Genomic DNA, 55,107 nt, shown 5'->3' with positions numbered 1-55,107 from the left:
CCATGTGCATGGTCTTGCCGACCAGGCCGAACTCGACCACCGGGCAATAGTCCTTGATGAAACGCGCATCCGAGGTTCCGCCCGAGGTGGACAGCGCCGGCTCCTTGCCGACCGTCGCCTTGATCGAGCCGCGCAGCGTCTCGATCAGCTTGTCGTCGCGCGTCAGGAAGACATGGCTCGGCCGGTCGCGCCAGATCAGCTCGTAGTCGACCGGCGTCTTGCCGGTCCGGTATTTCTTGCGCTTCGCCGCCTGGTCGAGGCGGTTATGGATCTCGGCCTGCACCGTCTCGGCAGTCCATGTGTCGTTGAAGCGGATGTTGAAGGTGGCTGTCGCCTTGGCCGGAATAACATTGGTCGCCGGGTTGCCGACATCGATCGAGGTCACTTCCAGATTGGTCGGCTGAAAATCCTTCGTGCCCTTGTCGAAGACGGGCGACAGCAAGGCGTCGACCAGGCTGATCAGGCCGCGCACCGGATTGTCGGCGAGCAATGGATAGGCGACATGGCCCTGGCGGCCGTTGACCGTGACACTGCCCGACATCGAGCCACGCCGGCCGATCTTGATCATGTCGCCGAGCGTGTCCGGATTGGTCGGCTCGCCAACGATCGCGGCGTCCCATCTCTCGCCCTTGGCCGCCGCCCAGTCGAGCAGTTTTGTCGTCCCGTTGATCGCCGGCCCCTCCTCGTCGCCGGTAATCAGCAGCGAGACCGAGCCTTTCGGACCACCCTTTTTCTCGACATGGCGCGCCACGGCGGCGATGAAACAGGCGATGCCGCCCTTCATGTCGACGGCGCCGCGGCCATACATCTCGCCCCTGGCGATCTCGGCGGCGAAGGGCGGATGCGTCCACGACGCCTCGTCGCCCGCCGGCACCACGTCGGTATGGCCGGCAAACATCAGATGCGGCCCGTTGCCGGAGCGACGCGCGTAGAGGTTCTCGATGTCGGGGGTGCCGTGTTCGGAAAACACAGGGCGTTCGACGGAAAAGCCGAGCGGCTTCAGCATGCCTTCCAGGGCAGCCAGCGCGCCGCCCTCGGCGGGCGTTACAGAGGCGCAGCGTATGAGGGTCGCGAGGTTGGCGGCGGGATCGGTCGGCAGTTTCATGGGCAAAGCGATAGTCGAAAGCGAAAGGCCTGTCACGGCCAGAGATGATGACCGATCCTGCCGCCGACATTATGGTTTTCCTGTCGTATAGTGCAGGCCAACACGAGATAATCGCATGGCCAACGCCGAAAAGACCATCGTCATTGCCGGCGCCGGCAGCATCGGCTGCTATGTCGGCGGTTGCCTGGCGCTGGCCGGACGCAAGGTGGTGTTTTTGGCGCGGCCAGGCATCGCGACAGCCTTGCTGGACGGTGGCCTGCGCATCACCGATCTCGATGGTCGCGACCGATCCATCCGGCCGGGGTCCGTCACCACCGATCCCGCCGCTGCCCTCGCCAGTGCCGACGTGGTGCTGGTGACGGTCAAGAACGGCGCTACCGAGGAGATGGCGTCGCTTGTTGCCGGACATGCGCGCGGCGATGTCGTGGTGGTCAGCCTGCAGAACGGCGTCGGCAATGCCGACCGGTTACGCGCCGGGCTCGGTGGACGGACTGTGCTCGCCGGCATGGTGCCGTTCAATGTCGTCCAGTCGGCCATAGGCAATTTGCCGCTTCACGTGCATCGCGCCAGCGACGGCAAGGTCATGATCGAAGATGGCGTGACCGGCCTTGCCGGCCTTCTCGATGTCGAAGGGCTTGGCGTGGAAACCCATCCCGACATGAAAGCCGTTCAGTGGGGCAAGCTGCTGATCAACCTCAACAACGCGCTTGTCGCCTTGTCCGGCCTGCCGCTGGCGAGCGAACTTGCCGACCGCCGCTGGCGGCGAATCCTGGCCGGTCAGATCGACGAGGCCCTGACGGCGATGAAGGCGTTACATATCGCGCCGGCACGAATCGGCGGCTTGCATCCCGTCCTGCTGCCGAAACTGCTCCGGCTGCCGGACTGGCTGTTCCGGCTGGTCGCCCGCCGCATGCTCGCCATCGACCCGCAGGCGCGCTCGTCGATGTGGGACGACCTCCAGCGTGGTCGGCCGACCGAGATCGGTGACCTGCAGGGGGCCGTCCTGAACCTCGCCGAAAAGGCCGGCACGCCGGCGCCTCTGCTGAAGCGGGTCACCGTGCTGGTGCGGCAGGCCGAGCGGGAAAAGCGCGGCTCACCCGGGCTGACGCCGGAAGCCGTCACTGGATAGTCTACTTGCCGCGAGCCTCGGGCCTTGGCCCGCATAGCCCGAAAACAGGCGCGTGGGCCCGCCGCGTCACAGCTTTGGTGCGCGCCTCGGAGCCGGCGCTTTGCTCGCCGGGCCTGGCGCCGGCAGGGGCTGCGCAGCCGGGTGGTTCTCGATCAGCGTGATCTTCTGCCAGATCTTGCGCGACAGGTTGGACGCCAGGTTCTCGACGTCGTTGACGCCGTCGATGACCACATCGTCATTGACCGACTGCGCAAACAGCGCCGCGATCTTGCCGGTGATCGACAGCATTTCCGAGCAATAGTCGAGGTAGCGCGCCAGGTCGGCGGCATTGGTGATGCGCGTCGGCGAATGCGCGGTCGGCCTGAAATTGGCGGACAATGCTGCCGGATCCTTGGTCAGCTGGTGCATGTCGATGACATGGATCAGCGATCTCAACCCATGCAACTGGCGAAACACCCGCTTGCGCTTGATGCGCTCCTCGGTGCGGATCAGCGCCAGCAGGCCGAGCACGGCAAGGATCATCATGTTGATCGTGGCTTCGATGCCTTGCACCGACTGCACCGCATCGTCGGCCTGCGAGATATGGATGAGCGGCAGGATGGTGCCGACGAACAGGAAGATCAGCGCGCCGGCGGCAACAGCGGCGACGATGGCGCCGCGGAGCCACCAGATCGGCGCTTCGAGCGCCTGCGCCGCCTTGGCCAGGTCGCGCGACAGCGACACCAGTTCGGCGGCGACGCCGCGCAGGCCGGCATCGGGAAAACGCTCGGCGACGCGCTCTTCCAGCCGCTCGGCGGTGTCGATGATCAGTTTCGGATCAAGCGTGCGGTAGCGCATGGCGAGATATCCGGTCGGCGCTCATGGTTCAGCCGGCGCGTTGCTGCGTTTGCCGTAGCGGTTCGGACCGGGGTCACCGCGGAAACACGCTAGAACGATGAGAAGAATGGGGCCGATGATAAGAGAGATCAACGCGTAATAAGTCGGCTTGCCGAAATCATGAAACCGCTTTGCGGTTACCGCAAAGCTCGACCATGTCGAGATCAGCAAAACGACCCAGAACACAAGTGCCCAGTTCTGGCTGGTTGCGGTGCCGGGTTCCAGTCTCGACAACTGGTAGAGCGGGAAAAACTGTGCAAGCACCAGCAGCAGCCCGGCGAGCACGTAGGCACTTGGGCTGACGCGCCCTGAGAGGCTGAAGAAAAGCCAGGGAAGTGGTGGTGTGTTGGGCAATCTGGAGCGCTCTGGTTGCTCGGACAGGATCAATCACGCAGCAGTTCGTTGATCGAGGTTTTCGACCGGGTCTTGGCATCGACGCGCTTGACGATGACGGCGCAGTAGAGGCCAGGGCCCGGCTCGTTGTTCGGAAAGGCCTTGCCCGGCATCGAGCCGGCGACGACGACCGAATTCGGCGGCACCTCGCCATAAAACACTTCGCCGGTGGCGCGGTCGACGATCTTGGTCGACTGGCCGATGAACACACCCATTCCGAGCACCGAGCCTTCGCGCACGATGCAGCCCTCGACCACTTCGGAGCGCGCGCCGATGAAGCAATTGTCCTCGATGATGGTCGGGCCGGCCTGCATCGGCTCCAGCACCCCGCCGATGCCGACGCCGCCCGAGAGGTGCACATTCTTGCCGATCTGGGCGCAGGAGCCGACCGAGGCCCAGGTGTCGACCATGGTGCCGCTGTCAACATAGGCGCCGACATTGACGAAGGACGGCATCAGCACCGCGCCCGGCGCGACATAGGCAGAACGGCGCACGATCGAAGACGGCACGGCGCGGAAGCCTGCCTTCTCGAAGTCGACCGCGCTCCAGCCGTCGAACTTCGACGCCACCTTGTCCCACCAGACCGCCTGGCCGGGGCCGCCCTTGATGATCTCCATCGGATAGAGCCGGAAGGAGAGCAGCACCGCCTTCTTCAGCCACTGGTTGACATGCCATTTGCCATCCGGCTGGCGCTCGGCGACCCGCACGGTGCCACGGTCGAGCAGGTCGAGTGAGGACTGGATGGCGTCGCGCGTTTCGCCACGGGTCGCGGTCGAAATCGTGTCGCGCTCCTCGAAGGCCTTCTCGATGGTCTTTTCGAGGCTGGCCAGATCAGGCTTCGACATGAATTCGCTCCGTTACCACGCTGTTAAGGCCGTCGGCCTTAACCTTGTTTTGAAAGTCGCGCGGACCCTATGTTAAGGCGTATTGGGGGTCAATCGCGGGTGCGCCATGGGACGGCGCAAGTGAACTGTTGGGACGGGTAGAAAGCATATGACTCCTATGGAAAAGGCGGGATGGACGCCGCTGCCGCATTCGGACGAGGATCTGGAGCGCTCGAAAAGCGTGCCCGACACGCCGCAGACTCGCGCCGAAACCTACCGGCTGGCCTGGAACGATCCCGACTTCATGACGCGCCGGGAATTGCGCGCTGTGCGCTTGCAGCTTGAGCTCTTGAAGCCCGAAATGATCCTGGCCGAGCGCGGCATCCGCTCGACGGTCATCCTGTTCGGCGGCGCGCGTATTCCCGAGCCCGGCGGCGAGGCCTGGGCCGCCAAGAACGAGACGCAGAAGAAAAACCTCGAGGAAAACAGCAAATACTACGAGGAGGCGCGCAAATTCGCCCGCCTCTGCTCACAGCAATCGGCCACGTCCTACTACCGCGAATTCGTCGTCGTCACCGGTGGCGGCCCAGGCGTGATGGAGGCGGGAAATCGCGGCGCCGACGATGTCGGCGCGCCGTCGATCGGCCTCAACATCGTCCTGCCACACGAGCAGGCGCCGAACGCCTATGTGACCCCGGAGCTGTGCTTCAACTTCCACTATTTCGCCATCCGCAAGATGCATTTCGTCATGCGCGCCAAGGCCGTCGCGGTGTTTCCGGGCGGCTTCGGCACCATGGACGAATTCTTCGAGACGCTGACGCTGATCCAGACCGGCCGCATGGAGCGCGTGCCGGTGATCCTGTTCGGCAAGGCGTTCTGGCAGCGCGCGATCGACCTCGATTTCCTGGCCGAACAAGGCACCATCACGCCCGGCGACCAGGATATCATCGACTTTGTCGACACCGCCGACGAGGCCTGGGGGATCATCAGCCGCTTCTACAAGTTGGGGGAGTAGGGGAACCGGGAATTGAAGAACTGAAGAATTGAGGAAAAGGAGGTCCGGATCGGTCTCCCTTTCACCAGTTCTTCAATTCTTCAGCTCCTCAATTCCTCTACCCCCTCCACTATCCCCGTCAGAAACGTCGCGAGATCGTCGGTGACGAAATCGACGTCGTCCTCATTGGCCGGATCGCGTTCCCAGATTTCGGCAAAGGTCGGCTCGAAATTGCGCGGCACCACCAGCACCGTGGTCATGCCCAGTGATTTCGGCACCTCGAGGTTGCGGGCGAGATCCTCGAACATCACCGCATTGTGTCCGGTGACGGCGTGCAGTTCGGCAAACTTCTCATAGGTCTGCCGCGACGGCTTCGGCGTCAGTCCGGCGGCGACGATATCGAAAATGTCGTCGAAATGGTCGAGTATGCCGAGCTGGCGCGCGGTGCGCTCGGCGTGCCTGCGGTCGCCATTGGTGAAGATGAACTTGCGGCCGGGCAGCTGGCGGATAGCGGTGCCCAGCACCGGATCCGGCACCAGCCACGAATAGTCGATATCATGCACCTTTTCGAGAAAATCGTCGGGGTCGATGCCGTGACGCGTCATCAGCCCGTTCAGCGTCGTGCCATATTCGAGATAGAGTTCCTTCTGCAGCTTGCGCGCTTCCTCGCGCGGCAGCGTGAGCAGTTCTCCGACATAGGCCGTCATCTTGACGTCGATCTGCGAAAACAGATTCGAATGGTGCGGATAAAGCGTGTTGTCGAGGTCGAACACCCAGTCGGTGACATGGGCGAAGCGGGCGGGATCGGGCAGCGTGGTCATGGCGTCCTTATGGCATGAAATATCTGCCGTTCGAACCCCTTTCTGATGTAGAGCTTATCCACAACCTATGTGCATCTAGAGTTGTAAAAATGGGCTCACCATTCAAATTTTAGCCATCACGGAAAGGTGGCCTTCAGGGCTTGCTGGCACAGAGACGGTTCAGTGGGAGCCAGCGATGAGTCGCATAGTCTTAAAGTCCGCCGCGGTCGCATTCGGCTCGGTAGCCATCTCGCTTTTGCTGACGCTGATCATCGTTCCCGCCATGGGTTTTCCGGTCGACCGCACTGTCTGGCTGACATCGACGGTGTGCCCGCTGGCGCTCGCCTGGATCGCCTGCGCCAGCACCTTCTGGCAGAGCGACCGACTGAAAAACGCGCATCGCGATCTCGCCCGCGCGCATGCCCAGCTCGCCGCCGCGCATCGGCGCCTGTCGGCGAAGGCGAGCCGCGACGACATGACCGGCATGCTCAACCGCGAGAGCTTCTTTGCCGCGTTGGACGGCTCGCGGCGCAAATCCGATCGCGGCGCGCTGCTGATCATCGACGCCGACCATTTCAAGGCGATCAACGACAGTTTCGGCCATCTGACCGGCGATGACGCACTGGTGTTGATCGCCAGCGCCATCGAGCGCGGCGTCCGCAGCGGCGACGTGCTCGGCCGCATTGGCGGTGAGGAGTTCGGCGCCTTCCTGGTCGGCGCTACGGAAGCCGAAGCCCGGCGCGTGGCCGAGCGCATCCGCCGTGAAGTCGAGCTGGTCCGCTTTCGTCCGGTCGACGAGCGCACGGTGCCGCTGACCGTCTCGATCGGCGGCATCACCTGTGCGCAAGATGCCGATGTCTCGGACCTGATGCGCGCCGCCGACCGCCGGCTCTACGAGGCCAAGCACCGCGGCCGCAATTTGTCGATCCTCGACCGGGACATTTCCGAAGCTGCGTGAGGTGTTGGTGGTGGGGCTGTTAACGGTTCGCCAACATTGTTTCCACGCAACTGCGCCGTTTACCGGGTTGTAACTCGTTTACAGGCAAGGCTTGGCACGGGAATGGCATGTCTGGCCGGTACGTGTGCCGTTCAGGGAACGCCATGCGTGGATCGAAGCCCCCATCCAGAGACGTGTCATGAGTTTGTTCATCAGGAAAATGTCGCGCCGCACCATCGTGCAGGCGCTGATTGCGATGCCGGCGCTACAGCTTTTTCGCAAGCTGCCTGACAGCGACCGCCCCCCGGCCGATCCCGACGAGATCGTCGTGGTCAATGGCTGGATCCTGAAGCGGAGCGACCTGGCATGATCTTCGACTGCTATGAGGCGTTTCGAGCCTCGGATTTCAAGCCCAAGGTCTGCATTCTCGGCTCCGGGCCGGCCGGCACCACCATTGCCAGAAAGCTCGGCGCCGCCGGCATTCCGGTCGTGGTGCTGGAGGCCGGCGCACGCGAATTCAGCGACGAGTCGCAGGATTTCTACCGCGGCTTCACGGTCGGCGATCAATATTTCGATCTCGACATCACCCGGCTGCGCTTCATGGGCGGGTCGTCGAACCACTGGGCCGGCTGGTGCCGCGTGCTCGACAAGCAGGACTTTGAGCCCAAGGCATGGGCGCCGGACACCGGCTGGCCAATCGCCCGGACCGACATCGAGCCCTATCTGTCCGAGGTGCACGACATACTCGAGCTTCCCGACTTCAAGCCCGATGTGCCGATTTCAGACGACATACGCTGGGTGCAGCTGATCAAGAGCCCGGCCGTGCGCTTTGGCGAGAAATTCTCCGACGAGCTCGACAAGAGCAAGAACATAGCGCTCGTGCTCAACACCTATGCCACCGAACTTGCCGGGGACGGCAAGCGAGTGACCGGCGCCAGGCTGTGGTCGAACGGCAAGGATGCCGGCGCCTTCAGCGCCGATTGTTTCATCGTCTGCGCCGGCGGGCTGGAGAATTCGCGGCTGCTTCTATGGTCGAACCAGCGCTCGAATGGCGGCGTGGTGCCGAACGCCACGGCACTTGGCCGCTACTGGATGGAGCACCCGACCTTCGAGGGCGGCAATGCCATCCTGGCCGATTACAGGGAGTTCGAGGTTGATGTCGTCAACGAGGCGTTCTTCTCGCCGACGCTCGCCGCCATGGAGCGGCTGCAGATCATGAATTTCGGCATACGCCTGATCGAGACGCCCTATGCCGGCGTCAAGAGCCTGATTGCCGACCTCGCCTGCACCGCGCCCGAGGCCGCCGAATGGGTCGCCTACCAGCTCAGCCAGAACCTGCGCTGCGCCGCCCAGCTCTACGTCGCCTGGGAACAGGCGCCGCTGGCCTCGAACCATATCGAATTGTCGAAGACCGATGTCGACCGTGCCGGCGTGCCGCGCATCGAGCTGCACTGGAAGAAGTCGCCGTTGGAGCGCCGCACCATCCTCGAGGGGCTCAAGCTGTTCGGAACGACGCTGATCGAGAAGGACCTCGGCCGCGTCCGCATCATGGACTGGCTGACCAATGGCGAGGACTACCCGACGGATGAGGAACTGGCCGGCCACCACCACATGGGCGGCACGCGCATGGGCACCGATATCACCAAGAGCGTGGTCGACGCCAACTGCAAGGTGCACGGCATGGACAATCTCTATGTCGGCGGCTCGTCGGTGTTCTGCACGTCGGGCGAATGCAACCCGACGACGACAATCACCGCACTTGCCTGCCGGCTAGGCGACCATCTGACCAAAGTAATCACGGTGTGACGAAGTCATCCACGGTGTGACGAAGTCATTACCGTCTGATGTCAAAAAAGCGAACGGCGCGACAGGATTGCTGCCGGCGCTACCCATGCCTTGGTGTCGAAACCCTCGGAAATCAGCGCCAACGAGATCTCCCTCCCCCTTGTGGGGAGGATTAAGGGTGGGGATAGGTGCCGCGCAAACCCTTCAGGATTTGCTAAACCGTCGCTGGATCCAGGGTCGGCTGCCCCTTGCGGCGGGCAACGATCGCCTTGAAATCGGCGGTCCGGAACGCATCGCGCAGCACGTCGAAGGACGGCAGCACGAAATAAGCGCGCTGGAACTTGTCGATCTCGTAACCGGTGCGCATTACCGTTTCGAGGTCGAAGGGCACGTGGTGCGCGTCCGGGCTCGCGACGGCGAACTGCAATTCGGTGAACGACGACATCAGCCCGGCGCCGAAAGCTTTCAGCTTCTGGCCCTCCTCCTGTATCAGCCCGTATTCGGCGGTGTACCAGTAGAGCCGGGTGATCATCTCGTCACCGCCCAGCGCAATCACGCTCTCGGCCTTTTCGCCATACATCTGCATGAAGTCGGCAAACACCGGCTGTGTCAGGATGGGCACATGGCCGAAGAAGTCGTGGAACATGTCGGGTTCGACGATGTAGTCGAGCTCGTCCTTGGTGCGCAGCCAGTTGGTCACCGGAAAGCGCCGGTTGGCGAGATGGTCGAAGAAGGGCGCGGCCGGGATGAGGCCAGGCACGGCGACGATTTCCCAGCCGGTCAGCTTGCGCAGCCTGTCTGAGACCGCGCCGAAATCCGGGATCTTGTCGAGCAGGCCGAGTGCGGCGACGCCATCGAGATAGGAATGGTGCGCCAGCTTCTGCGTCAGCTTGGTCTGCCGGTCGCACAGCGTGCGCCACACCGCCTGTTCGTCGGCGCTGTAATCATAGCCCTGCGCCACGGTGAAATCGGAACGGCACACTGAATAGTCGCCACGCAGGCCTTGCGCCGCGCAATCACGGGCATATTCGCTCATCGTCGTCATGGTTCTTCTCCCTGATCGTGACACTTGAATCTGTCCGCAGAGTCTAGCGGCGGCCGGCGAGGCAATTCAGCTTTGATGATGGCTTGGGTCCATGATTTGAGGTAAAAATCACCAAGCAGAAGCTGAAAGAGAGTGAAAATGCCTCAGTTCGACGATTTCGAGATCAAGATGCTGGATGTGCTTCAGCGCGATGGACGCAAGCCCGTGTCCGAACTGGCGCAGGAGATCGGCCTGTCGACGACGCCTTGCGCCCGCCGCTTCGAGGCGCTGCAGGAGGCCGGCATCATCAAGGGCTTTGCCGCCGTGCTCAACCGCCGCGCCGTCGGCCTGATGGTCGAGGTGTTCATCCAGGTGCGGCTCACCAGCCACAGCGACGGTTCGCCCGAAACCTTCATCGCCGCCGTGCAACGCATGGACGAAGTGTCGTCATGCTGGACGATGACCGGCGACCACGATTTCCTGCTGCACGTCATGGTGCCGTCGGTCGACGAACTCAACGCCTTCGTCATGCACCGCCTGATGCGCCTTGCCGGCGTGCGCGACGTTCACACCCAGCTGGTGCTGCAGAACATCAAGGGCCCGGGCCACGTGCCGCTCGCCCACCTCAGGCGGTAGGACACGCACCGCCATTTCTGCGGAAAAGCTGCACGCAAACTGCTGAACGGAGCCCAAATGCGAAACTGAAACGCCGGCTACGCCATGCGGACCGTCGCTCAAAGGTCCGTCATGAACATCGTGCTGATCAATCCGCCGCACACCGCCATCGGCAGCCGCGTGCCCGATGACCATCTGCCACCGCTCGGCCTGCTGGCACTGGGCGGCCCGCTTATCGACGCCGGCCATAAAGTCCGGCTGGTCGATGCCGAATTCGGGCCGATGCCGTTGGAAACTCTGGTGCGCGATGCGCTCAGCGGCCAGCCCGATTGCATCCTGATCGGCCACTCCGGCTCGACCTCGGCGCATCCCACCGCGCTCGCGATCGCCCGCATGGTCAAGGCGCTCGAGCCGGCGACGCTGGTGATCTATGGCGGCGTGTTCCCGACCTATCACTGGCGCGACATATTGGCGGCGAGCGATGTCTTCGACTTCATCGTGCGCGGCGAGGGCGAGGCAACCATCCTTGCCCTGGTCGTGGCACTGGACAATCGCCGGCCGCTGGGCGATGTCGCGGGTATCGCCTATCGCGACGATCTCGGCCGCCCCTTCGCGACGCGGCCGGCCGGGACCACTGCCAATCTGGACGAGTACCGCGTCGGCTGGGAGCTGATCGATCACCGCCGCTACAGCTATTGGGGCGGCAAGCGCGCCGTGGTCATGCAGTTTTCGCGGGGCTGTCCGCATCTGTGCAACTATTGCGGCCAGCGCGGTTTCTGGACCCGCTGGCGGCACCGCGACCCCAAAAAATTTGCGCAGGAGATTGCCTGGCTGCACCGCCAGCACGGCGTCGAACTGATCAACCTCGCCGACGAAAACCCGACCGTATCGAAGAAGGTTTGGCGCGCCTTTCTCGATGCGCTGATCGCCGAGAACGTGCCGGTGCTGATCGTCGGCTCGACCCGGGCCGACGACATCGTGCGCGATGCCGACATCCTGCACCTCTATCGCAAGGCCGGCGTCATCCGCTGGCTGCTCGGCATGGAAAACACCGACCAGCAGACGCTTCAACTGATCCGCAAGGGCGGCAGCACCTCATCCGACCGCGAGGCGATCCGGCTGCTCCGCCAGCATGGCATACTGTCCATGGCGACCTGGGTGGCGGGGTTCGAGGATGAGACCTTTCGCGATCTGTGGCGCGGCTTTCGCCAGCTGCTTGCCTACGACCCCGACCAGATCCAGGCGCTCTATGTCACGCCGCACCGCTGGACGCCGTTCTTCCGCATCGCCAAGGACCGCAAGGTGATCCAGACGGATGCCCGGCTGTGGGACTACAAGCACCAGGTGCTGCAGATGACCCGGCTGAAACCGTGGATGCTGTTCTTCTCGGTCAAGCTGATCGAGGTCGCGGTGCAGTCGCGGCCGAAGGCGCTGGCGCGCATTCTCTTCCACCCCGATCCCGAACAGCGCCATTCGATGCGCTGGTACACCCAAATGGGCCGCCGCGTGTGGTTCCGCGAGGTCTGGGGTTTCCTGGCCCGCGACCGCCGCCTCAAGGATGGTCCGACGCTGGCTGAGTTCTGGGGCGCGCCGCAGGATGCCGATGAGGAATCCATGGTCGTCATGCGCCCGCCGCTCAAGCCGGCCGAAGCGGCTGTCGCGATCTCGGCCGGCACCTGACCGGCTCGCTGCCATTCATAGATACGTACCGTATGCGTATTGACATACGCGGCGTATGTACCCACCTCATGCATACGGGACGTATGTGAGTGCCCCGGACAATGGAGTGAAAATGACCAAACGTGACGCGATCTTTCCTGCCGGCAGGCAGGCTCTCTACGAGATCAATCGCTATTCTGCTGCAATCCGATCGGGCGATCTTTTGTTTGTCTCGGGCCAGGTCGGCAGCCGCGAGGACGGGTCGCCCGAACCTGTCTTCGAAAAGCAGGTCCAGCTTGCCTTCGACAATCTCGCGGCAGTGCTGAAAGCAGCGGGCGCCACGTTCGACGATATAGTCGACGTGACCACCTTCCACACCGATCCGGCAACGCAATGGCCCGTGATCGATGCCGTTCGGCTGAAGGTGTTCGGTGAACCGCCCTACACCAATTGGACGGCGGTCGGCGTCAACTGGTTAGCCGGCTTCGACTTCGAGATAAAGGTCATCGCGCGCCTGCCCCAGCCTGCCTAAGGGCTGGCCAGCCGACCAACTGGCCGCCAAGCCAGTTGCCGATCAGGGCACGATTAGCGTGCCGGCGCCGTGTTCGGTGAACAGTTCCAGAAGCACCGCATGCGGCGTCTTGCCGTTGAGGATGACGACGCCTTCGACGCCGCGCTCGATCGCCTCGATGCAGGTCTCGACTTTGGGGATCATGCCGCCCGACACCGTGCCGTCCTTGATCAGCGCCTTGGCTTCGGCCACCGTCAGCTCGTCGATCAGCTTCTTGTTCTTGTCGAGCACGCCGGGCACGTCGGTCAGGAACAAAAGGCGCGTCGCCTGGCAGGCGCCGGCGATGGCGCCGGCGAAGGTGTCGGCATTGATGTTGTAGGTATGGCCATCGCGGCCGGGCGCCACCGGCGCCAGCACCGGGATCATTTCGGAGCGCGCCAGCAGGTCGAGCAGGGTGCGGTCGACTTCGACCGGTTCGCCGACGAAACCGAGATCGAGCACACGCTCGATGTTGGAATCCGGGTCGATCATGGTCTTGCGCGCCTTTTCGGCGAACACCATGTTGCCGTCCTTGCCGCACAGGCCGATCGCCCATTCGCCCTCGGCGTTGATCAGCGCGACGATCTCCTTGTTGATCGAACCGGCCAGCACCATCTCGACGATTTCGACCGTCTTCTGATCCGTGACGCGCAGTCCGCCTTCGAACTTGGATTCGATGCCCATCTTGGCCAGCATGGCGCCGATCTGCGGCCCGCCGCCATGGACGACGATCGGGTTGACGCCGGACTGCTTCAGCAGCGCGATGTCACGGGCGAAAGCCTTGCCGAGCTCGATATCGCCCATGGCATGACCGCCATATTTCACCACCACCGTCTTGTGCTCGTAGCGCTGCATATAGGGCAGGGCCCGCGAGAGCAGGGCGGCCTGCATTTCGGCGGTGGCGGTGATCTCCGTCATCGGCATGGTTCCCTGGATGCGGGTAAGGACGGCGGCGTCTTAGCGGGAATTGGCCCAGGCCGCAAACAGCTTTGCTGTCCCGATGATGAAATCTGCCGGATCAGGCCGGCACCTTGAGCGGCGCCCGCCGCGCCAGCCAGCCGGAAATCTTCTCCATCTGCGCAGCGAGCGACAAAAGCGTCTGCTCGTCGCCGGGGCGGCCGACGGCCTGGATGCCGAGCGGCAGGCCGGCATCGGTGACATGGACCGGCAGCGCGATCGACGGCTGGCCGCTGACATTCTGGATCGCCGGCCAGTGGGTGAACCACAGGCTCTGTCCATCAATTGCCGAAACAGGGATCTGATCTCCAAGAGACGGGTCAGATGCAATTTGTCGAGCAGGTTTCGATTAGCTCGTCGGCCCCCTTCGGGTCCATGGCGCGCAGGCAAGCGGCGGATGCGCAATGATCGGGTTGCCTCGGCGCGCGCGATCGCAGCATCGACAAGGTCCGGCGGCGAGATCTCGCCTCTGTGCAACAGCTCTGCCAAGCCGGTCGCATCGTTCTCCCACAGCATCCGTTCGGCCGACATTTCTGTTCCCCTATCTGCGGGAGGCTGACGACAGCCGATTTCCTTGGCAACCGACCGGCGATTACTGGCGATTGGGCGCGGACATCGATTGCGTGGACAACAAGATTTCTGCCTTTGCAAACAAATTGTGATCGCTTAGCTTGTCCGTATGACGCCGCAGGATATCTCCACCCTGATTGTCCGGACCTCGATGAAGGATCGGACTGCGTTCGATCTGCTTTACCGGCAAACCAGTGCGAAACTTTTCGGCGTGTGCCTTCGTGTATTGAAGGATCGCGGAGATGCGGAAGAAGCGCTGCAAGAGGTCTTCGTCAAAGTGTGGACGAAGGCGGATCGTTTCGCTGTTTCCGATCTAAGCCCAATCTCCTGGCTGGTGGCCATAGCACGCAATCATGCGATTGATCGCATCCGGTCGCGACGCAAGCCTGCTGCCGATATCGATGCCGCGCTCGACGTGGCTGACCCCGGTCCCGGGCCAGAGGCTATGGTTGTTGCGGGCGGTGAATCCGAGCGCATCTATCAGTGCCTTGAAGAGTTGGAACAAGACCGGGCGCAAGCCGTTCGGGGTGCGTATTTGAACGGCGAAAGTTACGCCGAGCTCGCGGAACGTCACAAGGTTCCGCTCAACACGATGCGGACATGGCTGCGCCGCAGCCTGTTGAAACTTAGAGAATGTCTGGAAAGATGACCCTGGCAGAAGAAAATGGACCGGAACGTGGAGGCGACGACCTGCTCGCAGCCGAATACGTTCTCGGCGTGCTGCCGGCGGATGAGCGCCAGATAGCCTCCGGACGCATCGACGCGGAGACCGGCTTTGCCCGTCTCGTCGATTCCTGGGAAGTGAACCTCTCGCCGATGGCTGCCGCTTATGCTGAGGTAGAGCCGCCGGCCACCATCAAGCCGGCTATCGATCGCCGGCTGTTCTCCTCCACCGCGGCGTCGACGACGGCCCCGAGCGGCAGCCTGTGGTCCAGCCTTAGCTTCTGGCGCGGCCTCACCGCAGCGGCTCTCGCGGCCTTGGTGCTCTATGTCGCCGTGCCCTACATCAGGTCGCCGGTCGTCGTGCCACAGGAGCGCCTCGTCGCCTCGCTGGCCGCCGAAGGCAGCGACGTCAAATACCTCGTCGTCTACGACGCTTCCCGCCGCGATGTCGGCCTGTCGCTGGTTTCGGGCGAACGCGCCGCCGGCAAGGACTTCGAACTGTGGATGATCGAAGGCAAGAATGCTCCGGTCTCGATGGGCGTCATCCCCGCCGGCCAGATCGCCCATATCCCGGTTACCCGGGCCGTGCAGCAGAAGCTGGCGCAAGGCGCCGTGCTTGCCGTCAGCGTCGAGCCGACGGGCGGTTCGACGACCGGACAGCCGACCGGACCGGTCGTTGCCGCGGGCGACCTGAAGGGCATCTGATAGATCGTAAAACCATGACCTGATAATGAAGGCAGCGGAAGTAGATCTTCCGCTGTTTTCGTTTTGGATACGCTGCTGGAGATTAGAGATTCGATCTCCGGAGATAATCCGCCGACAAGATAAAGGATAAATTTTTCCCGGCGCGCGGAAACTCAGGCAGTTCTATTCCGTATCTCCTCATGTTCCCGAAAGAGGAAACAATAACCCCGAGGAGTTCGAACACTATGCGTAGAATCGCCACCCTTTTGCTCGCCGGTACCATTGCCGTCTCCGCCCTCGCCACAATCGCCTATGCCGAGAATCCGATGGTTGGCGGCGCCGCCATGTACGCCAACAAGAACATCGTTGAGAACGCCGTCAATTCGAAGGATCACACGACACTGGTCGCCGCCGTCAAGGCTGCCGCCCTGGTCGAGACGCTGCAGGGCGCTGGCCCCTTCACCGTCTTCGCACCGACCAATGAGGCCTTCGCCGCGCTTCCGGCTGGCACGGTCGAGTCGCTGCTCAAGCCCGAGAACAAGGACAAGCTCACCAAGATCCTGACCTGCCATGTCATCGGCGCCAAGGCGATGGGCGCCGATGTCGCCTCGATGGCCAAGGCCGATGGCGGCACCCATAAGGTCAAGACGGTTGGCGGCTGCGAGCTGTCGCTCAAGGCTGACGGCGGCAAGGTCACCGTAACCGACGAGAACGGCAATGTCGCCAATGTGACGATCGCCGATGTCGAGCAGTCGAACGGCGTCATCCACGTCATTGACAAGGTCCTGCTGCCGAAGATGTAACAAAGCCCCTGCCGCCGACGAACAGGCGGTAAGCTCTCTGATTGCGCGGCTCCCCCTCGCGGGCCGCGCAAACGACCGAGCGCTCCATCCCGTCCGCAACAAGCGCGGAGCCGGTGTGGAGCGTTCGTTTGCAGGGCAACCGTCACCGGCTTTTGATTTTCCAGTGGCGGCCAAATCTGGCAAAATGATCCGCAGGAGGATTTCCGTCATGAACCGTCGCGACTTGCTTTTGAGTGGCGTCGCCTTTGCGGCCGTCGCCGGCGCCTTGGCAACGCTACGCTTGGGCGGAACCCAGTCCGCCAGAGCTGCCGAAACCTTCGAGGTCACCAAGACCGACGCCGAGTGGCACGCCATCCTGTCGGATGAAGCCTTCAATGTGCTGCGCAAGGAAGGCACCGAATATCCCGGCACCAGCCCGCTGCTCAACGAGCACCGCAAAGGCATTTTCGCCTGCGCCGGCTGCGACCTGCCGGTCTATTCCTGGGAGACCAAGTTCGATTCCGGTACCGGATGGCCGAGCTTCTGGCAGGAGATCGCCAACAGCGTCGGCAAGACCACGGATCGTTCTCTGGGCATGACCCGCACCGAGGTTCATTGCCGCCGCTGCGGCGGTCATCTCGGCCATGTCTTCGATGACGGTCCCGCACCCACCGGCCTGCGCCACTGCATCAACGGCGTTGCGCTCAGCTTCAAGCCGGCCACTGCCTGACCGTTCGGCGTCTTTTAGCGGGGTGGGGATTTGGCGCCGGTGTGACGACCGCCCCCTATCTCTTGAAATGGGGCGAAAACAGTCAACTTCAAGAATTGGCAGACGGCTTTTTATGCGTAGATTCCGCAGCCCTTAACGAGAGGGCCAGAACCTATGCAACGAACTGAAGCACGGGCTCGCGACGGCGAGCCCAAATCGACCTCCAAATCGACCGGCGGTGTTGATGCGGACCGGCCGCGTATCTCCCATCAAGTGGTGATCGCCGGCGGCGGCCCGACCGGGTTGATGCTGGCCGGCGAACTGTCCCTGGCCGGCATCGATGTCGCCATCGTCGAGCGGCGCGAGAACCAGGATCTCGCGGGCGCGCGCTCGGGCGGCCTGCATTCGCGCACCATCGAGATCTTCGACCAGCGCGGCATTGCCGATCGGTTCCTGTCGCAAGGCCAGACCGCACAGGTCGCAGGCTTCGCCGGCGTTTCGCTTGACATCAGCGACTTCCCCACCCGCCACAATTACGGGCTGGCGCTGTGGCAAAAGCACATAGAGCGGATCCTTGCCTGCTGGGTCGATGAACTTGGCGTCACGGTCTACCGTGGCCGCGAGGTGACAGGCTTCGTGCAGGATGCAGGCGGCGTCGATGTCGCGCTGACAGATGGCGGGTCGCTTCGTGCCGATTATCTCGTCGGTTGCGACGGCGGCAGAAGTCTCGTGCGCAAGGCGGCTGGCATAGAGTTCCCCGGTTCCGAGCCGACAATCAGCAATTTGATTGCCGAGGTCGAGGTAACAGAAGAGCCGCAATGGGGTATCCACCGCGACGCCATCGGAATTCACGGCCTCAGCAGACTGGAAGACGGTACGGTACGGGTGCTGGTGACCGAACGCGAGGTCGGGGCCGGCGGCGTGCCCACATTGCATGAGCTCAGCGAGGCGCTCATTGCCGTCTACGGCACCGATTACGGCGTCCACAATCCAACATCGCTGGCCCGCTTCACCGACATGACCCGGCAGGCAGCCTCATACCGCAAGGGGCGGGTGCTGCTGGCCGGCGACGCCGCGCACGTGCATCCGCCGGACGGTGGACAGGGGCTGCAGACCGGCGTGCAGGACGCGGTCAATCTGGGCTGGAAACTTGCCCAGGTGGTCAGGAAAACTGCGCCCGAAAGCCTGCTCGACAGCTACCAGGCAGAGCGCCACCCGATTGCCGCGCGTGTGATGAAAAACACCATGGCGTCGGTCGTGCTCCGTCGCGAAGACGAGCGCACCAAGGCGCTGCGCGATACAGTGTCGGAACTTCTCGGCATGGAAGAACCGCGCAAGCGTTTTGCCGGCATGTTGTCCGGCCTGGACATCCACTACGATCTTGGCGAGGGGCATCCGCTGCTGGGGCGTCGCATGCCGGATCTCGACCTCGTCACCGCTGCCGGTCCGCTGCCGGTTTTCGCCCTGCTGCATGACGCCCGGCCGCTGCTGCTTAATCTTGGTGAGCCCGGCGCTTTTGGTATCGGCCAGTGGGTGGAGCGGATTCAGCTGGTCGACGCCAGCTACGATGGCGCATGGGAGCTTCCGGTGCTGGGGGCAGTCGAAGCCCCACGCGCAGTGCTGGTCCGGCCTGACGGTTATGTGGCCTGGGTCGGCGGCCCTGAAGCAGCCGGGCTAACCGACTCGCTGACCAAATGGTTTGGGCCGCCTGCCGCAGCATAGCGCGCCGGGTGTTCGACCAAGGAGCTTGATAACGATCGATGCTTAAGCGTGACCCCGGAAATCGGGGGTGATTTCCGGGGTCACACATGAGGGCGCCAGGCGGGGGGGTCCGGCGCGCTCAATGGCCTCCGCCACCGCTGCCCGCGGGCGCCGGCTTGGCGATGACCAGGGTAAAGACCGCCATGGTCGCGAACAGCACGGTCAGCATGGTGAACACATCCATGAACGACAGCAGCGACGCCTGCTGCTGGACCATGCCCGACAGTTTGGAGATCGCGGCCTTGGTGGCGTCGAGACCAGGCGTCTGCTGGAAGTCGAGCGTCATGTTCTGCAGCTTGGTCTGCGCCGCCGCACTGCCCCATTCCACATGCTCGGCCAGCCTGGCGTAGTGGAAGGCGCTGCGATCGATCAGCACGGTGTTGATGACGGCAAGGCCGACCGCACCGCCGAGGTTGCGGGTCAGGTTGAACAGGCCCGACGCGTTCTTCAGCCGGTCCGGCGGCAAGGTGCCGAGCGCAATGTTGTTGATCGGCACCATGCACAGCATCATCGAGCTGCCGCGCAGGATCTGCGGGATCAGCAATTCCCAGAAATCCCAGTCGGCGGTCAGATGCGTCATCCACCATGTGCCGGCAGCGAAGCCGAACAGCCCGATCATCATCATGATGCGCAAATCCATCTTGCTCGACAGGATGCCGGAAATCGGCGCAGTGACGAACATCGCCAGGCCGCTGACGAACAGGGCTTCGCCGATCATCATGGAATCGTAGCCGCGGATGCGCCCGAGGAACACCGGGTAGAGATAGGTCAGACCGTACAGGCCGATGCCGATGACGAAGGAGAACAGCGAACCGAAGGCGAAATTGACGTTGGTGAAGGCCCTGAGATCGACGATCGGCTCCTCGGCGGTGAAGGCACGCCAGAAGAACAGCGCCGCACCGACAACCATGATGATGGCGCAGATGAACACGGCCTGTTCCTGCAGCCAGTCATGGTTCGGACCTTCCTCGAGCACATATTCCATGCAGCCGAGAAACGCCGCCATGCCGGCAAGGCCCCACCAGTCGAACTTGCTGAACAGGCCGAGATTGGGCTTGTCGAAATCGATCAGGGTCCAGGTCGTGACCGTCACCAGAATGCCTGGAATGACATTGATGAGGAACAGCCAGTGCCACGACATGGCATGGCTGATATAGCCGCCGACGGTCGGGCCGATGGTCGGCGCCAGCGTCGCCACCAGGCCGATCATCGGCGACACCATGGCGCGGCGCGACGGCGGGAAGATGGTGAAGGCGGCGGCGAAAACGCTCGGGATCATGCCGCCGCCGATAAAGCCCTGGATGGCGCGGTAGACGATCATCTGGTCGATGTTGGTGGCGGTCGCGGCCAGCGCGCTGGCCGCCGTGAAGCCGGCCGCGGCGCCTGCAAACAGCACGCGCGTCGACAGCATCCGGCTGAGGAAGCCCGACAGCGGGATCATCACCACTTCGGCGATCAGATAGGCGGTCTGCACCCATGGGATTTCATCGGAACTGGCGCTGAGGCCGGCCTGGATCTCGGCCAGCGAGGCTGAGACTATCTGGATGTCGAGGATCGCCATGAACATGCCGAACACCATCGCCAGGAAGGCGATGAGGCGGCGCGTCGAGATGGTCGTCGGTACCGCCGGCATGGCAGGCACCGGCGCCGCTCCTGCTGTTATGGTTGCGGTTGCCATGGCATTGCTCCCGGCGTTCGCTCAGTTCGCCGCGGCCGGAGCCGTGCGGCTGTCGACGGCGACAACGACGCTCAGGCCGGCGCGCAGCCTGCCTGCCTTCAGCACATCGGCCGGCACGTCGATGCGAACCGGGATGCGCTGCACCACCTTGGTGAAGTTGCCGGTGGCATTTTCCGGCGGCAGCAGCGAGAACACCGCACCCGAAGCCGGCGCCAGCGACGACACCGTGCCTTCGAAATCATGGCCGTCCGTGGCGTCGACCGAGACCCGCACCTTCTCGCCGGGCACCAGCTTGGCCAGCTGCGTCTCCTTGAAGTTGGCAACGATGTAGAGCTTGTCCAGCGGCACCACGACGGCGAGCTTCTGGCCGGGGCTGACGAGGTCGCCCTGCTCGACCGAGCGGTTGCCGACGACGCCGTCATAAGGCGCCTTGAGCACGGTGAAGGACAGATCGCGCGCGGCCTTGTCGCGGTTCAGCCGCAGCGAAGCCAGCGTGCTGGCCGATTCGGCGCGTTGCGCTTCGAACACGCCGATATTGGCCTGTGCGGCTGCAATCTGCGCGTCGGCGCCGACAAGGGCTGCATTGGCCTGGTCGAGAGCGGTCTGGGCGTCGTCCAATTGCGCCTGCGTGCCGACATGCGTCTTGACCAGTTGCGCGGCGCGCTGCTGGGCACGAGCGGCATTGTCGGCTGCCGCCTGGTCGGCGACCTTCTGCGCCTGCGCCTGTTGCAGCGAAGCGTGCGCCGCCTTGGTCTGCGCGTCGATACGGTCGAGCGTCTTGGCCAGCGTGGCGATCTGCGCCTCCGCCTGGGCAACGGCTATTCTGTAGTCGCCGTCGTCGATCGTCAGCAGCGGATCGCCGGCCTTGACCTGCTGGTTCTCCGAGACCTTGACTTGATCGACATAGCCGGAAATCTTCGGCGAGACGAACGACATGTCGGCCTGGACATAGGCATCGTCGGTCGAGATCAGGAACCGGCCGTCGGTCCAGTAATTATAGCCATACCAGGCGCCGGCGCTGAGCAGAGCGAGGCCGACGATCGGCAGCATGAACGAGCGAGCCGACCGCTTTTTCTTGGCCGGCACCTCGGCCAAAACTTCGGCGGCAGGCTTGATGGGCGCTTCCGGCGCTTCGATAACCGGCGAGACCTTGGCGTTGGGAAAGGGGCGGACTTCGGCGGTGGTTGGCGTGTTCGAGGACATGATATCTCGCTACCGTAGCTACATAAGGAAAATGTGTTATACTGAACCGTTCGGTTCGATGCGAACGTTGACATAGCGCTAAAGCAGGCCCATATCAAGAGCAATCGAACCGCTCGGTTCGAATTATTTCGCGAGGTGTGACTTTAATGGCCGACACGTTACCCGACGTCGAAAATGATCCGTGCGATGTGCTGGATAGTGCGCGTCGCGGCCGCCCGGCGGCGGGCCAGGATCCGGTCAAGCGCAGCCAGATTATCGAGGGCGCGCGGCGCGTGTTCATCGACAAGGGCTTCGAAGCGGCGTCGATGAACGACATTACCCGCGAGGCCGGCGTCTCCAAGGGCACGATCTATGTCTACTTCGCCAACAAGGAAGAGCTGTTCGAGGCGCTGATCGAGGAAGAGCGCGGCACCATCTTCAAGAACATGTACGACATGCTCGACCGCGCCGACGATCTGCGCCAGGCGCTGGTGAAATTCGGCAAGGTGCTGTCGATGAAGATCACCTCGGCCAAGGTCATCCAGGCGCAACGCACCGTGATCGGCGCCTCCGACAGGATACCGGACATGGGCGCGCGGTTTTACGAACGCGGCCCCAAACGCGGCCACGACAAGGTGGTCAAGTTCCTCAACGCAGCCATAGAACGCGGCCTGCTCAAGATCGATGATGTCGATCTTGCCGCCTATCAATTCACCGAACTGTGCCTCGCCGGCCTGTTTCGCCAGTGCATCTTCGCCTACCGCACCAAGGCGCCGAGCCAGGATGAAATCGACCACATCGTACGGTCGGGCGTCAGCCTGTTCCTGAAGTCCTACGGCACCGAAAAGCTTGCCGAGGAAGAAGGCCACCAGATGATCGCCGGGGAGGCGAAGCCAAAGGCAAAGGCCTAGTTAGCCAAAGGTCTTTTTTCGCAACTTCGGACGGAAAACCGCTTCACACTTTTCCTGGAGTTGCTTTTAACCGCCATTGGCCGCCAGCACGATCGCCGCGCGCAGTTCGTCCAGACCCTCGCCCTTTTCCGACGACGTGGCGAGCACGAACGGAAACGCCGCCGGCCGCTTCTTGATCTTCAGTAATGTCTCTTCGATCAGCCGCGGCACGCCGGCGGCCTTGATCTTGTCGGTCTTGGTCAGCACGATCTGGTAGGACACCGCCGCCTTGTCGAGCAGTGACAGCACCTCGTCGTCCTTGGCTTTGATGCCATGCCGGGAATCGATCAGCACATAGACCCGCTTCAGCGTCACGCGGCCCTTGAGATAGTCGAAGACCAGCTTGGTCCAATCGTCGACCTTTTCCTTCGGCGCGCTGGCATAGCCGTAGCCCGGCATGTCGACCAGCGCCATTGGCGGCAGGTCGGTGCCTTCGCCGGAAAACCCGCCCGGCACGAAATAGTTGAGCTCCTGTGTGCGCCCCGGCGTGTTGGAGGTGCGCGCCAGCCCGTTATGGCCGACCAGCGCATTGATCAGCGACGACTTGCCGACATTGGAGCGGCCGGCAAAGGCGATCTCCGGCGGCCCCTCCGGCGGCAGGAACTTCATCGCCGGTACGCCGCGGATGAAGATCCACCCCTTGGTGAACAGGTCGGTGCCGATGACAGCGTTGCCCAGCGCGTTCAAATCGCTGCCTCCAGCCTGGAAATATCGGCGCCTCGGATGGCGTTGAGGTTGCGGCCGATCTTGTCCACCGGCCAATTCCACCACGCCACAGCCAGCAACCGCCGCACCGTCCTGTCGTCGAAACGCATCTTCACCACCTTTGCCGCATTGCCGGCGACGATCGCATAGGCCGGCACGTCATGCGTCACCACCGATTTCGCCGCCACGATGGCGCCATTGCCGACCGACACGCCGGGCATGATCACCGCATCCATGCCGATCCATACATCATTGCCGACCACCGTGTCGCCGCGCACTTCCTGTGACCACGTCTTCGGGTCGAAGCCTTGCTCCCAGCCATGACCGAAAATGTTGAACGGATAGGTGGAAAAGCCGGACATGGCATGGTTGGCGCCGTTCATGATGAAGCGCGCGCCCTCCGCGATGGCGCAGAACTTGCCGATGATCAGCTTGTCGCCGATGAAGGGATAATGATGCAGCACGCATCGCTCGGCGAATTTGTCCGGTCCGTCAGGATCGTCATAGTAGGTGAACTCGCCGATCTCGATATTCGGCGCGGTGACCAGGGGCTTGAGGAAGCCGACGCGGGTGTGCATCGGGATGGGGTGTTTGATGTCTGGGTTGGGTCCGTCCATGGCGAGATCCGTCGAGAGTGGCGCAAATTAAAGCCGCCATTCTAGATGGCGTGATCCGCCCTATAGCACCAATCGCCCGATGAGCGAGCCCTGCTGGGCTTCGATGTTCAGTTCGTGCCGCGGCAGATCACGATCAGGTCGACCGCCGCCGTCGGCTAAGGCGCCCTGAAACCCAAAAAAACGGGGCCCTGCGAAGGACAAGCAGGACCCCGGTGGTGTCGAAGACGGCTTCAAAAGAATGGCACCTCCTCGTGAGGTGGGGAAGGCAGACCGAGAAAGCCCGTCGCAGCCCGCCGTCATTCCCCGTAGCGTAAAGCCGTTACTTCGGCAACAGCACCTTGTTGACGACGTGGATGACGCCGTTCGACTGGTTGACGTCGGCGACCGTCACCTTGGCGGCGCCGCCGGACTCGTCGACGATGTAGAGCGAGCCGCCCTTGACCTCGGCGATCAGCGTGTCGCCGCTAACGGTCTTCATCTCATACTTGCCGCCCATCGCCTTGGCCTTGGTCATCATCTCCTTGGCCGAGATCTTGCCGGCCACGACATGGGCGGTCAGGATCTTGGTCAGCTTGTCCTTGTTTTCGGGCTTCACCAGCGTGGCGACGGTGCCGGCCGGCAGTTTCTTGAAGGCGGAATCGGTCGGCGCAAACACCGTGAAGGGTCCCGCGCTTTCCAGCGTGTCGACCAGGCCGGCGGCCTTGACGGCGGCAACCAGCGTCTTGTGGATCGGCGAGTTGAGGGCGTTCTCGACGATGTTCTTGGAGGTCAGCATCGCAGCGCCGCCAACGGCGGGATTGGCGAGCGTATAGGCCGTCGTAGCTGCGAGGCCCGATAGAGCCAGGCCGGCGGAAAAGCAGAATGCCTTGAGGATGGACTTTGCCATTGGAGAACCCTTCTGGTGCGACAATTGTTGATTCGATTGTCGGGAAGAGTTACGCGGCGATTGCGGGAAAGTTTCGGTGCAGAGTAAAAAAGGATAATGATAACAAACACTTAAAGGCGTATGCCCATTCCACGCGCCGCATCCCCGCGATGGACATGACGGGGTCACGGATCAAAAACAGCGGTCTTCGGATTAGAGCTGATCGGTGTTGATCGGCCTTGGCGGTACAAGCAGCAGCCACGCCGGTTGCACGCCGCAAGTTTCGCGCCTCACGGGAACGTGATGCGCGCCTCGTCCACAAAAACCCCGGACGAGCCGGGGCTTTGATTGCCGGAATAGCGCCTTCTATTCAGCCGGCGAGGGTTTCTTTCGGAACAATGCCGTCAGATTGTCCCACAATTCGATCTTGGCGCCCTGGCGCTTCATGATCACGCCCTGCTGCAGGATCGACAGCGTGTTGTTCCAGGCCCAGTAGATGACGAGGCCGGCCGGGAAGCTGCCCATCATGAAGGTGAAGATCACCGGCATCCAGGTGAAGATCTGCGCCTGCGTCGGATCCGGCGGCGTCGGGTTCATGCGCATCTGCAGGAACATGGTGATGCCCATGACCACCGCCCAGGCGCCCATATGCGGCAGGAATGCCGGTGGCGCGAAGGGCAGCAGGCCGAACAGGTTGAAGACCGAGGTCGGATCGGGCGCGGCCAAATCCTGGATCCAGCCGAAGAACGGCGCGTGCCGCATCTCGATGGTGATGTAGAGCACCTTGTAGAGCGAGAAGAACACCGGGATCTGCAGTGCCACCGGCCAGCAGCCGGCGAGCGGATTGATCTTCTCGGTCTTGTACAGCTCCATCATCGCCTGTTGCTGCTTCATCTTGTCGTCCGCGTATTTCTCGCGGATCTCGAGCATCTTGGGCTGCACCTTCTTCATGTTCGCCATCGACGCATAGGATTTGTTGGCGAGCGGGAAGAAGAGGGTTTTGACGACGACGGTGGTGGCAAGGATGGCCAGACCGAAATTGCCGAAGAATTTGTACAGCGTGTCGATCAGGTAGAACATCGGCTTGGTGATCCAGATGAACCACCCCCAATCGATCAGCCGGTCGAACAGCCTGATCTGGCGGTCCTGGGCGTAGGCGTTGATCTTGTTGACTTCCTTGGCGCCGGCGAAGATCTCGGTCTCCACCGTCGCCGACTGGCCGGCGGCAATGGTGATCGGGTCGGTGAGGAAGTCCGACTGGTAGCGCGGGCGGCCATTGTCGTAATAGGCATAGTGCGGCTGGAAGGGCTGCTTCTCGGTCGGCACCAGGGTGACCGCCCAATATTTGTCGGTGATGCCAAGCCAGCCATCGGTCGATTTGCTCGGCGTATAGAGCTTGTTCTTCTCGATGTCGGCGTATTTGTGCTCCTGCAGGCCTTCGGTTCCCGTGACGCCGATCAGGCCTTCATGCAGCACATAGGAGCTGGCAATGGCTGGCTTGTCGAAACGGATGACGCGGCCGTAATTGGACAGCGTGACCGGGGCCGAGCCTGAATTCTGCACCGCATCGGAAACGGTAAACATGTAGTCGCCGTCGACGGAGATCGTGCGCTTGAAGGTCAGGCCCTTGTCGTTGGTGAAGGTCAGCGTCACTGGCGTCGCCGGCGTCAGAGTCGCATTGCCGTCGACGCTCCAGACCGTTTCCGGGCCCGGCACCGTGCCGGTCGTGTCGCTGCCGACAAAGCCGATCTCGGCATAATAGCCGGTGGGCAGCGCCTGCGGATTGAGCAGCTGGATCTGCGGCGATGTCTTGTCGACCGTCTCGGTATAGTGCTTGAGCTTTAGGTCGTCGAGACGCGCGCCGGCCAGGTTGATCGAGCCCGACAGGCTCGGCGTGTCGATGTTGACGCGGGCCGTCTTGGCCACTTCCTGCGCGCGGCCTTCCGGCGTCGTGACATAGGTGCCGGGCGCGTTTGGAATGGCGCCGGGCGCTGCGGGCGCCGGCGTGCCGCCGGGGTTGGCGGCCTCGGCCGCCTTCTTCTGCTCCGCCGCCCGCTGCTCTTCGATGCGGGCCGCCTCGCGCTGCTGTTCGCTGCGCGGCAGCACATAGAAATATTGCCACAGCCCGAGGATCAGCACCGACAAGACGATGGTGATGTAGAAGTTCCGGTTGTTTTCCATCGAAAGCCCTTGGCCTATCGTGTTCCGCTGAGACGGCGGGAGAGTTCGGCCTTCAACTGGCCGAACGGAATGGTGAGCACGTCTTCACGCCCGACGATGACATAGTCATTGCCGGGCGCCATGTCACTTGCGGCATGGGTGCGCACGGCTTCTTTCAGCCGCCGCCTGACGCGGTTGCGGACAACCGCATTGCCGACCTTCTTGGTGACGGTGAAGCCGACGCGCGGCGGCAGGCCGTCATTGCGGTCGAGAACTTCGACGAGAAAAAGCCGCCCGCGCCGCTTTTCACCGCGGCGGACGGCCAGGAATTCCGCACGTTTCAGAAGCCGCTTGGGGTTTGGTCCCACTGGCTTGCCGGTTGCGGGCAACGATCTCGTCTTCCGTTCAGGCGCTGAGCCGCTTGCGGCCGCGGTTGCGGCGAGCTGCGACGACGCCGCGACCACCCTTGGTGGCCATGCGAGCACGGAAACCGTGCCGGCGTTTGCGGACGAGTTTGGACGGTTGGTAGGTACGCTTCATTTGTTTTAATACCGCGGGGTGCGGCCCTTCTTGATTCTGTCACTGTGTAACAGGAGCTTTGCCGGGCCGGCATTGGCGCGATCGAAACCGCGCCGGGACGAATGGCCCGAGCGTGAGCGGCTTATAGAAAGAAGGGTTTTGGGAGTCAATCCAGCGCGAACTATGAGTTCGTCGCAGCGCGAACTATGAGTTCGTCGCAGCGCGAACACCCAGTTCGAGGCGGTCTTTTATTGCTGGCACCATCGTCCAACGAAGGATGAAATTGGCAAAAAAGCCGCAATCGCCTAATCTCAACCGATCAAGCGTTTGTGAAGACAGGCCTTAATGAGCGAAGTTGCATCAGCGGATGAAGGGAGCGGCCCGGCGACAGCCGATGCCAGCCCGGCGACCGTTCGCCCGGTTGCGAGCCGTTCGGTGCCCAATCGTTCAGTGCCCTTGGCGCGCGGCCTGTCGACCAAGCTGCTCTTGCTCACCATTGTCTTCGTGCTCCTGGCCGAAGTCCTCATTTTCCTGCCCTGGATCGCCAGCTACCGCCTGGCCTGGCTGAAGGAGCGGCTAAGCACCGCTGCCGCGGTGTCGATCGTGCTGGTGCAGGGCGAGCCCAATTCGCTCTCCCGCGCCGCCCAGAACGACGTGCTGATGGCAATCGGCGCCAAGGCGATCGCGGTGCGCGACGGCGGCGTGTCGCGCCTGCTGGTGGTGGCCGAGATGCCGCCGCAGGTCGACGAGCATATCGATATCGCCAATGTCGGCATGATCAAGGGCATGACCGGGGCGCTGGATACGCTGTTCTTCGGCGGCAAGCGCATGCTCAGGGTGTTCGGCCCGGTCGGCGACAGCGACAAGGAATTCGAGCTGATCATGCCCGACTATTCCCTGCGCAACGCCATGCTGCGCTATTCGCGCAACGTCGCCTTCGTCTCGCTGCTGATCTCGCTGTTCACCGCAATGCTGGTCTATGCCGCGATCGACCTGATCATGATCGGCCCGATCCGCACCATGACGCGCTCGATGCTGTCCTTTTCCGAGGCGCCCGACGATCCAGGGCGCATCATCCACCCGGCCGCCCGTGCCGACGAGATCGGCGTTGCCGAGCGCGAACTGTCGCAGATGCAGGAACGGCTGCAAAAGATGCTGTCGGAGCAGAAGCACCTTGCCGACCTTGGCCTCGCCGTCTCCAAGATCAACCACGACATGCGCAACATCCTGGCCTCGGCGCAGCTGATGTCGGACCGCTTGCGCCTGGTCAAGGACCCGACGGTGCAGGCCTTCGCGCCAAAGCTGTTGCGCGCGCTCGACCGAGCCGTTTCCTATTCCGAAGGCGTGCTCCACTATGGTCGCACGCAGGAGCCGGCGCCCTCACGCCGCCGCTTGCGGCTGCGCCAGCTGGTCGACGACGTCCACGGCCTGCTCGACATCGAGGACGGCATCGAGTTCGTCAATGCCGTCGAGCTCGCTTTCGAGGTCGATGCCGATTCCGACCAGCTGTTTCGCGTGCTCACCAATCTGTGCCGCAATGCGGTGCAGGCGATGGCGGCCGACGCCGAGAGCGCGCTGGTGCGCCGGCTCGCCGTATCGGCCGAGCGCATAGGCAGCGTAAGCCGCATCATTGTCACCGACACCGGTCCCGGCCTGCCGGCGAAGGCGCGAGAAAACCTGTTCGCGGCGTTTCGCGGCTCGGCCCGCAGCGGCGGCACCGGCCTTGGCCTGGCCATCGCGCACGAACTGATCCGCGCCCATGGCGGCACGGTGGAGCTGGTCGAATCGATCGGCGGCCGCACCACCTTCGCCGTCACCATCCCCGACCAGCCGGTCCGCCTCGACCAGGCCCGCAACGGCCTGCGCCGCCCTGCCTGAGCTGTATTTAATATTCAGCCGAAGCCGGACTGAGCTGAATCTCAGCACCCCTTGATCGGCACCGTCGAAAGCAGCTGCGACAAAACTTTTGCCGGATTGGCTTGCTTTTCGGAAATTCAGTCGCTAGGGAACACGTCTTGTCGCGGCCGGTCGTCAGGATCGGTTAGCGGGGCTATGTAAAGCATGGCCTGTTGCGCGCCCGTAGCTCAGCTGGATAGAGCACCAGACTACGAATCTGGGGGTCAGGAGTTCGAATCTCTTCGGGCGCGCCATTCCCGCCGAAACTGTGATTTCCTGCGATCCGCTAGCCGGTCTTGGGCTCGCATATGAAGAGCATGTTGCTGAGCACCGCCTCATTCGAGTACTGGAGAACTGGACGCCGCCTATTCCGGGCTTCTTCATTTATTACCCCAGTCGTCAGCCTGACTGCGCTATAAACGCGCTGCGATGTTCTTGAAATGGTCCGGTACGCGGCGACTGTTATCTGGGCGCGGCGACGCGGAACGCTCGCTCGCGCCGCCGCGCAGCAGGCTCACTTTTCTTCCGCTTTCCCGGATCAGGGCCCAATCGGCCTCGCCCCAGCCAGATACCGCTCATTGTCGAACGGCTCGGCGTGGGTGCTGTCCGGGCTCCACATGTGGCGGTGGGTCTCCGTCAGATTGCCGAGATAGACATGCAGTGCGCCCGAGCGGGCGCTGCCGGTGTTGGCGACCGCATGCACCGTATCCGGGTTAATATGCACCACCGCGGGCGCCGCGATGTCGTGGCGTTCCGGCGCATCGATCTCGCTGCCGTCGACGGGATAGATGAAGTTGGTCTCGCTGCCCTTGTAGATGCCGATCAGCGCATCCATCAGATGGTTGTGCGGCGGGTACTGCAGGCCGGGCGACAGCGTGATGTGGTAGATGGTCAAGTCAGGGCTGGCATGCAGCAGCACCTCATCGTCGTCTTCCTCATGCGCGAGCACGCCTGATGCATGGAAGCGATCGGTGTGTTCGCGCAGCACCGCCTTGACCCGTTCGAAGGCATGAGCACCTTTGGCTGCGTTGACGATATCGGCGGTTACGGCGTAGAGAGGCGAGTTGGCGGCAAGAGACATTTGTCGTCATCTCCATTGGGAAGCTCAACCAATACAACTGAGATGCTCAGGCTAGCGAATGCCGGCAGACCCGTCAACCGGATGGTCGAAACGGGCAAGCAGACTACGCGGGCAGACCACACGGGCAGACCAAACGGGCAGGCAGATATGGCTCTTCCGAAATCAGTGTCACCGTCCGCCGTCAAGGCGCCGTCGACCGCCGACATATTGCGCAGCGAGGAAGCTTATGAGCAGCTGAAGAGCGACATCGTCGCCTGCGTCCTGCAACCCGGCGAAAGCCTGACCGAAAAGCAGATCGGCGACCGCTACCAGATCAGAAAGGCGACGATCCGCTCGGCTTTGGCCCGCCTGACGCAGGAAGGGCTGATCAAGAGCGAGCCGCGCCGCGGCTATGTCATCGCACCGCTTAGCCTGCGCGACGTCAACGAGATCTTCGACGTCCGCAGCCTGATCGAACCGGAAGTGTTCCGGGTGGCCGCGGCAAACCTCACCGAACGCGGGCTCGACGACATCAGGCTGGCGGCGCAGAAGGTGCTGAAGCCGGAGACGCTGCGCAGCCATGTCGCCTTTCTGGCGGCCGACCGCGCCTTTCGCCTGGCCCTGGCCGAACTCTCCGGCAATCTGCGGCTGGTTCGCCTGCTCGACCAAACGCTCGACCAGTCGGAGCGTGTCCTCCATCTCGGCTTCAAATCGCGCGACTTCACGCAAGCGATCATCGGCCAGCAGAAGGAGTTGGTGCTTGCCTGCGAGCTGGCCGAAGTCTCGGCCATCGCAAAGCTTGCCCGCTCGCAGTGCCTGTCGCTCAAGAAGCAGGTGCTCGAGGCCTTGCTCGCCGGCTCCAAGCTGCAGGACGCCAATTTGCAAAGCTTCGCCTGAGGCGCGAAGCCCGCGCTCTCTGGCCGATGCTTACTCGTCGATGAAGCGGATGTCCGCATCGGCAAGGCAATAGGGCGCGTAGCGGAAATCGCGGATATGGCTGACCTTTCCATCCTGCCAGTCGACCAGCATGAAGCCGCGCACGGCGTCATCTCCCGCTTGCGGGCTGCGGATCAGGATGGCCGGCCTGCCGTCGACGAAGCCGAGCGACAGCGCCCAGTCCTGGACACGGTCGTAATTGCCGAAATAGTTGGAAACTTGCGCCTTACCGCGCATGCGGGTGCGGTTGACGACTTCAAGCTGGATGTCCTCGGCGATCAACGCGCGCACGGCGTCGAAGTCGCGCGCGTTGAACAGGTCGACATAGCGGCGCAGGCGCCGCTCGTCACCGGCGTCGAGTTTTGGGGCAGGCGCCTGCTCGTCCTGTGACGCCAGCAGGCGCAGCTGCGACCGCCCGCGATGGAGCGCTGCCTTGGTCGCGGCCAGCGTCGCGCCGGACACTTCGCAGGTTTCGTGCAGGCTGAGGCCAAGCACGTCGACAAGGATCACGGCGCTGCGCTGCACTGTTGCCAGCTGCATGAAGCTTCGCAGGCTGGCGGCGGTGGCGAGCCTCGCATCGGCGCTTGCGGAGGGGTCTTCGATCGTCGTCATGTCGGTCTCGCTCATGCGCGCCTGCTCCCGCTGGCGCCGGCGCAGATGATCCTGCGCGGCATTGTGGGCTATGCGGAACAGCCATTGCTCCGGACGCTCGACCGCGGCGTCGCCGTCGATGGCCTGCAGTGCCTTGATCAGTGTCTCCTGGACGATGTCCTCGCCATCGATCACCGGGCCGGCCATGCGGGCGCAGTAGCGGTGCAGCTTCGGTCGCAAGGAGCCGAGCATCGCCTCCAGGGCAACGCGGTCGAGTTTTGCTGTGTTCATCCTGTCCGTTCCCAAAATGCCGGTCTTTGCATTCAAGCCGGCACGACCTCGCCGGCCAGCATACGATAATTGCCGACGATCTTTGCCGGCGATCTGGCAAGCGGCGTCGAGCGGCGTCCGGCATGATCGGCGCTGAAGGCCTTGAAGGCTGCGAGCCCCGTCAGGCCGCCGCCATCCTGGCTGACAAGATGGATGAACTCGCCATTCTCCAGTTCCAGGACGAGGTAGCGCACAGATTGCGGCTTCGTGTCGTCGAGTGCCTCGAACACCTGTGCAACCAGCATACGGTTCTCGGCGATGCTTTCGTCCTTCACGCCGTAGCGGATGAGATTGTAGCCCATTGTCGTCTCCTGTTTTTCAACTCTGCACGGAGAAGACGTTTCGCGGCCTCGAAAAGATTCGTCGCCCGGCGAATCTTTTCGATCGTCCGGATCGTCTTTCCCGTGGACGGCTGCGCGGCAGCCATCGAGGAGCAGGAGAGACCCATCATGCACATCCAGTTTGCCGAATTGCCGGTGTTCGACCAGGACCGCGCCAAGGCCTTCTACACCGGCCATCTTGCTTGCCAGGTGGCGGAGGACCAGCTGATGGGCGACAGCGGCTGGCGCTGGATCGAGCTGACATTTCCCGGCGCCGTCACCAATTTGCATTTCGTCAAACGCCCCGATGACACGCCGGGCACTGAGCCCGTGCTGGTGCTCGTTGATGGCGATGTCGAGGCAACGGTCGCGGGCCTGAAGGCGCGCGGCGTCGAAATCATCACCGAGCCGCAGGAAGCGACTTGGCAGCCGGGCCGCACGGTCGCCGAATTCGCGACAGCGAGGGCAACCGCATGGTTGTCGCCAGCAAATGATCGGACCCGGCGCAAAGCCGAACTTTGACATGAGAACAACAGGAGAGATGGACATGACCCCCCAAACGTCGACGCTGAAAGTACCGGGCGCCAGCCTCTATTATGAGATGCGCGGTTCCGGCCCCGTACTGTTGATAATCCCCGGCGGACCGCAGGACGCCGGCGTCTTCGCCGATGTCGCGGGCCACCTCGCCGACCGCTACACGGTGGTCGCCTATGATCCGCGCGGCAATTCGCGCAGCACCTTCGACGGAGAGCCGCAAGAGCAGGACCTCGATGTCCATGGCGACGATGCCGCGCGATTGATCGAGGCGCTTGGCGCCGGACCGGCCTATGTGTTCGGCACCAGCGGCGGCGCCCAGATCGGGCTCAACCTCGCCGCCCGCCATCCCGGCCGGGTTCGTGCACTGGTGGCGCATGAGCCGCCCAGCATGATGCTGCTCGACGACGGTGTCGAGGCGGCGATGCAGAAATTCTTCAGCGAGAACAGCCTGTCGGAAGGGCCGGGTCAGGATGAAGCCGGGCCGCAGGACGGACCGCCTTCGTTCGAACCGTCGCCCGAGGAGGCCGAGACCTTTGCCAGGGTCAGCGGCAATTTCGAATACTGGCTGGCGCATGGCGTCATGCCGCTGTCGCTCTATCGTCCCGATATCGAGGCGCTGCGCGGCCGCCCGGTCGTGGTCGGCATCGGCGAAGAGTCCGTCGGCCAGCCGATCGACGGCATGGGCAAGGCGCTGGCCGACAGGCTCGGCAGCAAGCGCGCCGCCTTCCCCGGCGACCACATGGGCTTTGCGCCCTATCCCGACCGCTTCGCCGAGACCTTGCACCTGACGCTCAGAGGCGCGTGAGATCGTCAGTTCAATAGGAAAGGGCGTCCGCATGCACAATGCGGACGCCCTTCTCCCATGAAATTACCGGCTAAGATTGCTGTATCAGACGGCCTCCCAGCCTTCCTTGCCGCCGGCGCGGAAGATGGCGTCGATGACCTTCTGGTTGAGCACGGACTCCTCCAGCGTGAAGACACGCTCCTTGCCACCCTGTGCCGCCCTGGCAAACGTCTCGACCTCGCGCCGGTATTGCTGGGTGCCGGGAAAGCGGAACACCTGCGCCTCCGTATGGTTCTGGTTGTGCAGTTCGATGCGGTGATGGTCGTAGAGCCCGGCATTGAACGGCGAGAACACCTCGATGAAACCCTTCTCGCCGTGAAACACCATCACCTGCCGCGCTGCCATCTGCGTCGAGAGGTAGAAGGACAGTTCGAAGTCGCCGAAATCGGCGCGGATCGAGGAGTAGATGTCGGTGCCGAATTTTTTGTCGCGCTCGATCGTCGCCTGCACGCGGAGCGGCTCCTTGCCGGTTGAAAACCGCGTCGACACCGTCGGATAGACGCCGATATCAGGCAGCGCGCCGCCGCCGAGATCGAGCTGGTTGCGCATGTTGGTGGGATCGACATTGTAATAGGAGAAGGCGCCCTGCACATGGCGCAGCCGGCCGATGGCGCCATCGGCGATGAGATCGCGCACCTTGATCCATTGCGGGTGGTAGATGACCATGAAGGCCTCGCAGACCAGCACCTTCTTGCTGTCGCGCAGCTTGATCAGCGGCGCGATGTCCTTGGCGTCGAGCGCTAGCGGCTTCTCCACCAGCACATGTTTTCCCGCTTCGATGGCCTTGGCCGTCCATTCGACATGCTGCGAGGTCGGCAGCGGGATGTAGACGCCGTCGACGTCTTTCGAAGCGAGCAGCTCCTCATACGAACCAAAGGCATGTCTGGCGCCGAACCGCTCGCCCAGGGCCTCGGCCTTCGACAGGTCGCGGCTGGCGATCGCGGACAAAACGCCATTCTCGGCCTCGACGATTGCCGGCAACAATTGCTCGCGGCCGATCTTGGCCGTCGACAAAACACCCCATCGGAACATCAGGCTTCTCCTATCGATATACAGGCGAGGAGGTTTGCCCGAAATTGCGGGAAAAGCCAATGCGGATCGCTGGTCCTGCTAGCCTCGCTTGCCCGTCAGCGTCATGTCGAAATCGACAATATTCGAATAGATCGGCGTGCCGACATCCATGCCGTAGCGGGAGCGCAGCACCTTGCCGGTGACGTGGAACTTAATGACGCCACCCTTCAGCCCGCCGAGCTCGGCAGTGAACTTTTCCGCAAACGTCTTGCCGCGCGCCGTCAGCCGGCCGCTGACCAGCGCCGTGGTGTCGCTGGTTCGGGTTACGCTGGTCGAGCGGAACTGGATTTCGGGGCTGTTGGCCACGTCGAACACCGCATCGGAGCGCAGGAAGGCGTCGATGCGGCCCTGGCCGGTGCCGACGCTTTCGGGATAGATGGTGAAGTTGACCGCGGAACGGCCGACATCGCTGTTGTCGATGCGGATGGAGCCCTTGAAGCGGCCAAAGGCGCCGTCGAGGCCGCCGCCACCGACCTTGCCGATGGAGAAGCGAATGCTGGAGCTGGCCGGGTTGACCGTGTAGCTGCCGGCGGCGTCGCCGAGGTCCACAGCGGCGGAGACAGGCATGGCAAGGCAAGCGGCAACAGCCGCCAATCCGAAGATGCGCGCATACATGGGTTTTGTCCTTCTGGGGCAGGCGAAGTGTTGCGCCCTCACTCCAATGAACGAATGCGCGGCGCGCGCTATTCCATGTCCTGATCTGACGAAGGCGTGATCATGCGCGTGAGCACGCTGTCGCGCAGCCAGAAATGATGCCGCAGCGCCGCCAGCGCATGCAGCGCAACCAAGGCAATGCCGGCATAGGCGAGATACCAGTGTGCTACCGCCCAGAAGTTTTCCGCCGCATCGGACACGCCGAGCGGCAGGTTCGGCATCACGAAAAGGTTGAACGGCATGCTGGGGATCTCCAGCATCGACACCGAAACCAGTGCCCAGCCGGACAGCGGCACCGCGAGCTGGAAGCCATAAAGTGCCAGATGCGCCAGCGGCGCCGTCCGACGCTCCAGGCCTCCGACCGAGGCCGGCAAGGCCGGGGCCGCGTTGCCGAGCCGCCAGGCAATGCGCAGGATGAGGAGGCCGAGCAGCAGGAAGCCGAAGGATTTGTGCAGCTGGATCAGCTCGAAGGCGGTGCGCTGGCTGGTCAACCGCACCATGATGAAGCCGAGCATGAACTGGCCGATGAACAGGATGCCGATCAGCCAGTGGAGGACGATCGCCGCCCAGCCGTAGCGGGTTGAGTTGTTGGTGATGAATGCCGGCATGGCTGGTGAACGAATGGCAGCTGGGCTTTCTTCCACCCTCCCCCTTGTGGGGAGGGTCGGCGCGAAGCGACGGGGTGGGGGGGTAGCGCCCTACGAAGACTCCCACCCCGATCCGCTACGCGGATCGACCCTCCCCACAAGGGGGAGGTGGCTAAGCACCGACCTTGAAGAAATCCACAAACGCCCGCAGCGCCGGGCGCATCTGGCGGCGGCTGGGGTAGTAGACGAAGAAACCGTCGAAGGGCGGACACCAGTCTTCCAGCACGCGGATCAAGCGACCGTCGGCGAGCGGCGCGCGCACATAATCGTCGAAGACGAAGGCGAGCCCAGCGCCGTCGACCGCCGCCTCGGCGATCAGATGGTCTTCGTCGAGGATCAGCGGCCCTTGCGCCGCGATCTCGATCTCTTCGCCATCCTTCTCGAATTCCCAGCGGTAAAGAATGCCGCTGGAAAAACGGAAGCGGATGCAGCGGTGGTCGGCAAGATCGCGCGGATGGCGGGGTCTTGGCATGGTCGCGAAATAGGATGGCGCGCCGACCACGGCGCCGCGAAGGTCCGGTCCGATGCGCACCGCGATCATGTCGCGCTGCAGGCTTTCACCGAGCCGCACGCCGGCATCGAAGCCGCCTTCGACGACGTCGGTGAAGCGATCCTCGATGACGATTTCCAGCACGATGTCAGGATAGGCCGCGGCAAAGCCGCCGAGCCTGGGCGTCAATGCCAGGTGGGCCGCGGTGCGCGGCACGGTCAGCCGCAGGTTCCCGGCCGGCCGGTCGCGCGCCTCGATCGCCGTTTCCAGCGCCAGATCGATCTCGGACAGCGCCGGCCGCAGCCGTTCGAGCAGCTGCGCGCCCTCCTCCGTTGGTGCCACGCTGCGGGTGCTGCGCGCCAAAAGCCGCACGCCGAGCCGCGCCTCCAGGCTGGACACGGCATGGCTCACCGCTGAAGGCGCAATGGCCAATTCGCGCGCCGCGCCACGAAAACTGCCGCATTGGGCGACTGTCGCCAGCACAGCCAGTTGAGAAAGATGCGCTCGATTCATTGATCTATTTTATAGAACAGCCCGTGCGAATGACAGCCAATTATCGAACGTAAGACCAGGCACTATCTCTCCTTCATCGCAACAAGGAGACGCGCCATGAAAACCCGCAAACTTGGTACTGAACTCGAAGTCTTCCCCGTCGGCCTCGGCTGCATGGGCATGAGCTTCGCCTATGGCGGTCAGGCAGAGGCCGACGCAATCGCCACTTTGCGCCGCGCTGTCGAGATCGGCGTGACGTTTTTCGACACCGCCGAAGTTTACGGCCCCTTTGAGAACGAGATACTTCTCGGCAAGGCGTTGAAGCCGGTGCGCGACAGGGTGACGATCGCCACCAAATTCGGCTTCAAGATTTCCGAGGAAGGCTCAGGCCTCGAACGTATGGTTGGCGTCGATAGCCGCCCGGAGCACGTCAAGGCAGTGGCGGAAGCCTCGCTGAAACGGCTCGATACCGATGTCATCGACCTCTACTACCAGCACCGCGTCGATCCCGGCGTGCCGATAGAGGACACGGTCGGCGCCATGGCGGAACTGGTGCGCGACGGCAAGGTGCGGGCGCTGGGCCTGTCGGAGGTCAGTGCCACCACCATCCGCCGGGCGCACGCCGTGCATCCGATCGCTGCCGTGCAGAGTGAATATTCGCTCTGGAGCCGCGACCCCGAAGACGAAGTGTTCGATGTCTGCCGCGAACTCGGCATCGGCTTCGTCCCCTACAGCCCGCTCGGTCGCGGCCTGCTCACCGGCACCATCGCCAAGCCCGAGGCCCTCAGCGACGACGACTGGCGCCGGACCTTGCCGCGTTTCCAGGCCGACGCCATGGCCGCTAATGCCAAGGTCGTTGCGACGCTGGAAAAGCTGGCGGTGGAAAAAGGCGTCACCTCGGCCCAGCTGGCGCTGGCCTGGGTGCTGCACCAGGGCGACTTCATCGTGCCGATCCCCGGCGCAAGAAAGATACGCCATCTCGAGCAGAACACGGCGGCGGTCGGGATCGAGCTGAGCGCGGCTGAGGTCGCGGCGATCGGCGATGCGCTGTCGCCGGACAAGGTGGTTGGCAAGCGCTATACGGAGGAGCTGTTGGCGCTGGTGAATGGGTGAGTGCCTTTACCCTCCCCCTTGTGGGGAGGGTCGATCCGCGAAGCGGATCGGGGTGGGGGTTCTCGTAGTACGCAGTCCCCCACCCCGGCGCTTCGCGCCGACCCTCCCCACAAGGGGGAGGGTAAAGGAAGGCGACGGTAAGCTCTCAGAACGTCACCGCGATAAGCACCGCCGACAGCAACCCGAACAGCCCAATCAGCAGATAGTCCGCCACCTGGTACAATTTCAGCGCCTGCCTGATGTCCTGGCTTTCCGCCGCGCGCCTACCGCCTTCGCCCATATAGGCGTCCTCGACGATGACGCCGCCATAGCTGCGCGGGCCGGCGAGCGCCAGGCCGAGTGCGCCGGCCATTGCCGCTTCCGGCCAGCCGGCATTGGGCGAGCGGTGCTTTTTGGCGTCGCGCCGCACTGCTTGCCAGGCGTTGCGGGGATCGGCGCCGTCAACGAGAAAGGCGGCGGCAACGATCAGCAACGCGGTCAGCCGGGACGCCGGCAGGTTGATCCAGTCGTCGAAGAGTGCCGCCGCGCGGCCGAAGGCCTCGTGGTGCGGGGTGCGGTGGCCGATCATCGAATCGGCGGTGTTGGCGGCCTTGTAGGCGACGCCGCCGGCCAGACCGCAGACACCTGTCCAGAAGGCGGGCGCAACGATGCCGTCGGAGAAATTCTCGGCCAGGCTTTCGATGGCGGCGCGGCTGACGCCGGCATGGTCGAGCTTCTCTGGATCGCGGCCGACGATGCGCGCAACCGCAATGCGGCCGAGCGCCAGCCCGCCGGTATCCAGCGAATCGGCCACCGCCTCGACATGTTCGGTAAGGCTCTTTTGCGACAGCAGCGACGAGGCCAGGATTGCCGTGATGATCATGCCGGCAGGAAAGAGCTGCCAGAGCAGGATTTGCACGATGAAGGCGATTGCCGCCGGCACCAGCACGATCACCAGCAGCGCCTGCACGCCGCGGCGGCGACGCAGCGCGTCGGAATCAGTGTCGCGGTTGAGCCTGAGGTCGAGAAAGGCTATCAGCCTGCCGAACCAGGTGACGGGATGGCCGACGGCACGGAACAGCCAGTCCGGGTAACCCAGGATGCGTTCGATGGCCAGCGACAGGAAAGCGATCAGGATCGACATGAAGCTTTCTGATGGAGCGATTACTGTGGTGGATCACGGTGGATCCCTTGGCCGGGCGAGGGCGCTCTTCCCTCACGCGCCACAACCTTTCGTCGATCTCTCGACAGGTATCAATCCGCACTCCTACCCGCTTTTCGAGCTGCCCGCCACCGCCCTGTCACGATTGCCGGAGGCCGCGCGCCTGCGTGAGCTGGCCAGGGTCGCGGCCGGCGCCTATGGCGCGCCTTCGGCCGAGAATGTGGTGGTCGCCCCGGGCACGCAGATCCTGCTGCCGCGCGTCGCCTCGCTGGTCAGCCCCGGCAAGGCGCTGGTGCTCGGGCCGACCTATGCCGAGCATGCCAGGGCCGCCGCGATTGCCGGCCATGCGGTGGCGGAGGTCGACGATTTCGAGGCGCTTGCCGGAGCCGAAATTGCCATCGTCGTCAATCCCAACAATCCCGACGGGCGAGTCGTGTCGCGGGAAAGGCTGCTTCGGCTTGCCGAGACATTGCGCGCCATAGGCGGTCAGCTGGTCGTCGACGAAGCCTTCATGGATGTCGGCCCGCACGCGGAAAGCCTGGCCGGCGATGTCGGGCGGGGCGGCATCGTCGTGCTGCGCTCGTTTGGCAAGTTCTTCGGTCTCGCCGGCCTGCGGCTCGGCTTCGCACTTTCCGATGCAGCGACGGTCGAAAGGCTTGAAACGCAATTCGGCCCTTGGGCGGTCGCCGGCCCAGCGCTCGAATACGGCATCCGCGCGCTTGCCGACAGCGGCTGGCAGGCCGACATGCGGCGGCGGCTGGCGCAGGATGCGGCGCGGCTCGATGCGCTGCTTTCGCGCTTTGGCGTTGCTGTCGCCGGCGGCACGACGCTGTTTCGCTATCTCCGGCTTGCCGATGCACCGGGGCTGTTTTCGACGCTCGGTGAGCGCGGCATATTGCTCAGGCATTTTTCCGAGCGTCCCCAGGTGCTCCGCGCGGGGCTGCCTGGAAGTCAGGAGGAATGGCAGCGGCTTGAATCGGCGCTTGCCGACTGGGGCGCACGGCGCGACGATGGGTCGAAGGAGATCGCGCCATGATCCATATCTGTTCGCTGGCAAAGCTTGAGGAGACGGTGGCCAAAAGCGGCGCCGAGCGCGTGCTGTCGCTGCTCGCTGCCGGCACCGAGGTGACGCGGCCGGCCTCAATCGCGAGGGAAAACCACCTGCATCTGGTCATGCACGACATCGCGGTGGCGCAGGACGGCATGACCATGCCCGGCGAAGGCCATGTGCGCAATCTGCTCGATTTCGCCCGGAAATGGGACCGCGCCAAACCCATGGTCGTCCATTGCTATGCCGGCATCAGCCGCTCGACCGCCTCGGCCTATATCATTGCGGCGGCGCTCGCCCCGAAGCGCGACGAAGTCGAACTTGCGCAGACATTGCGGAAGCTTTCGCCCTCGGCGACACCCAATCCACGGTTGATCGCCGTCGCGGATGCTCTGCTCTCACGACAAGGCCGCATGATCGAAGCGATCGAGGCGATCGGACGCGGCGCCGATGCTTTTGAGGGTACGCCTTTCGTGTTGAAGATCGACGGCTAAGGCGGCCCGCTATGCCAGCCAGTCGGCAAGCTTCGCCTTGCGCACATCCTTCAACAGGGTGATGAAGCCGTCGGCCTGATGCTCCGCCGTCAGTCGGCCTTTCTCGGCCGTGGCAATGCTGGCATCGCCGACCACGCCGTTGGGGTTGAGATCCCCAGCGATCCAGGCGAAAGCGTGCGTTCCGGTGTGGCGCAGCAGCGCAAATTCGGTTTCGGCGCGGGCGACCTTGGAGGCGAAATTGTCGGCCTTGGCCATGTCGACTAACTCCGGGCGAAAATGCAGCATCAACGAGGTCTCGACGTCGCCGCCATGGATGCCATGGCGGTCTTCCAGCTCGGTGTACATGCCGGCGGGGCGGCCGAAGCGCTGCCAGCTGGTCTTCACCGCCAGCATCCTCTCACGCACGCGCAGCTCGCGCGTGACGATGCCCATGATCTCTTCATTGCCGCCATGCGAGTTGACGACGATCAGTTTCCTTACGCCTGCGCGGGCAACGGACAGGCCAAGCTCGGTCCAGGCATCGACCAGGGTGGCCGCCGGCAGGGTGAGCGTGCCCGGCGCCTGCAGATGCTCGTTCGACTTGCCGACCGTTTGGACCGGCAGGATGCGGATGTCGAGATCGCCGGGCAGGCGGGCGATGACCGTCTCCAGCATGCCGTTCATGATCGAGGTATCGGTTGATACAGGCAGATGCGGGCCGTGCTGCTCGATCGCCGCCACCGGCAGCACGGCAATCGTCGCCTCCGGATCGATCGCGGCGTATTCGGTGGTCCGGTAGTCGCCCCACCAAACTCGTCTGTTTGCAACGGTCATGTCATGCCTCTTGACTATGAGGGAGACCTAGCGCGCCAAACGTCGCCTGTCGATCACCCAGCCGCAATCGCCTCGACCTCGACCTTGAACTCCGGCCGCGCAAAGCCTGACACGATCATCAGCGTCGAGGCGGGCGCGGGGCTGGCAAACAAGCGGTCGCGGACGTCCATATAGGGCCGCAGAAAGGCGCGGTCGGTGACGTAGGCGTTGATGCGCACGATGTCGCCTAGCCCCAGCCCGGCTTCAGCCAGAATCGCCGCTATGTTTTGAAAGCAGAGCTCGGCCTGCGCGCCGGCATCCTCGGGGATCTCGTCGTCCGCCGTGATGGCGACCTGACCGGAGCACAGAACCAGCCGCTTGCCTGGCGGCACCTCGACGCCGTGGCTGTAGCGGGCGAAAGGCGGCTTGATCGACTTCGGCGCGAGGTATCTGAACATGGCAATCTCCTGTCTGCGAGACCAGCCTAAGACGTGACCGATAGTACGTTCAAGATGTGGTGCATGGCACAAGGGCGATTGTGGACAGGCGTCCAAAAAATAGGCACGATGCCTTCCGCACAGCATGGCCCCGCCCGGTCTTGGCAATGATCGCCGCGAGAAGCAGGCGGTCCGGGCGGTGGCATGTGTCTTGCTTCTTGGATCAATGGTGTCGAGCCCGGCGCGTGACGTTCCGGAGCCAACAAAGGGTGGTGTCGATGTACGGAAAACAGAAGATTTCAGCGCTGGCGATCGCGCTGCTCGGAGCCGGCACGCTCGGTGCTGCAGCAAACGAGAAGGTTACCTTCGGCACCAACTGGCTGGCCGAGCCCGAGCATGGCGGCTACTATCAGGCCGTCGCCGATGGCACCTATGCCGCCTGTGGCCTCGACGTGACGATTTCACAGGGCGGTCCGCAGGTCAGCGGGCGGCCGCTGCTGCTGGCCGGCAAGCTCGATTTCTACATGGGCGGCAATCTGCTGTCGGCCTTCGACGCCGTCCAGCAGGGCATCCCGATGCGCGTCGTCGCCGCCGATTTCCAGAAGGACCCTCAAGTCATCATGTCCCACCCGGGGCAGGGGCTGGACAAGTGGGAGGATTTGAAGAACGCCGACCAGTACATTCTCGGCGACGAGGGCGTCCAGACCTTCTTCCAGTGGATGGTCATCGATCTCGGTTTTGATGCCGCCAAGCGCGTGCCCTACACCTACAACACCGCTCCATTCCTGGCCAACAAGAAGTCGATCCAGCAGGGTTACGTCACCTCGGAGCCTTTTGCGGTCAAGAAGGAAGGCGGCTTCGTGCCCAACCAGTTCCTGCTCGCCGACTATGGCTGGGACACCTATTCGACTACGATCGAGGTGATGCAGGACACGATCGACAAGCGGCCGGAGGTGGTCCAGTGCTTCGTCGATGGCTCGGCCAAGGGCTGGTACAACTACCTCTACGGCGACAACAAGGCCGCCAACGAGATGATCAAGAAAGACAATCCCGACATGAGCGACGAGCAGATTGCCTTCTCGATCGAGCAGATGAAGAAGTTCGGCCTGGCCGATTCCGGCGACACCGAAAAGCTCGGCATCGGCGCCATGAACGAAGACCGGATCAAGAGCTTCTATGACAAGATGGTCAAGGCCAAGGTCACGCCCGAGGGCATCGATATCAAGAAGGCCTACACGCTGGCCTTCATCAACAAAGGTGTCGGGATCGAGCTGAAGAAGTAGTCGTGAAGCTGGAAAAGATGGCGCAGGCGCCCATGACGGCATCGGGTGAAGGCCCGATGCTGCTGACGCTGCGCCATGTCGGCAAGGTGTTTTCCAATGGCGTGACTGCATTGAGCGACGTCGATCTCGCCATCCGCGAGGGCGATTTTGTCAGCCTTCTCGGGCCGTCCGGCTGCGGCAAGTCAACGGCGTTGAGGCTGATCGCGGGCCTGTCGACGCCGACATCCGGTCAGCTCGACTGGGGCGGTTCGATCGACCGCGCCAATATCGGCTTCGTCTTCCAGGAACCGACGCTGCTGCCCTGGGCCGATGTCTTCGACAATGTCTGGCTGCCGCTCAGGCTGAAAGGCGTGTCGCGTGCCAAAGCGGCGCCGGTGGTGATGGAGATGCTGGAGCGGGTGCACCTGACCGGTTTCGAAAACGCCGTGCCGCGCGAACTTTCCGGCGGCATGAAGATGCGCGTCTCGATCGCACGCGCCATGGTGACGAAGCCGCGCATTCTGTTGATGGACGAGCCGTTCGCGGCACTCGACGAGATCACCCGCTTCAAGCTCAACAACGACCTTCTGGAGCTGTGGCAGGACGAGCGCTTCACCGTCGTCTTCGTCACCCACAGCGTCTTCGAAAGCGTGTTCCTGTCAAACCGCGTCGTCGTCATGGCGGCGCGGCCGGGCCGCGTCCATGCCGAGTTGGCAATCGATGCCGCCTATCCACGCGACGAGGTGTTCCGCACTTCGCCCGACTATGCCGCGCTCTGCCGCCAGGCCTCGGACATCCTGGTCAACGCCATCAACACATCAGCCGGACCGCACCATGACGGCCATTGACCAGAATGCCGCAACGCTCGACGCGGAAGAGGCCGGCCGTGTACGCCAGGAGCGGCTGGAGCGGATCGGCCGGTGGGTCTTGCCGCTGGCGATCATGATCCTGGCGATCTGGCTGTGGGACCGCATCTGCGTGTGGAACGCGATCCCGCAATATATCCTGCCGCGCCCCGGCGTGGTGCTGTGGACGCTCTATAGCGATGCCGGGCTCCTGTTCTCCGCGCTGCTGGTCACGTTGCGCATAACCTTTCTCAGCCTGCTGCTCGCGGTCGTCGGCGGCGTCGGACTGGCGGTGCTGTTTGCGCAATCGAAATGGGTGGAGATGTCGTTCTTTCCCTTCGCCATCGTGCTGCAGGTAACGCCGATCGTGGCGGTCTTCCCGCTCATCAACATCTATGTGGACAACCAGACGGTGAAGCTTTTGCTTTGCGCCTGGATCGTTGCGTTCTTCCCGATCCTGTCCAACACCACGCTCGGCCTCAATTCGGTCGACCGCAATCTGCGCGACATGTTCAAGCTCAACGGCGCGACGCGCTGGCAGCAATTGCGCTATCTCAGACTGCCGGCGGCCATGCCGTATTTTCTAGGAGGCTTGAAGATAGCCGGCGGCCTGTCGCTGATCGGCGCCGTGGTGGCCGAGTTCGTCGCGGGCGCGCAGGGGCAGTCGTCGGGGCTCGCCTCGCGGATCATCGAGGCCGGCTACCGGCTCAACGCGCCCAGGCTGTTCGCGGCGCTGATCCTGATCTCGCTCACCGGCATATTGATCTTCCTGGTGCTGTCGCTGATATCGCATCTCATCCTGCGCCGCTGGCACGAGAGCGCGCTGAAGCAGGAGCGGTAGGGGGTTGGGTGACGTGATTGAGATGCTGGCGCGAAACACCCCCCTCTGGCCTGCCGGCCATCTCCCCCTCAAGGGGGGAGATTGGACGTCATCCGGGATTTCGCCAATTATCGACGTTGGAAGACGGGTGCTGTCGGAAAAGCTGCCAATCTCCCCCCTTGAGGGGGAGATGCCCGGCAGGGCAGAGGGGGGCGGTCCTTGATACCGACCTCTGGCTCGTACCATCTCACAAACGTCCGCCTTCACCGGTCGCTGACATCAGGCCTTGCCGCCACTTACGACAGCGACGGCTTCGCCCTGGCCGACATAACGGTCGCCGATGGCAAGACCTCAGCCATCGCCGCGCACAAGAAATCAAAAGCGCCAGCCACCGCCATCGACCTTGCCGGCCGCATCGTGCTGCCGTGCTTCGTCGACTGCCACACCCACATCGACAAGGGCCATATCTGGCCGCGCAAACCCAATCCCGACGGCAGTTTCATGGGCGCGCTCAATGCCACCGGCGCCGACCGTGCAGCGCGCTGGAGCGCCGAGGACGTGGCGCGGCGCATGGATTTCTCGCTGCGCTCGGCCTACGCGCACGGCACCAAGGCGCTGCGCACGCATCTCGACAGCGTGCCGCCACAGGAGGAAATCTCCTGGCCGGTGTTCGAGGCGATGCGGGAGAAATGGCGCGGCCGCATCGAATTGCAGGCAGCCTGCCTGCTCGGCATCGAAGGCGTGCGCGACAGAAAGTGGTTCGAGAGGCTGGCCAAGCGCGTGGCTGCGGCCAAGGGCGTGCTCGGCGTCGTCACCTATATGGTGCCGGATCTCGAAGAGCTTCTCGACAAGGTGTTCGCCGAGGCGAACAGGCACGGGCTCGATCTCGATTTCCACGCCGACGAGACCGACGACATCGCGGCGATATCGCTGAAGAAGATCGCCGAGGCGGCACTGTGGAACGGTTTTGAGGGCAACATGCTGGTGGGACATTGCTGCTCGCTGGCGCGCCAGCCGGATCTCGACGTGCTCGATACACTCGACAAGGTGGCCAAGGCGCGGCTGGCGGTGGTGTCGCTGCCAATGTGCAATCTCTATCTGCAGGACCGGCGTGCCGACCAGACCACGCCACGCTGGCGCGGCGTGACGCTGCTGCACGAGATGAAGGCGAGGGGCATCCCGGTCGCGGTCGCCTCCGACAACACCCGCGATCCGTTCTATGCCTATGGCGATCTCGACATGCTGGAGGTCTACCGCATGGCGACGCGCATCCTGCATTTCGACCATCCGGTCGGCGACTGGCCGCAGACGGTGGCGGCGACGCCGGCCAAGGTGATGCGGCTCGATGGTGTCGGGACACTGGCAGCCGGTGGCAGCGCCGATTTCATCGTCTTCAAAGGGCGGAGCTGGACGGAATTGCTGTCGCGGCCCGAATCGGATCGCATCGTCGTGCGCAACGGCCGAGCGATCGACAGGCAATTGCCCGACTATGCCGAGCTCGACGAACTGATGGTGGAATGATGGATGTTTCGGCGCTCAAACGCGATCTCGACGGGATAAAGCTCGACGACAATCCGGCCATCGTCCAGCAGAAGAGCCGCGACTTCTACTGGTACAGCCCGGTGCTGAAGCAGCAGCTCGACCACGTCACCGGCGACCTGATCGTGACGCCCAGGAACGAGGCCGAACTGATCCGCGTGCTTACCGCTTGCCACCGTCATGGCGTTCCGGTGACGCCGCGCGGCAGCGGCACCGGCAATTACGGTCAGGCGATGCCGCTATCGGGCGGCGTGGTTTTGAACCTTGCCGAGATGAACGAGATCAAGGCCATAGCGCCGGGCCGCGTCGTCACCGGGCCGGGCGCGATCCTCGCCGACATCGACAGAGCGACGCGCGCGCATTCCGGGCAGGAACTGCGGCTGTCGCCGTCGACCTACAACACCGCCTCGATCGGCGGCTTCATCGCCGGCGGCTCGGGCGGCGTTGGCTCGATCAATTTCGGCGGTCTGCGTGATTTCGGCAATGTGCTGCGCCTGCGCGTCGTCACTATGGAGGCGGAGCCGAAGGCGCTCGAACTCGCCGGCGAGGACCTGCACAAGGTCACCCACGCCTATGGCACCAACGGCATCATCACCGAGGTCGAGATGCCGCTGACTGCAGCCTATGAATGGATCGACGTGATCGTCGGCTTCGACGCTTTCATGCCGGCAGCCCGCTACGGCAACGCGCTGGCACGCCAGGACGGCATCCTGACCAAGCTGATCACGCCGATCGCCGCGCCCGTGCCGCAGCTCTATTTCAAGCGCCACCAGAAGTTCTTCCGGGACGGGCAAAGCATCTGCGTCGTCATGGTTGCCCGGCATGGGCTAGACGCGTTCCTCGCCTTCACCCGCCGCGCCGGCGGCGAAGTCATCTTCAATGCGGCGACGGCAACGGACGAAGAGAAAAAGGGCCTGCCGCCGGGCTTCGAACTGGCGTGGAACCACACCACGCTCAGGGCACTGCGGGTCGATCCCGCGATCACCTATCTGCAATCGCTCTATCCGTTTCCCAACCAGCTGGCGCTGGTGGAGAAGATGGACGCGATGTTTCCGAACGAGGTCTTTTCGCATCTCGAATTCGTGCGCCTCGACGGCAACATCACCTGCTTCGGCCTGCCGCTGGTGAAATTCACCACCGAGGCGCGGCTCAACGAAATCATCCGGCTGCATGAGGAGAATGGCTGCCCGATCTTCAACCCGCACCGCTACACGCTGGAAGAGGGCGGCATGAAGCAGACGGATGAAATCCAGCTCGCCTTCAAGCGCGAGACCGATCCGCAAGGCCTGCTCAATCCCGGCAAGATGATCGCCTGGGAAAATCCGGATTACGACTATCGCTCGGGCCGGACTTTTTTGTTCAAGGGTTTGCAGAAAGCAGAATGAGCAGAGGTTTGAGCTTGAGCACCCCCCTCTGTCCTGCCGGCACAGGCCCTACGCTGCCGCTTCGGGCGTTCGTCGTTTGGAAAGCCAAGCAATTGGCTTCCCATCGGCTTCGCCGACCACTTCTCACCCCCCGCAAGGGGGGAGATTGGCAGCCTGAACGCCGCGGCCAATCTGACACGCTGACAATTAGTGAAAGCGATGCGGCAGTCCGATCTCCCCCCTTGCGGGGGAGATGCCCGGCAGGGCAGAGGGGGGTGCCTCGCGCCCACCTCGCAAGCATTTCCCCATGAAAGTCCTCGTCCTCTACGCACACCCGGTGGAGACCAGCTTCAATGCAGGCCTGCACCGCACGATCGTCGAGCGGCTGACGGCCGCCGGCCATGAGGTCGACGATTGCGATCTCTATGCAGAGGATTTCGACCCCAGGCTGACGCGCGGGGAGAGGCTGGATTATCATAACCAACGCAGCCCTGCGGACCCGGCCGCGCCCTATGTCGAGCGGCTGCTCAAGGCCGAGGCGCTGGTGCTGTCATATCCCGTCTGGAACTACGGCTTCCCGGCCATCCTGAAAGGCTTTTTCGACCGCGTGTTTCTGCCCGGCGTGTCGTTCAAATTGGTCGACGGCAAGGCGCAGCCTTCGCTCCACAACATCCGCAAGCTGACCGCCGTCACCACCTATGGCGGCAGCCGCTTCCGCGCCATGCTGATGGGCGATCCGCCACGCAGATTGGTCAAGCGGATGCTGCGCGCGACGATCAGGCCCGGCGCCTCGGTGTCCTACCTCGCTCATTATTCGATGAACCTGTCGACCGACGAGACGCGGGCAGCCTTCATGGCCAAGGTCGCGGCCGGGATGGATGAATTCTGATGCGCGTGCTGGTGGTCTATTGCCATCCGGTGCCCGAAAGCTTTTGCGCCGCCATCAGAGATGCCGCAGTCGATGTGCTGAAGGCACGCGGCTGGGAGGTGCGGCTGCTCGACCTCTATGCGGAGAAATTCGATCCGGTGATGGGCTGCGAAGAGCGACGCGCCTACAATGAGCGGGCGCCGGAGGATCCGGCCCTAAAACCGCATTTCGAGCATCTCGCCTGGGCTGAGGCGATCCTGTTCATCTATCCGACCTGGTGGTACGGGCTGCCGGCCATGCTGAAGGGCTGGCTCGACCGGGTCTGGGCGACCGATGTCGCCTTCAAGCTGGGCAAGGGGCGCATCACGTCGCTGATGACACATGTCACCAGGGTCGGCGTCATTACCACCTGCGGCGCGCCGACCTGGTGGAGCGTCGTCGTCGGCCAGCCCGGCCGCAAGACCTTGCTGCGCGGTATGCGCGCGCTGTGCGCCCGCCGCTGCCGGACGTTTTTCCTGGCGCACTACCTGATGGACGCCTCGACGCCAAGGACGAGGGCGGCGTTTCTGGTGAAAGTGCGGGCGAAGCTGGAGCGGTTTTGAGCTTCTTCACCCTCGCCCTTGTGGGGAGGGTCGCGCAGCAAATGCCGCAAGGCGGCATTTGCGAAGCGGGGTGGGGGGTCTCGTAGGGCGCACCCCCACCCCGGCTCGCAATCGCCGCTTCGCTCCGACTGCGAGCCGACCCTCCCCACAAGGGGGAGGGTAAAAAGGTGCTACATCCTCGTCCGTTCCGCCTTGGGATCGTACATCGGCTTCAGCGATGCTTCCGCCGCAAAACGCTCGCCGGCGATCTCGATCTCGTAGGACGAGGCCAGCACATCCGCCTCGCTCTCGCCCTGGCAGGGCACATAGCCCAGTCCGATCGCGCCGCCGAGATGGTGGCCGTAATTCCCCGATGTGATCGGGCCGACGATCTTGCCGTCGCGCAGGATCGCCTCGTTGTGGAAGAGCAGGGGTTCAGGGTCTTTCAAACGGAACTGCGCCAGCCGGCGCGACAGGCCGGCTTCTTTTCTCTTCAGCACCGCATCGCGGCCGATGAACTCGCCCTTGGCGGTTTTGACCGCAAAGCCGAGGCCGGCCTCCAGCACATTGTCCTCGTCGGTGATGTCATGGCCGAAATGCCGAAACGCCTTTTCGATGCGACAGGAATCCAGCGTATGCAGTCCGCAAAGTTTCAGGCCGACATCCGCCCCCGCTTCATCGATCGCCTCGAAGACATGGGCCGCCTGGTCGGTCGAAACATAAAGTTCCCAGCCGAGTTCGCCGACATAGGTGACGCGGTGGGCACGGGCGAGGCCCATGCCGATCTCGATCTCCTGGAAGGTGCCGAACGGATTCTTGTCGTTGGAAAAATCATTAGGGCTGACCTTCTGCATCAGTTTTCGCGCATCCGGACCCATCAGGCAGAGCACGGCCTCAGCTGCCGTGACATCGGTGATGACTACGAATTCATCCCCGACATGCCGGCGCAGCCAGGCGAGGTCGCGTTGCAGCGTCGCGCCCGGCACGACGAGGAAGTAGGCGGTCTCAGATAGCCGCGACACCGTGAGGTCGCTTTCGATACCGCCGCGCTGGTTGAGCATCTGGGTGTAGACGATCTTGCCCGGCGCCACGTCCATATCGTTGGCGCACAGCCTTTGCAGGAAGGCACAGGCGTCGCGGCCTTCGACACGGATCTTGCCGAACGAGGTCATGTCGAACAGGCCGACCTTGTTGCGGACCGCCAGGTGCTCCTCGCGCTGGTTGTCGAACCAGTTCTGCCGCTTCCAGGAATAGCGGTATTCGCGCTCCTGCCCCTCTCGCGCAAACCAGTTGGCGCGCTCCCAGCCGGCGACTTCGCCGAACACGGCGCCGCGCGCCTTCAGGTGTTCGTGCAGGGGCGAGCGCCTGACATTTCTGGACGTTGCCATCTGCCGGTAGGGGAAGTGATCCGCATAGAGCAGGCCGAGTGTTTCGGAGACACGCTCCTTGAGATACCTACGGTTCTTCTGGAATGGCTGGGCGCGGCGGATGTCGACTTCCCAGAGGTCGAAGGGCGCTTCGCCGTCATTGATCCACTGCGCCAGCGCCATGCCGGCGCCGCCGGACGAGACGATGCCGATGGAATTGTAGCCGGTCGCCATCCAGTAGCCCGACAGCTCCGGCGCTTCGCCGAGATAGTAGCGGTCGTCGGGGGTAAAGCTTTCGGGGCCGTTGAAGAAGGTGTGAATGCCGGCGGTTGCCAGCATCGGCATGCGATTGACGCCCATTTCGAGGATCGGCTCGAAATGCTCCATGTCCTCCGGCAACTGGTCGAAGCAGAAATCCTCGCTTATGCCGTCCATGCCCCAGGGCTTGGCCACCGGCTCGAAGGCGCCGAGCATCATCTTGCCGGCGTCTTCCTTGTAGTAGGCGCATTCATCGGGAACGCGCAGCACCGGTAGACGACCGAGCCCGGGGATCGGCTCGGTGACGAGATAAAAATGTTCGCAGGCATGCAGCGGGATGGTGACGCCGTTCTGGGCGCCGAGCTCGCGCGCCCACATGCCGGCGCAGTTGACGACGATGTCGGCCTCGATCGTGCCCTGGTCGTCGCCTTGCGCCCACGACACGCCGGTGACGCGACCGGCCTTGGTGTGGACCTTGGTGACCTTCACATTCTCGACGACTGTGGCGCCGCGCTGGCGGGCGCCCTTGGCCAGCGCCATGGCGATGTTGGCCGGATCGCACTGGCCGTCGAGCGGCAGATGCACGGCGCCGACCACATCGGACACGTTGAGATGCGGGTACATCTCCTTGACTTCACCAGGCGAAATCTCGCGCACATCGACATCGAAGGCGCGGGCGAGCGAGGCCTGCCGATAAATCTCGTGCTTGCGCTCCTCAGTCAGCGCCACGGTGATCGAGCCGACCTGGCGCATGCCGGTGCCGACTTCCGTTTCGGCTTCCAGCTTGACGTAGAGGTCGGCCGAATATTTGGCCAGCCGCGTCATGTTCTGCGAGCCGCGCAGCTGGCCGATCAGGCCGGCGGCGTGCCAGGTCGTTCCCGAGGTCAGCTGCTTGCGTTCCAGCAGCACGATGTCGGTCCAGCCGAGCTTGGCCAGGTGGTAGGCGACCGAACAGCCGGAGACACCGCCGCCGATAATAACCGCGCGGGCCTTGGTGGGAATGCTTCTGGTCATGCGGCCTCGCGGCGATAGCCGGATGCGAAGCGGCGCAGGCGTTTTGCGGCTTCCTGAAGCACCGGCTCCGGTTGGCAGAGGCTGATGCGGATGTGGCCGGCAGCGGCCTTGCCGAAGCTGGAACCCGGCATGACGCCGACACTCTCCTGGTCGAGAAAGGCCCAGGCGAATTTCTCGTCGTCGGGCTCGACGGCGGAGATGTCGAGCATGACATACATGCCGCCCTCGGAGCCGTGCACGCTGATATTGTTCATGCCGCGCACGGCGTCGAGCAGGACGGTGCGGCGCGCCGCATAGCGTTCGGCGATCTCCCTGACGCCAAAGCGGTTCTCCAGCGCCTCGGCGCAGGCGATCGAGATGAAGGCCGGCAGGCCGTAGGTCGTCACCAGATTGAGATTGGTCAACAGCGTGATCATCTGCGCTGGGCCGGTCAGCCAGCCCATGCGCCAGCCGGTCATGCCATGGCTCTTGGACATCGAATTGATGACCAGCGTGCGCTCCGCCATGCCGGGCAGGCCGCGCGGCGAGATGTGCTCGCCGCCGCCGAGCGTCCAGTAGACCTCGTCCGACAGCAGCCAGAGATCGTGCTCGCGGCAGATCTCGGCCAGCTCTTCCAGACGCTCACGCGAATAGACGGCGCCGGTCGGGTTGTTCGGCGTGTTGATCAAAATGGCGCGCGTGTTGGGCTTGAGCGCCGCGCGGATCATCTCGGCGTGCGGCTGGAAACCGTCCTCGGCCGGCGTCTCGACGACGGTGAAGCTGGCGCCGGCGGCGCTGAACGTGTTGGGATAAGTCGCGTAGTAGGGCGCCACCACGATAGCGTGGTCGCCCTGGTCGAGAACGGCCTGCACGGCCGCGTAAAGGGCAGCCTGGCCGCCCGGCGTGGCGATGACTTGGTCAGGTGCCGTCTCGACCCCGGTGCAGGCGGTCGAGGCCGCCGCCATCGCCCTGCGCAGGCGCGGAACGCCGGGAAGCGGGGTGTAGTGGTGGTTGCTGCCGCGAACCGCCGTCACGCAGGCTTCGATGGTCTGGCTCGGCGTATCGAAATCATGGTCGCCGACCGACAGCATGATGATGTCCTGGCCCGCCTCCTTGCGGGCCCATGCCTCGGTGTGGACCTCCCAGCCATCCTTGCCCGAAGGCACGATGCCGGAAATGCGCGATGATGGTCTGGGCATCAGGATACTCCCGAGATTTCGTGGCCGGCCTGTTCAAGCCGGTCGCGCAAGGCGGCGGTGTGGGCAGGGCCGACTTCGCAGCAGCCGCCGACGATGGTGGCGCCAGCGGCGACCCAGCCGAGCGCCTGGTCGGCATAGGCATCCGGATCAAGGTCGTGGCGTGCGTGCAGCACTTCCACCGTTCCGCCATGCTTGAGCGCTTCGACAGAGGTGAAGCCATTGGCATAGGCGCCGACCGGGCCGCCGAGAGCAATCAATTCGGGCAGTGCCGCGGCGATAGCTTCTGGCCGGCAGCAATTCACCAGGCGCGCTGCAACCGTCAGGCCGTCGAGGGCGTCCGCCGCTGCCGCTATTGTTTCGCCGCTGCGCAGCCGCGGCGCGCCGTGATCGGCGAGCGTCCAAGACACCCAGACAGGTTTGCCGCTTTCCGACGCAGCGGTAACGGCCGCACGGCCTTCCTCGGCTGAGGCCATGGTCTCGCACAGGAACAGGTCGACGCCGTCGGTCTGCTCGGCGACGATGCGGCGATAGATGTCCAGCGTCTCCTCGAACGATATGGTCAGCGCCGGCGCATAGCTGCCGAACAGCGGTGACAGGCAGCCGGTGATCGCTGCATCGCCTGCCTCCTCGCGTGCCTGTCTTGCCAATTCGATGCCGCGCTTCTGCAAGGGCCTGAAGAGGTCTTCTGCTCCTTCCCGCGCGAGCCGCTCCGGCGTCGCCGAATAGGTGTTGATGGTGATGACGCGAGCGCCGGCCCGGATGAATTCGGCATGCAGGCCACGCACCAGATCCGGCTCGTCGATCAGCACCCTGGCCGACCAGAGCGGCGTCGGCTCGGAGCTGCTGCGGCGGACCAGTTCCTGGCCCATGCCGCCATCGGTGAGAATGACTTTCTTCATGCTCTCAATCTTTCGTTTTTCGGATCCCACAGCGGCTCGTCTTTCTGCACGACCGCCCGAAAGCGATCGCCGAAGATTTCAATCTCGATCGCGGTATTGGGTTCAGCCAGGTCGGCGCGCAGCATGCCGAGCGCGATCGATTTGTCGATGCGATGCCCCCAGCCGCCGGACGTCGTCTCGCCGACGATCTTGCCGTCATGCCAGAGCGTCGACACCGACGGCGCGTCGCAATCGCCGGGGTTTTCGACCACCAGCGTGACGAAGCGCTTCTTTACGCCTTGCTGCTTTTCGTTCTGCAGGGCTGCCTTGCCGCGGAAGTCGGGCTTGTCCCATTTTACGAAGCGCTCGAGCCCGCCCTGCAGGACCGTATAGTCGGTCGACAGGTCGCCCTTCCAGGTCCGGTAGCCCTTTTCGAGGCGCAGCGAATCCAGCGCATACATGCCGAACGGTTTCAGACCGTGTTTTTGTCCCGCCGTCCAGACGGCGTCGAAGATGGCGGCGGTGTCTCCCACCTTGGTGTGGATTTCCCAGCCGAGTTCGCCGGCGAAGGATACCCGCACCAGCTTCGCCCAGCGGCCGGCGATGGTGGTTTCCTGATGCGTCAGCCAGGGCAGCGAGAGATCCGCGCCACAGACCTCGGCCAGGATCTTGCGCGAACTGGGGCCGGCGAGGATTTGCGTCGAATAGTCTTCGGTCCTGTCGGTGAGGGTGAAAGCTGCGTCCTTC

58 protein-coding genes, 1 tRNA gene and 1 pseudogene (2 of these 60 running past the window's edge) are annotated in these 55,107 nt (G+C 63.5%); 30 read left to right on the top strand and 30 right to left on the bottom strand.

All coding sequences use genetic code 11. The features are described 5' to 3' along the window. Nucleotides 1-1,105, bottom strand: the 5' portion of a protein-coding gene (gene dapE / locus X730_RS157805; protein ID WP_023681340.1) for a succinyl-diaminopimelate desuccinylase. 86 nt of this gene lie to the left of the window's left edge; 1,105 of the gene's 1,191 nt are visible here — the first part of the coding sequence; its start codon is at nt 1,103-1,105; its stop codon lies off the left edge, out of view. A 115-nt stretch (nt 1,106-1,220) separates the two neighbouring features. Here dapE and X730_RS157810 point away from each other — a divergent pair, with 115 nt between their 5' ends. After that, nucleotides 1,221-2,234 carry a 2-dehydropantoate 2-reductase gene (locus X730_RS157810; RefSeq protein WP_023681341.1) on the top strand — a complete coding sequence of 338 codons (1,014 nt, stop codon included), beginning with the start codon at nt 1,221-1,223 and terminating at the stop codon, nt 2,232-2,234. Nucleotides 2,235-2,300: 66 nt separating this feature from the next. Here the strand turns inward: X730_RS157810 and X730_RS157815 are convergent, their stop codons facing one another. Genes X730_RS157815 through dapD form a run of 3 tightly spaced genes read right to left on the bottom strand, consistent with a single transcriptional unit; the run spans nt 2,301 to nt 4,348 of the window. Continuing rightward, the gene (locus X730_RS157815) at nt 2,301-3,071 is read right to left on the bottom strand and encodes a hypothetical protein (protein WP_023825808.1); all 771 of its coding nucleotides are present in this window, start codon (nt 3,069-3,071) and stop codon (nt 2,301-2,303) included. Nucleotides 3,072-3,092: 21 nt separating this feature from the next. Next, on the bottom strand, nt 3,093-3,497 hold the full coding sequence (locus X730_RS157820) for a DUF805 domain-containing protein (protein WP_081725464.1): 405 nt from the start codon (nt 3,495-3,497) through the stop codon (nt 3,093-3,095). Then, nucleotides 3,494-4,348: a 2,3,4,5-tetrahydropyridine-2,6-dicarboxylate N-succinyltransferase gene (gene dapD, locus X730_RS157825; RefSeq protein ID WP_023696035.1), complete on the bottom strand. Its 855-nt coding sequence runs from the start codon at nt 4,346-4,348 to the stop codon at nt 3,494-3,496. The genes X730_RS157820 and dapD overlap by 4 nt, the downstream gene beginning before the upstream one ends. Nucleotides 4,349-4,496: 148 nt before the next feature. On the opposite strand from dapD, the gene X730_RS157830 reads away from it, so the two are divergent. Beyond that, on the top strand, nt 4,497-5,342 hold the full coding sequence (locus X730_RS157830) for an LOG family protein (protein WP_023681343.1): 846 nt from the start codon (nt 4,497-4,499) through the stop codon (nt 5,340-5,342). Between the two features lie 80 nt (nt 5,343-5,422). On the opposite strand, the gene X730_RS157835 is transcribed toward X730_RS157830, so the two are convergent. Continuing rightward, on the bottom strand, nt 5,423-6,142 hold the full coding sequence (locus X730_RS157835) for a pyrimidine 5'-nucleotidase (protein ID WP_023687469.1): 720 nt from the start codon (nt 6,140-6,142) through the stop codon (nt 5,423-5,425). Between the two features lie 175 nt (nt 6,143-6,317). Here X730_RS157835 and X730_RS157840 point away from each other — a divergent pair, with 175 nt between their 5' ends. The 3 genes from X730_RS157840 to X730_RS157845 all read left to right on the top strand — a co-directional run bounded on the left by X730_RS157840 (nt 6,318) and on the right by X730_RS157845 (nt 8,864). Further along, on the top strand, nt 6,318-7,079 hold the full coding sequence (locus tag X730_RS157840; RefSeq protein WP_023681345.1) for a GGDEF domain-containing protein: 762 nt from the start codon (nt 6,318-6,320) through the stop codon (nt 7,077-7,079). A gap of 178 nt (nt 7,080-7,257) precedes the next feature. Continuing rightward, nucleotides 7,258-7,428, top strand: a complete 171-nt coding sequence (locus X730_RS1000000168085; protein WP_023819248.1) for a hypothetical protein — start codon at nt 7,258-7,260, stop codon at nt 7,426-7,428. Then, nucleotides 7,425-8,864, top strand: a complete 1,440-nt coding sequence (locus tag X730_RS157845) for a GMC family oxidoreductase (RefSeq protein WP_023825807.1) — start codon at nt 7,425-7,427, stop codon at nt 8,862-8,864. Before X730_RS1000000168085 ends, X730_RS157845 begins: the two co-directional genes overlap by 4 nt. Nucleotides 8,865-9,057: 193 nt before the next feature. On the opposite strand, the gene phhA is transcribed toward X730_RS157845, so the two are convergent. Further along, nucleotides 9,058-9,888, bottom strand: a complete 831-nt coding sequence (phhA, locus tag X730_RS157850) for a phenylalanine 4-monooxygenase (RefSeq protein WP_023825806.1) — start codon at nt 9,886-9,888, stop codon at nt 9,058-9,060. 138 nt (nt 9,889-10,026) lie between these two features. On the opposite strand from phhA, the gene X730_RS157855 reads away from it, so the two are divergent. The 3 genes from X730_RS157855 to X730_RS157865 all read left to right on the top strand — a co-directional run bounded on the left by X730_RS157855 (nt 10,027) and on the right by X730_RS157865 (nt 12,673). After that, a complete protein-coding gene (locus tag X730_RS157855; protein WP_023687465.1) occupies nt 10,027-10,503 on the top strand; it encodes an Lrp/AsnC family transcriptional regulator in 477 nt (158 codons plus the stop codon). A 111-nt stretch (nt 10,504-10,614) separates the two neighbouring features. Then, the gene (bchE, locus tag X730_RS157860) at nt 10,615-12,162 is read left to right on the top strand and encodes a magnesium-protoporphyrin IX monomethyl ester anaerobic oxidative cyclase (RefSeq protein ID WP_023703792.1); all 1,548 of its coding nucleotides are present in this window, start codon (nt 10,615-10,617) and stop codon (nt 12,160-12,162) included. Nucleotides 12,163-12,274: 112 nt separating this feature from the next. Continuing rightward, nucleotides 12,275-12,673 carry a RidA family protein gene (locus tag X730_RS157865; RefSeq protein ID WP_023687463.1) on the top strand — a complete coding sequence of 133 codons (399 nt, stop codon included), beginning with the start codon at nt 12,275-12,277 and terminating at the stop codon, nt 12,671-12,673. Between the two features lie 42 nt (nt 12,674-12,715). On the opposite strand, the gene argB is transcribed toward X730_RS157865, so the two are convergent. Further along, nucleotides 12,716-13,609, bottom strand: a complete 894-nt coding sequence (gene argB / locus X730_RS157870; protein WP_013528489.1) for an acetylglutamate kinase — start codon at nt 13,607-13,609, stop codon at nt 12,716-12,718. Between the two features lie 100 nt (nt 13,610-13,709). Then, a complete protein-coding gene (locus tag X730_RS1000000168515; protein ID WP_245261314.1) occupies nt 13,710-13,862 on the bottom strand; it encodes a hypothetical protein in 153 nt (50 codons plus the stop codon). A gap of 465 nt (nt 13,863-14,327) precedes the next feature. Between X730_RS1000000168515 and X730_RS157880 the strand changes: the two genes are divergently transcribed. From X730_RS157880 to X730_RS157900, 5 genes are all read left to right on the top strand, one after another. Next, complete coding sequence (locus X730_RS157880) at nt 14,328-14,867, top strand: sigma-70 family RNA polymerase sigma factor (RefSeq protein WP_023673234.1); 540 nt, start codon at nt 14,328-14,330, stop codon at nt 14,865-14,867. Further along, nucleotides 14,864-15,586 (top strand): anti-sigma factor, encoded by a 723-nt coding sequence (locus tag X730_RS157885; RefSeq protein WP_023825804.1) that lies wholly within the window; start codon nt 14,864-14,866, stop codon nt 15,584-15,586. Before X730_RS157880 ends, X730_RS157885 begins: the two co-directional genes overlap by 4 nt. Before the next feature lie 224 nt (nt 15,587-15,810). After that, complete coding sequence (locus X730_RS157890; RefSeq protein WP_023825803.1) at nt 15,811-16,368, top strand: fasciclin domain-containing protein; 558 nt, start codon at nt 15,811-15,813, stop codon at nt 16,366-16,368. 208 nt (nt 16,369-16,576) lie between these two features. After that, nucleotides 16,577-17,077 (top strand): peptide-methionine (R)-S-oxide reductase MsrB, encoded by a 501-nt coding sequence (gene msrB / locus X730_RS157895; RefSeq protein ID WP_023736961.1) that lies wholly within the window; start codon nt 16,577-16,579, stop codon nt 17,075-17,077. Between the two features lie 153 nt (nt 17,078-17,230). Then, complete coding sequence (locus X730_RS157900; RefSeq protein WP_031196659.1) at nt 17,231-18,778, top strand: FAD-dependent monooxygenase; 1,548 nt, start codon at nt 17,231-17,233, stop codon at nt 18,776-18,778. Nucleotides 18,779-18,896: 118 nt separating this feature from the next. Here the strand turns inward: X730_RS157900 and X730_RS157905 are convergent, their stop codons facing one another. Further along, the gene (locus X730_RS157905; protein ID WP_023825801.1) at nt 18,897-20,495 is read right to left on the bottom strand and encodes a DHA2 family efflux MFS transporter permease subunit; all 1,599 of its coding nucleotides are present in this window, start codon (nt 20,493-20,495) and stop codon (nt 18,897-18,899) included. 21 nt (nt 20,496-20,516) lie between these two features. Further along, complete coding sequence (locus tag X730_RS157910) at nt 20,517-21,698, bottom strand: HlyD family secretion protein (protein WP_023696024.1); 1,182 nt, start codon at nt 21,696-21,698, stop codon at nt 20,517-20,519. A gap of 146 nt (nt 21,699-21,844) precedes the next feature. Between X730_RS157910 and X730_RS157915 the strand changes: the two genes are divergently transcribed. After that, nucleotides 21,845-22,588, top strand: coding sequence for a TetR/AcrR family transcriptional regulator (locus X730_RS157915; RefSeq protein WP_023825800.1), 744 nt, complete (start codon nt 21,845-21,847; stop codon nt 22,586-22,588). A 66-nt stretch (nt 22,589-22,654) separates the two neighbouring features. Here the strand turns inward: X730_RS157915 and yihA are convergent, their stop codons facing one another. From yihA to rpmH, 6 genes are all read right to left on the bottom strand, one after another. Next, entirely contained in the window at nt 22,655-23,314 is a 660-nt protein-coding gene (gene yihA / locus X730_RS157920) for a ribosome biogenesis GTP-binding protein YihA/YsxC (RefSeq protein ID WP_023728101.1), read from the bottom strand. After that, a complete protein-coding gene (locus X730_RS157925) occupies nt 23,311-23,949 on the bottom strand; it encodes a CatB-related O-acetyltransferase (protein WP_023673243.1) in 639 nt (212 codons plus the stop codon). The genes yihA and X730_RS157925 overlap by 4 nt, the downstream gene beginning before the upstream one ends. 319 nt (nt 23,950-24,268) lie before the next feature. Further along, nucleotides 24,269-24,835 (bottom strand): fasciclin domain-containing protein, encoded by a 567-nt coding sequence (locus X730_RS157930; protein WP_023825799.1) that lies wholly within the window; start codon nt 24,833-24,835, stop codon nt 24,269-24,271. 345 nt (nt 24,836-25,180) lie between these two features. After that, nucleotides 25,181-26,995: a membrane protein insertase YidC gene (gene yidC / locus X730_RS157935; protein ID WP_023739770.1), complete on the bottom strand. Its 1,815-nt coding sequence runs from the start codon at nt 26,993-26,995 to the stop codon at nt 25,181-25,183. 14 nt (nt 26,996-27,009) lie between these two features. Continuing rightward, nucleotides 27,010-27,363, bottom strand: coding sequence for a ribonuclease P protein component (gene rnpA / locus X730_RS157940; RefSeq protein ID WP_023672264.1), 354 nt, complete (start codon nt 27,361-27,363; stop codon nt 27,010-27,012). Nucleotides 27,364-27,379: 16 nt separating this feature from the next. Beyond that, entirely contained in the window at nt 27,380-27,514 is a 135-nt protein-coding gene (rpmH, locus tag X730_RS1000000165845) for a 50S ribosomal protein L34 (RefSeq protein WP_008833937.1), read from the bottom strand. Between the two features lie 324 nt (nt 27,515-27,838). Between rpmH and X730_RS157945 the strand changes: the two genes are divergently transcribed. The 3 genes and pseudogenes from X730_RS157945 to X730_RS1000000168510 all read left to right on the top strand — a co-directional run. After that, entirely contained in the window at nt 27,839-29,371 is a 1,533-nt protein-coding gene (locus X730_RS157945; protein ID WP_023672265.1) for a HAMP domain-containing sensor histidine kinase, read from the top strand. Nucleotides 29,372-29,566: 195 nt separating this feature from the next. Further along, nucleotides 29,567-29,643 (top strand) — tRNA-Arg (locus tag X730_RS157950). 38 nt (nt 29,644-29,681) lie between these two features. Further along, a pseudogene (locus tag X730_RS1000000168510) lies at nt 29,682-29,828 on the top strand (LysR family transcriptional regulator); the annotation flags it as partial. A 99-nt stretch (nt 29,829-29,927) separates the two neighbouring features. Here X730_RS1000000168510 and X730_RS157955 read toward each other — a convergent pair. Continuing rightward, nucleotides 29,928-30,470 carry an autotransporter gene (locus tag X730_RS157955; protein ID WP_023825798.1) on the bottom strand — a complete coding sequence of 181 codons (543 nt, stop codon included), beginning with the start codon at nt 30,468-30,470 and terminating at the stop codon, nt 29,928-29,930. 147 nt (nt 30,471-30,617) lie between these two features. On the opposite strand from X730_RS157955, the gene X730_RS157960 reads away from it, so the two are divergent. Then, nucleotides 30,618-31,346: a GntR family transcriptional regulator gene (locus tag X730_RS157960; RefSeq protein WP_023714481.1), complete on the top strand. Its 729-nt coding sequence runs from the start codon at nt 30,618-30,620 to the stop codon at nt 31,344-31,346. Between the two features lie 30 nt (nt 31,347-31,376). Here X730_RS157960 and X730_RS157965 read toward each other — a convergent pair whose 3' ends face one another. Continuing rightward, entirely contained in the window at nt 31,377-32,267 is an 891-nt protein-coding gene (locus tag X730_RS157965; protein ID WP_023825796.1) for a sigma-70 family RNA polymerase sigma factor, read from the bottom strand. Between the two features lie 32 nt (nt 32,268-32,299). Next, a complete protein-coding gene (locus X730_RS157970; protein ID WP_023825795.1) occupies nt 32,300-32,608 on the bottom strand; it encodes a hypothetical protein in 309 nt (102 codons plus the stop codon). Between the two features lie 147 nt (nt 32,609-32,755). Here X730_RS157970 and X730_RS01000000164220 point away from each other — a divergent pair, with 147 nt between their 5' ends. Next, a complete protein-coding gene (locus X730_RS01000000164220) occupies nt 32,756-33,148 on the top strand; it encodes a VOC family protein (protein WP_245261305.1) in 393 nt (130 codons plus the stop codon). A gap of 25 nt (nt 33,149-33,173) precedes the next feature. Continuing rightward, complete coding sequence (locus X730_RS157975) at nt 33,174-33,968, top strand: alpha/beta hydrolase (protein ID WP_245261304.1); 795 nt, start codon at nt 33,174-33,176, stop codon at nt 33,966-33,968. A gap of 84 nt (nt 33,969-34,052) precedes the next feature. On the opposite strand, the gene X730_RS157980 is transcribed toward X730_RS157975, so the two are convergent. The 4 genes from X730_RS157980 to X730_RS157995 all read right to left on the bottom strand — a co-directional run bounded on the left by X730_RS157980 (nt 34,053) and on the right by X730_RS157995 (nt 37,382). Then, nucleotides 34,053-35,039, bottom strand: a complete 987-nt coding sequence (locus tag X730_RS157980) for a Gfo/Idh/MocA family oxidoreductase (RefSeq protein WP_023825793.1) — start codon at nt 35,037-35,039, stop codon at nt 34,053-34,055. A 78-nt stretch (nt 35,040-35,117) separates the two neighbouring features. Beyond that, complete coding sequence (locus X730_RS157985) at nt 35,118-35,693, bottom strand: YceI family protein (protein WP_023672273.1); 576 nt, start codon at nt 35,691-35,693, stop codon at nt 35,118-35,120. A 68-nt stretch (nt 35,694-35,761) separates the two neighbouring features. Continuing rightward, complete coding sequence (locus tag X730_RS157990; RefSeq protein ID WP_023687445.1) at nt 35,762-36,340, bottom strand: cytochrome b; 579 nt, start codon at nt 36,338-36,340, stop codon at nt 35,762-35,764. Between the two features lie 151 nt (nt 36,341-36,491). Beyond that, complete coding sequence (locus X730_RS157995) at nt 36,492-37,382, bottom strand: LysR family transcriptional regulator (protein ID WP_023825792.1); 891 nt, start codon at nt 37,380-37,382, stop codon at nt 36,492-36,494. Between the two features lie 96 nt (nt 37,383-37,478). On the opposite strand from X730_RS157995, the gene X730_RS158000 reads away from it, so the two are divergent. Continuing rightward, nucleotides 37,479-38,474 carry an aldo/keto reductase gene (locus tag X730_RS158000; RefSeq protein WP_023703777.1) on the top strand — a complete coding sequence of 332 codons (996 nt, stop codon included), beginning with the start codon at nt 37,479-37,481 and terminating at the stop codon, nt 38,472-38,474. Between the two features lie 145 nt (nt 38,475-38,619). Here the strand turns inward: X730_RS158000 and cbiB are convergent, their stop codons facing one another. Continuing rightward, a complete protein-coding gene (gene cbiB / locus X730_RS158005; RefSeq protein WP_023825791.1) occupies nt 38,620-39,597 on the bottom strand; it encodes an adenosylcobinamide-phosphate synthase CbiB in 978 nt (325 codons plus the stop codon). Between cbiB and cobD the strand changes: the two genes are divergently transcribed. Beyond that, the gene (cobD, locus tag X730_RS158010; protein ID WP_023825790.1) at nt 39,596-40,651 is read left to right on the top strand and encodes a threonine-phosphate decarboxylase CobD; all 1,056 of its coding nucleotides are present in this window, start codon (nt 39,596-39,598) and stop codon (nt 40,649-40,651) included. The two genes, cbiB and cobD, sit on opposite strands and share 2 nt — an antisense overlap. Beyond that, nucleotides 40,648-41,157 (top strand): tyrosine phosphatase family protein, encoded by a 510-nt coding sequence (locus X730_RS158015; RefSeq protein WP_023690280.1) that lies wholly within the window; start codon nt 40,648-40,650, stop codon nt 41,155-41,157. Before cobD ends, X730_RS158015 begins: the two co-directional genes overlap by 4 nt. Before the next feature lie 9 nt (nt 41,158-41,166). On the opposite strand, the gene X730_RS158020 is transcribed toward X730_RS158015, so the two are convergent. Then, nucleotides 41,167-41,970 carry a creatininase family protein gene (locus X730_RS158020; protein ID WP_023670776.1) on the bottom strand — a complete coding sequence of 268 codons (804 nt, stop codon included), beginning with the start codon at nt 41,968-41,970 and terminating at the stop codon, nt 41,167-41,169. A 53-nt stretch (nt 41,971-42,023) separates the two neighbouring features. Then, the gene (locus X730_RS158025) at nt 42,024-42,407 is read right to left on the bottom strand and encodes a RidA family protein (protein WP_023825789.1); all 384 of its coding nucleotides are present in this window, start codon (nt 42,405-42,407) and stop codon (nt 42,024-42,026) included. Between the two features lie 257 nt (nt 42,408-42,664). On the opposite strand from X730_RS158025, the gene X730_RS158030 reads away from it, so the two are divergent. The 7 genes from X730_RS158030 to X730_RS158060 all read left to right on the top strand — a co-directional run bounded on the left by X730_RS158030 (nt 42,665) and on the right by X730_RS158060 (nt 49,686). Then, nucleotides 42,665-43,669, top strand: a complete 1,005-nt coding sequence (locus X730_RS158030; protein WP_023825788.1) for an ABC transporter substrate-binding protein — start codon at nt 42,665-42,667, stop codon at nt 43,667-43,669. A gap of 2 nt (nt 43,670-43,671) precedes the next feature. Next, nucleotides 43,672-44,496 carry an ABC transporter ATP-binding protein gene (locus tag X730_RS158035; RefSeq protein WP_023690277.1) on the top strand — a complete coding sequence of 275 codons (825 nt, stop codon included), beginning with the start codon at nt 43,672-43,674 and terminating at the stop codon, nt 44,494-44,496. After that, the gene (locus X730_RS158040; protein ID WP_023753453.1) at nt 44,483-45,334 is read left to right on the top strand and encodes an ABC transporter permease; all 852 of its coding nucleotides are present in this window, start codon (nt 44,483-44,485) and stop codon (nt 45,332-45,334) included. The genes X730_RS158035 and X730_RS158040 overlap by 14 nt, the downstream gene beginning before the upstream one ends. 198 nt (nt 45,335-45,532) lie before the next feature. Next, nucleotides 45,533-46,834 carry a cytosine deaminase gene (locus X730_RS158045; RefSeq protein WP_023706112.1) on the top strand — a complete coding sequence of 434 codons (1,302 nt, stop codon included), beginning with the start codon at nt 45,533-45,535 and terminating at the stop codon, nt 46,832-46,834. Then, nucleotides 46,834-48,237: an FAD-binding oxidoreductase gene (locus X730_RS158050; RefSeq protein ID WP_031196657.1), complete on the top strand. Its 1,404-nt coding sequence runs from the start codon at nt 46,834-46,836 to the stop codon at nt 48,235-48,237. The genes X730_RS158045 and X730_RS158050 overlap by 1 nt, the downstream gene beginning before the upstream one ends. Nucleotides 48,238-48,523: 286 nt before the next feature. Further along, nucleotides 48,524-49,105 carry an NAD(P)H-dependent oxidoreductase gene (locus tag X730_RS158055; RefSeq protein WP_023700354.1) on the top strand — a complete coding sequence of 194 codons (582 nt, stop codon included), beginning with the start codon at nt 48,524-48,526 and terminating at the stop codon, nt 49,103-49,105. Then, on the top strand, nt 49,105-49,686 hold the full coding sequence (locus tag X730_RS158060) for an NAD(P)H-dependent oxidoreductase (RefSeq protein ID WP_023690990.1): 582 nt from the start codon (nt 49,105-49,107) through the stop codon (nt 49,684-49,686). The genes X730_RS158055 and X730_RS158060 overlap by 1 nt, the downstream gene beginning before the upstream one ends. Nucleotides 49,687-49,856: 170 nt before the next feature. Here the strand turns inward: X730_RS158060 and X730_RS158065 are convergent, their stop codons facing one another. The 4 genes in view from X730_RS158065 to X730_RS158080 are tightly spaced (each overlapping or abutting the next) and all read right to left on the bottom strand, a layout consistent with a single transcriptional unit that may run on beyond the window. After that, nucleotides 49,857-52,304 (bottom strand): FAD-dependent oxidoreductase, encoded by a 2,448-nt coding sequence (locus X730_RS158065; protein ID WP_023825787.1) that lies wholly within the window; start codon nt 52,302-52,304, stop codon nt 49,857-49,859. Then, complete coding sequence (locus X730_RS158070; protein ID WP_023825786.1) at nt 52,301-53,482, bottom strand: pyridoxal phosphate-dependent aminotransferase; 1,182 nt, start codon at nt 53,480-53,482, stop codon at nt 52,301-52,303. Before X730_RS158070 ends, X730_RS158065 begins: the two co-directional genes overlap by 4 nt. After that, nucleotides 53,482-54,381, bottom strand: a complete 900-nt coding sequence (locus tag X730_RS158075) for a homocysteine S-methyltransferase family protein (RefSeq protein WP_023825785.1) — start codon at nt 54,379-54,381, stop codon at nt 53,482-53,484. The genes X730_RS158070 and X730_RS158075 overlap by 1 nt, the downstream gene beginning before the upstream one ends. Continuing rightward, a protein-coding gene (locus X730_RS158080; RefSeq protein ID WP_023825784.1) for an FAD-dependent oxidoreductase crosses the window boundary here: on the bottom strand, nt 54,378-55,107 show its 3' portion. Its footprint extends 1,724 nt past the window's final position; only the last 730 of its 2,454 coding nucleotides appear in the window; its start codon lies off the right edge, out of view — the gene reads right to left on this strand; its stop codon occupies nt 54,378-54,380. The genes X730_RS158075 and X730_RS158080 overlap by 4 nt, the downstream gene beginning before the upstream one ends.

Source organism: Mesorhizobium sp. L103C131B0 (assembly GCF_000502275.1).
Lineage (GTDB): Bacteria > Pseudomonadota > Alphaproteobacteria > Rhizobiales > Rhizobiaceae > Mesorhizobium.
Note: the sequence above shows the minus strand (reverse complement) of the source record. Positions and strands in the feature narration are given on the sequence as shown.

Bases quoted from the DNA above. Each gene is read 5' to 3' on its own strand.
- X730_RS157810 (WP_023681341.1), top strand. From the start codon at position 1,221: ATGGCCAACGCCGAAAAGACCATCGTCATTGCCGGCGCCGGCAGCATC.
- X730_RS157815 (WP_023825808.1), bottom strand. From the start codon at position 3,071: ATGCGCTACCGCACGCTTGATCCGAAACTGATCATCGACACCGCCGAG.
- dapD (WP_023696035.1), bottom strand. From the start codon at position 4,348: ATGTCGAAGCCTGATCTGGCCAGCCTCGAAAAGACCATCGAGAAGGCC.
- X730_RS157830 (WP_023681343.1), top strand. From the start codon at position 4,497: ATGACTCCTATGGAAAAGGCGGGATGGACGCCGCTGCCGCATTCGGAC.
- X730_RS157835 (WP_023687469.1), bottom strand. From the start codon at position 6,142: ATGACCACGCTGCCCGATCCCGCCCGCTTCGCCCATGTCACCGACTGG.
- X730_RS157840 (WP_023681345.1), top strand. From the start codon at position 6,318: ATGAGTCGCATAGTCTTAAAGTCCGCCGCGGTCGCATTCGGCTCGGTA.
- X730_RS1000000168085 (WP_023819248.1), top strand. From the start codon at position 7,258: ATGAGTTTGTTCATCAGGAAAATGTCGCGCCGCACCATCGTGCAGGCG.
- X730_RS157845 (WP_023825807.1), top strand. From the start codon at position 7,425: ATGATCTTCGACTGCTATGAGGCGTTTCGAGCCTCGGATTTCAAGCCC.
- phhA (WP_023825806.1), bottom strand. From the start codon at position 9,888: ATGACGACGATGAGCGAATATGCCCGTGATTGCGCGGCGCAAGGCCTG.
- X730_RS157855 (WP_023687465.1), top strand. From the start codon at position 10,027: ATGCCTCAGTTCGACGATTTCGAGATCAAGATGCTGGATGTGCTTCAG.
- bchE (WP_023703792.1), top strand. From the start codon at position 10,615: ATGAACATCGTGCTGATCAATCCGCCGCACACCGCCATCGGCAGCCGC.
- X730_RS157865 (WP_023687463.1), top strand. From the start codon at position 12,275: ATGACCAAACGTGACGCGATCTTTCCTGCCGGCAGGCAGGCTCTCTAC.
- argB (WP_013528489.1), bottom strand. From the start codon at position 13,609: ATGACGGAGATCACCGCCACCGCCGAAATGCAGGCCGCCCTGCTCTCG.
- X730_RS157880 (WP_023673234.1), top strand. From the start codon at position 14,328: ATGACGCCGCAGGATATCTCCACCCTGATTGTCCGGACCTCGATGAAG.
- X730_RS157885 (WP_023825804.1), top strand. From the start codon at position 14,864: ATGACCCTGGCAGAAGAAAATGGACCGGAACGTGGAGGCGACGACCTG.
- X730_RS157890 (WP_023825803.1), top strand. From the start codon at position 15,811: ATGCGTAGAATCGCCACCCTTTTGCTCGCCGGTACCATTGCCGTCTCC.
- msrB (WP_023736961.1), top strand. From the start codon at position 16,577: ATGAACCGTCGCGACTTGCTTTTGAGTGGCGTCGCCTTTGCGGCCGTC.
- X730_RS157900 (WP_031196659.1), top strand. From the start codon at position 17,231: ATGCAACGAACTGAAGCACGGGCTCGCGACGGCGAGCCCAAATCGACC.
- X730_RS157905 (WP_023825801.1), bottom strand. From the start codon at position 20,495: ATGGCAACCGCAACCATAACAGCAGGAGCGGCGCCGGTGCCTGCCATG.
- X730_RS157910 (WP_023696024.1), bottom strand. From the start codon at position 21,698: ATGTCCTCGAACACGCCAACCACCGCCGAAGTCCGCCCCTTTCCCAAC.
- X730_RS157915 (WP_023825800.1), top strand. From the start codon at position 21,845: ATGGCCGACACGTTACCCGACGTCGAAAATGATCCGTGCGATGTGCTG.
- X730_RS157925 (WP_023673243.1), bottom strand. From the start codon at position 23,949: ATGGACGGACCCAACCCAGACATCAAACACCCCATCCCGATGCACACC.
- X730_RS157930 (WP_023825799.1), bottom strand. From the start codon at position 24,835: ATGGCAAAGTCCATCCTCAAGGCATTCTGCTTTTCCGCCGGCCTGGCT.
- yidC (WP_023739770.1), bottom strand. From the start codon at position 26,995: ATGGAAAACAACCGGAACTTCTACATCACCATCGTCTTGTCGGTGCTG.
- rpmH (WP_008833937.1), bottom strand. From the start codon at position 27,514: ATGAAGCGTACCTACCAACCGTCCAAACTCGTCCGCAAACGCCGGCAC.
- X730_RS157945 (WP_023672265.1), top strand. From the start codon at position 27,839: ATGAGCGAAGTTGCATCAGCGGATGAAGGGAGCGGCCCGGCGACAGCC.
- X730_RS157955 (WP_023825798.1), bottom strand. From the start codon at position 30,470: ATGTCTCTTGCCGCCAACTCGCCTCTCTACGCCGTAACCGCCGATATC.
- X730_RS157960 (WP_023714481.1), top strand. From the start codon at position 30,618: ATGGCTCTTCCGAAATCAGTGTCACCGTCCGCCGTCAAGGCGCCGTCG.
- X730_RS157965 (WP_023825796.1), bottom strand. From the start codon at position 32,267: ATGAACACAGCAAAACTCGACCGCGTTGCCCTGGAGGCGATGCTCGGC.
- X730_RS157970 (WP_023825795.1), bottom strand. From the start codon at position 32,608: ATGGGCTACAATCTCATCCGCTACGGCGTGAAGGACGAAAGCATCGCC.
- X730_RS01000000164220 (WP_245261305.1), top strand. From the start codon at position 32,756: ATGCACATCCAGTTTGCCGAATTGCCGGTGTTCGACCAGGACCGCGCC.
- X730_RS157975 (WP_245261304.1), top strand. From the start codon at position 33,174: ATGACCCCCCAAACGTCGACGCTGAAAGTACCGGGCGCCAGCCTCTAT.
- X730_RS157980 (WP_023825793.1), bottom strand. From the start codon at position 35,039: ATGTTCCGATGGGGTGTTTTGTCGACGGCCAAGATCGGCCGCGAGCAA.
- X730_RS157985 (WP_023672273.1), bottom strand. From the start codon at position 35,693: ATGTATGCGCGCATCTTCGGATTGGCGGCTGTTGCCGCTTGCCTTGCC.
- X730_RS157990 (WP_023687445.1), bottom strand. From the start codon at position 36,340: ATGCCGGCATTCATCACCAACAACTCAACCCGCTACGGCTGGGCGGCG.
- X730_RS157995 (WP_023825792.1), bottom strand. From the start codon at position 37,382: ATGAATCGAGCGCATCTTTCTCAACTGGCTGTGCTGGCGACAGTCGCC.
- X730_RS158000 (WP_023703777.1), top strand. From the start codon at position 37,479: ATGAAAACCCGCAAACTTGGTACTGAACTCGAAGTCTTCCCCGTCGGC.
- cobD (WP_023825790.1), top strand. From the start codon at position 39,596: ATGAAGCTTTCTGATGGAGCGATTACTGTGGTGGATCACGGTGGATCC.
- cbiB (WP_023825791.1), bottom strand. From the start codon at position 39,597: ATGTCGATCCTGATCGCTTTCCTGTCGCTGGCCATCGAACGCATCCTG.
- X730_RS158015 (WP_023690280.1), top strand. From the start codon at position 40,648: ATGATCCATATCTGTTCGCTGGCAAAGCTTGAGGAGACGGTGGCCAAA.
- X730_RS158020 (WP_023670776.1), bottom strand. From the start codon at position 41,970: ATGACCGTTGCAAACAGACGAGTTTGGTGGGGCGACTACCGGACCACC.
- X730_RS158025 (WP_023825789.1), bottom strand. From the start codon at position 42,407: ATGTTCAGATACCTCGCGCCGAAGTCGATCAAGCCGCCTTTCGCCCGC.
- X730_RS158030 (WP_023825788.1), top strand. From the start codon at position 42,665: ATGTACGGAAAACAGAAGATTTCAGCGCTGGCGATCGCGCTGCTCGGA.
- X730_RS158040 (WP_023753453.1), top strand. From the start codon at position 44,483: ATGACGGCCATTGACCAGAATGCCGCAACGCTCGACGCGGAAGAGGCC.
- X730_RS158050 (WP_031196657.1), top strand. From the start codon at position 46,834: ATGGATGTTTCGGCGCTCAAACGCGATCTCGACGGGATAAAGCTCGAC.
- X730_RS158055 (WP_023700354.1), top strand. From the start codon at position 48,524: ATGAAAGTCCTCGTCCTCTACGCACACCCGGTGGAGACCAGCTTCAAT.
- X730_RS158060 (WP_023690990.1), top strand. From the start codon at position 49,105: ATGCGCGTGCTGGTGGTCTATTGCCATCCGGTGCCCGAAAGCTTTTGC.
- X730_RS158065 (WP_023825787.1), bottom strand. From the start codon at position 52,304: ATGACCAGAAGCATTCCCACCAAGGCCCGCGCGGTTATTATCGGCGGC.
- X730_RS158070 (WP_023825786.1), bottom strand. From the start codon at position 53,482: ATGCCCAGACCATCATCGCGCATTTCCGGCATCGTGCCTTCGGGCAAG.
- X730_RS158075 (WP_023825785.1), bottom strand. From the start codon at position 54,381: ATGAAGAAAGTCATTCTCACCGATGGCGGCATGGGCCAGGAACTGGTC.